The following is a 57,671-nucleotide window of genomic DNA, read 5'->3' as shown; positions in this document are numbered from 1 at the left end:
CACAGCGCGTTTGTCAGTCACGACGGCCACCGCAGCCCAGACGTTGTCCTTGGGATCCGTGGAGCGCGGCATACAGCAGGCCATCGACTTGCTGGTTCCGGTCATCAACAACACGCCGATACGCGATCTGCTGAACATCATCGATCCGCCGAGCGGGCCGGGATCGACCGTTCTTCGGCTGCCGCAGCAGCCCGTCAGCATGGTTTTCAGCGCCGACGGGACGCGCGCCTTCATCTTGACCGCTCCGCCCGGCACCGGCGGTTTGGTGGGAACGTACTACCCGCCTGGCTTCGCCGTCGTCACCGAAATCAATACCACCAACCAGACCGTGGTCGGTGTGCCGGTGGTCGTCAACGGCGCACCCAACGCGATCGTGCTGAGCGACGACGGGACTCGCGCGTTCGTGACGACGTCGAAGTCGGTGACGGTGCTCAACACGGCCCATTGCACGGTGGTGGGAACTCCGTTGGGCCTCGGCGGCAGCGTGACACTCGTCCCGGGTACCACCAGGGGCTACCTGGCCGCCTACAGTTACGACAACGCCGCCGGCAAGTACATAACCACGATGACGCCGATCGACGGCAGCAACGGCACTGTCGCGGGCAATGCGCTTGTCCTCGACGGTATTCCGGTCGGTACCGTCGCGTACAGCCTGGACGGCACGCGGGCCTACCTCACCACCGAACTGGATCCCTTGAGCGCCGATGACGCCGCCGCCGTGACCACAATCAACACTGTGGGTAACACCATCGTCGGTCAGCCCCTGGTGATCGACGGCTTTCCCATCGGCGGGCTCATCCTCAGCCCGGACGGCACCCGGGCCAGCCAAACCACCGAAGTGGTCGGCGACACCGTTGTCGCGGTGATCGACACCGCCAGTGGCACGATCGTTGGGCAGCCCATCGATATCCCGGGTAGCACCGGCACCGCATCCGGCATCAGTAACGACGGCATCGGCGCGATGTTCAGCGCCAACGGCACTCGAATCAACCGCATCACGCAGCAGGGTTCCTCGACCGTTCTGACGGTCATCAACGCCGCCGATGCGACTGTCGTCGGTACTCCAGTTGTGCTGCCCGGCAACAACTATCTCTTGTCCACCGCGGTGGTGCCCGATCCGGCTGGGCCGTTGGTGTACATCTTGGCCGACAACGACGTCCCTGGTTTCATCACGTCCAGCGTCGCGACCGTGGTCGACTCCTCCGACAGCACCATGGTCGGAACTCCGGTGACCCTGCAAGGATCTATCAACGGCGGCGACCCGCTGACCGTGAGCCCGGACGGCACACGCGTCTACCAAACCACGGTGCTGGACTCGGACACCCTGCCCTATACGACCTTCGTCTATACGATCGGCACCGACAGCACCCTCGTCTCGTCTCCGGTGAGCATCACTGGCACCGAGAGCGCCGTCTCCCTTGTGCTGAAGCCCGACGGGTCGCGCGCCTACCAGCTGACCCGGGACACAGCGGGACACGCGACCATCACCGTTATCGACACGGCCACAGGTGCCACCCTCAGCAGCCCATTCACCAACCCCAATCTGGCCGCAGGCCTCACATTCGCTCCCGGCGGCGGCCTCGCGTACGCGCTGACCGCCAAATACGACGTGTTCTCGCCGTTCGGCACGCGCCTGAGCGTGTTCGACGCTTCAAAGATCTAGTGCCGCGCACGGCTGCAGTCGTACCGTTGGTGCGTGGCCGAACAGACCCCGGCGATCACGCCGGGGGCGATCATGCGGGCGGTCAACCCGTCCATGCGGACTCTGTTGCGCACCCCGTTCGCGGGCGGGCTGCGTAAGCAATTCAGGGTTGGAGCTTCAAGGGACGCAAGACCGGCACGGAGTTCGTGTTGCCGGTGAGTGCGCATCACATCGACGGTGCCCTGTACGCGCTTGTGGGCGGGGTGTGGAAGCTGAACTTCCGCGGCGGGGCGCCGGCTCAGGTATTGCGCGACGGGGTTGAGCGGGCGATGCGGGGTGAACTGATCGAGGACCGGGCGCTGACGGCGATTCGGTCTACGCCTCCTTAGGCTCCGGCGCACACCTGCGAGTCGCGGATGGTGTTGCCGTAGACGTTGGCTGTCGCGATGTGCGCGTTGATTTGGCCAGAGGGCAACTGGTGTCTCATGTTGTCGCTGATCTGGGTGAGCTGATACCAGAGGTGGAACATCGAATCCCCGTTGTAGACAGGCGAATACTCGCTCTGGTCGGGGTAGTTCACGATGAACAGGGTGTGCGCGCGGGGGTCGAGGAAGGCTGCGGACTGGTCGAGGTTGGCTTCGATTGTGTTCGCAGCTGACTGGATGCCGGGTGCTTGCCAGTTGTCGTGGGTGCCGTCAAGGCGGTGCTGAAAGCCGAAGACCTGGGCCATGAGTGGGTCGTATTGGGCGTTGAACCATTGGCAGGAGTCGCGCATGGCGGTGACTTGCTCGGGGGTGACCCGGTTCTGCCACAGGTTGTACGGATAGACGACCGTGTTGGGCTGCCAGTCCGAGTCGTGCGGGACGAATGTGGGCAGTGACGGGTTGTCGGCGTGGGCGATGGGCGTCGCGATCGCCGCGGTAGCGAGCAGGACGGTCGCGAGCTTGTGCCACATGCGCATTGGCCATTTTCTCGCCTGACAACCTGCGTTGTCTAGGGATCGGATCGGCCCGACCTAACGTATGTGTGGCCGAGTCACCCGGTTGGGTGAGTTGTAGAAGCAGCGCTCATGACCTTGACTAGAAACCGGACGCGCTTATTCGATGACTGGGGTGAGCCATGGCTGGCGTATTGCGGATGCAAATCCAGGAGACTGTCACAACTGCCCAATCGCTCGCGAACCGCGCCGATGATTTAGGCAAAGAGCTCCAGGACATCGCCCGCAATTGGAGCGACCTCACTGCGACGTGGATCGGCAAAGGAGGTTCGGCGTATGAGACGGCCTGGGACGAGTAGCACGAGGACGCCAAGGTGGTAGTGGCTGTCCTACAAGAACATTCGAGCCTGCTGGTTCAGTCGGCGGCGCTCCTCGCCGAGCACGAGGATCACGCCAGTAGCGCCCTGATCAGCGTCTATCGCAGCGGTCGACCGAAATGAGCCGCTACACGGTCAACCTCGACGAGCTTTCCGCATTCGCCGACCGTCTTGCCGCGTTCAATCGGCGGGCCGAGGAGATCGCCACGGCTGTAGATCAGGAGATCATCAAGCTCCACGGGACGTGGCTGGGCCAAGGTGTCGAGAGCGAGTGTGAGTATCACGAGACTTGGATGCGGTTGGCCGGAGAACTGCGCGAATCCGCCAACTTCCTGCGGGAAAGCGCCAGCCTGGCTCATCGCAACTACACCCGTGTCGGCGAAGTCAACCGGGGAATGTGGCCGTGACGCAGGACGTCGACTCCGAAGTCTTGTTCTCCGCAGCGCGCGTCTTCACCAGCGTCCGCACATCCGCGGGGTCTGCCGTCACAGGACTCGCGAGTTCGCTGAGCGGGTCGGCCGGCATGGCGGGAATCGACACTGGCGCGCACGCGTGGGCCGTGAAGTATGACCCGTTGGCGAGGGCGCTGATCAAATCCGCAACCGCCGACGTCCAAGGCGCCGGCCAATGCTCGGACCTCCTCTTCGCAACCGGGGTAAACCACCTGAATGCCGACGGGCAATCGGCCATCAACAACGAGACGGTGCTTGAGATGCCTCCGACGGGCGCACCGGCATTCCCGGAGGCCTCCCTCCCGCCCGCGGAGGGCGGGCATGGCGATGTCCCGGAGTGGTGGCACACAATTTCGGCCTACGTCCAAGGCGAGCTGTGGCCGAACGGGCATCAGGACAAGCTGCGCGCCGCCTCGGATAGCTGGACCAGTGCGGCTCGCCAGCTGCGGGCGTCCGCACAGCTGGTCAACGGAGGGCCAAGTTCGATCGGCGCCATCGCACCTCTGTCGGATCAGAAATCCCCTGAGTTTCCGGATCTCATCAACAACTGCACCATGGTGCGCGACCACATGACGGACACTGCCAACGGATTCGATGATGCAGCCAAGGTGTGCTCGGCCTACGCGCAGGCCATCGACGACGCGCATTCCAAGATCATCCACGAGATGGTGGTCCTCGGCGCCACGGTCGCGGTGTCCGAGATCATCGCCGCGGTCCTGATTCCATTCACTGCGGGCGCCAGCGAAGCGGTGTCCAAAGTGGTCGATGTGTCGCGATTGACGGCCACCGGTGCGCGCATCGCCACGATCATCCGCGAATTCCGCGCTGCCGCTGAACTTTCCGCCCTCCCCGCGGTCAGTGCGGCAGGAGCGGCGGCGAGGTCTCTGACCGAACTTGGACCACTGCTGGCGGCGCGACCCACAATCTTTGCTGCCGAAGTGGCGGGCCGCGGTGCCTCGAGAGTCGATGCGGCAGAGGCTAAGAAGCTCGGCGATGAGAGCGTCAAGGACAAGCTTGAGAAGTATCTGCTCAATCCCGACCATCCGACCGGTGGAGCGAAGGCGAAGTGGTTTGATCAGGCTCTTGGATTTACCCGGGAGAATGCCGCTGATCTGCAGAGGAAAATCGTGTTTGATCCCGCCAAAGCAGTGGAAACGGGCGTGACCGAATACGGGACCAAATACAACCAGGTCATACCTATCGTGGGGGCGAACGGTAAGACGATTGACGTAACCTTTGCCTTCATTCGGAACAATGATGGTGTGGTCCGTTTGGTCACGGCGATCCCGACGAAGCGATGAGAGAGTGCTGGACATGAGGCCACAGGAATACGACGTCGTCCGCCTGCTGCGGTCGCTGCCGCAATATGACCTTTCGGTCGGCGCTCAGGGCACAGTCGTGATGGTCTACCGCGATCAGGGGCTGCCGCCTGCCTATGAGGTGGAGTTCGCCGACGATGACGGCGTCACTCAGGCGTTGGTCACCCTCAAAGATGACGACGTCGAGGTCACTTGGCGGGCTGGCACCTGATCACCGCTGAAGCTGGGTTCTGAGTCCAAAGCCTCTCGGCTTTCAATCAATTCGCCTAGCGGGACCAGCACGGGCGATATCGGCGACAGATTCAGTGCGCAGGTCGTCGCGTCTATGGGCACGACGAATGCACCATCATGGGCCATTCGGCGATCAGCGCGACGATGCTGGAGTAGTTCATAGCCGCTCTGACCGCTGTTCGGGCACTCTCGATTTTGTTGACCGCCAACCCGTCTCAGCCGCTGGTATCGCGATTCGAACCATCGATCTGCCGATGGCAAAGCGGGCCCGCTTCGGCCAACCGTTGCGCGGCCCCGGGTTGGAGTCCTGATCAGTTCGGTGGTGGGGTGCCGATGAGGACGGCGGACATGCGGTAGCCGTCCGGGCCGGCCTTCCACGCGTGGTCGACGCCGTTCATGAGGACCATGTCGCCGGCTTCGATTCGGTGGACGCCGTCTTCAAGGATGAGGTCGACACTGCCGCTGAGAACGGTCTCGAAGTCGATGGTGTCGGTGTGGTGCATCGGCGTTTCGGTGTTCGGCCCTTGCTCGACAACCATCCATCGGGCGTGGCCGGGCTCGAGGAACTGGTCGATGAGGTCGGCGTTGCCGTGCGGGCGTGCCGGCGGCGGGCTCTGGGTGGTGGCGTAGGGCAGGGCGATGGCGAATCCGGGTGCGACTGAATTGATTTCGACCTCGTCATTGCTGACGACGCAGGACTTGCCGTCGGCATCGACTCCGGTGATGAACAGTCGCATGGGGTTTGGCCTTTCGGTCGTGGCCACGTGAGCGTAGCGTTTGCAAAACAGAGGTGTGTCAATTTCAGGTGGTGCTGGGACTTGTCGATTGACCAAGGTCCACCGGTTTTTCCGCCCGGATGGCCGTCCGGATTGGGTCAGGTCGACGGAGCATATAAGACTGGCGCCCATGGCACACTCAGCGCATGAATAGCGAGGTCGAGCTCGAACTCCGCAGGATGCTATTTGAGCATCTTTCGGCGATAGCCGACGAACGTGGCGTCGTGACTCGCGCAGACCTGGAGTCAATCACCATCGGTGGGAGGGTATACAAAGCCGTCGATCGAAATAGCGGCATCTGGAATCCCGGCGCATTGGCTGCGACCCTCTCGGTAATTTCTGATCCGGCGAGTGACTACGACGACGGCGATATGGGTGATTCTCTGTTCTCTTACGCGTATGAAAAGACAAGCGAGAACGGTAGGAACGTCAAGATGCGCCGCGCACTTGACCTGCAGTTGCCCATTCTTCTGTTACGGAAAATCGAAAACTCTGTTTTCGTGCCGGTATTCCCCGTCTACGTTGTCTCCGACGACAGACCCAACCGCCGTTTCATTCTTGCGTTAGACGAGAGTCTTCGATTCGTCGCGGACCCACTTCACCTGAGGCCGGTAGAGCAAAGGTATGCAGAACGGGCGGTTAAGCTCCGGCTACACCAGCCCGAGTTCCGTGGCCGAATCCTAACTGCTTACCAAAAACGCTGCACCGTCTGCACTTTGAGGCACGGCAAGCTTCTGGATGCCGCTCACATCATTGGAGACACTAAGCCGCATGGTCTACCCATCATCGAAAACGGGCTGAGCCTCTGCAAGATTCATCATGCGGCCTATGACGCAAACCTCCTAGGAATTTCGCCCGACTATGTAGTCAGAATTAACTGCGATCTGATGGAGGAAGTCGACGGCCCTATGCTGCAGCACGGCCTCCAGGAGATGGATGGACGCGCATTGACGCTCCCGCCGCGCCGTGCCGACCGCCCGTCAAAAGACCGCCTGGCCGAGCGGTTCGACGAGTTCCGGGCGGCAGATTGACTGAGCTTGGCGTCAGTTCTCAAATCCTCGAGGTTGTGTGTCGTCAAGCCACCATGTGAAACGGCCGGGTCCGCGCAGATCAGTAGCCAATGCTTCTTCCAGTCGTCGTCGGCAGAACGTTCCTGCCGCCCACCAACCCCCTACGCAGGCACCAACGTAATCGGAACCTGCGACTGCCCCGGCCGGGTCATCTGGCACACGCCCTGCTGAATCTCCGTCACCTGACCCTGCAACGTCTGCGAATTCCACACGAAGACCATCGCGCCCTTGGTCTTCGACCGATCCGGGCACACCGGCACCTGACCTATGACTCTCATCATCCAGGTGTGCGCGCCTTGGTAGACCGCCTGCCCCGACATCAGCGGCGAGGTCACGTTGGCCAGACAGCCCGCCTCGATCGTGTTGCACAGGTTCGAAATGCTCCAGGTGTCGATCAGCGAGCTCGGGCCCTGCACGTTGAAGGTGCCGCTCATCAGATCGCTCGACGCTGACGCCACCGGAGCCGACGCCAACGCAAGCCCGCACACCACTGCACCGACAAGCCCAGCGCGCATGAACAACCCCTTATCAACAGTCGACGGTTGTCAACAGTATGCAGATAATTCACGAACCGGCAGCTTGAGCCCTCGCCGCTAGCCACGAAGGCCGTCGGCGACCCGCCGTATTCAGCCGGTTTATCGCCGTCACCTCGGCTACCGTTAACCCCGATCCCCATGGCTGCAGCCGACGACCTCCACACCGCCCGCGACGCGTACTCGCGAGGCGACTGGCGCACCGCCTACGACCACTTCACCGCAGCCCAGACCACCCAAGGGCTCGACACCGACGACCTGTCGTCCTACGGCATGGCCGCCTGGCGCCTGGGCTACGGCCGGCACTCGATGCAGCTCTCCGAGCAGGCCTTCAACCGCCTGATCGCCGCGAACGACACGCAAAAAGCTGCGATGAAAGCCGTCGAGGTCGCCCTGCAATGGTTCAACGGCGGCGACTTCAATATCACCCGCGTCTGGATCAATCGGGTCCGGCGGCTGCACGAGAAGCAACCCGATGACCAGATCCTGGCCTACCTGCTCTACGTCGACTCCCTCGTCGCCATCGACGAAGGCCGCAACGACGTCGCCGCCGACCTCGTCACACAGCTCCAAGAAGTCACCACCAGACTCAACGACCCCGGCTTCAACGCCCTCTGCGCGACGGCCAGCGGCGTCACCCTGCTCCCCTTCGCCCGCACTAGCGAAGCCTTCGCCCAACTCGACGAGGCCATGATGCCGGTGCTGGCCGACCAGGTCCCCGTCGACTGGGCCGGCGACATCTACTGCGCCGTCATCTACGAATGCCATCGCCTCGCCGACTACAGCCGCATGAAGACCTGGTTCGACGCCATGGAGGTGTGGAAGAAAGGCCCGCAGGTCTCCGCGTCCTGGTACGGCACCACCTGCGAGGTCCACAAGATGGACCTGCACAGCGCCACCAAGGACTACCACCAGATCGAGCAGCGTCTCGTCGACGCCATCGCCGCCGTCGGCGACTTCCCCGGGACCGCCGGCAAGGGCTACTACGAGCTCGGCGAGATCCGCCGCCGCAAGGGCGACATCGACGGCGCCCGCGCCGCCTTCGCCCAGGCCCGCGACCACAACAAAGACCCACAGCCCGGCGAGGCACTGCTGCGCTGCCACCTCGGTGAGGACGCCGCCGCCTGGACCGACCTGCGAATCCGGATGGACGCCGAGCAGGACGAGATCAACCGCACCCGCCTGCTGCCCGCCGCCGTCGAGATCGCCCTGGCCCGCAACAAGGTAGACGACGCCGACCAGCTCTGCACCGAATTGGAAACGGGCGCAGAGAAATTCGACTCGCCCGGCTTCCGGGCGTGGGCCGCCCACGCCCGTGGCGCGCTCCTGGTCAAGCAGGGCCGCGCAGCCGAAGCCCTGCCCGTACTGCAGGACGCACTAAAGCGCTACCGCAGCACCCAATGCCGCTACGAGATGGCCCAGGTCTACGAGTGGCTGTCCCTGGCCCGCGCGGGAACCGGCGACAAGGCCGGCGCCGCCACCGAAACCGCCAACGCCGCGTCCATCTACCAACAGCTCGGCGCCGTCCCCAACCAGGCGACCCCGATCACCGAAGCGCCCGGCGGCCTCACCAAACGCGAGCTCGAAGTGTTGGCCGGCATCGCCGCCGGCGGCTCCAACCGCGACGTGTCCAAGCAGCTGTTCATCAGCGAAAAAACCGTCGGCCGCCACCTGGCCAACATCTACGTCAAGCTCGGCGTCTCCTCGCGTACCGCCGCAGCGGCCTGGGCCCACGAAAACAAGGTCAAGCCCAGCGCGTCTACATCATTCGCACCATAAGCTGCCTGCACAAACGCACCGTTCTCCCGATGCCCGGGACCCCGTCCGAGCCATACGTTCGTGACTATGCTCGCCACCTCTCACCGCTGGCTCGCGCTGAGTGTGCTCAGCCTGGGCGTGCTGCTGATCGGCATCGACAGCACCGTCCTGGCGGTGGCGGCGCCGACCATCGCCCACGACCTCTCGGCGACCTCGACGCAGATGCTGTGGATCGGCGACATCTACTCGTTCGTGCTCGCCGGCCTGCTCATCACGATGGGAGCCCTCGGCGACCGCATCGGCCCCAAGAAATTATTACTCTGCTGCGCAACGCTTTTCGCTGTAGCGTCGGTAGCAGCCGCGTTCGCTCCGACGGCTGGTCTGTTGATTGTGGCGCGGGCGCTTCTCGGGGTCGCGGGCGCGAGCCTGGCGCCGTCGACCCTCGCATTGATCCGCGGCGTATTCCCCAACCCACGCGAACGTGCTGTGGCCGTGGGTATTTGGGCGTCGATATTCTCGGCGGGAACAGCACTGGGCCCGGTGGTCGGTGGCCTGTTGTTGGAGCACTTCTGGTGGGGCTCGGTGTTCCTGGTCAACGTGCCGGTGGTCGTCGTGCTGGTCGTCGGCGGCGCGGTGTTGCTGCCCGAACTGCACAACGCCGCGCCGGGGCCGCGGGACGTCATCGGGGTGGCGCTGTCACTCGTCGGCATCCTCGGCCTGGTCTACAGCGTCAAGCAGGCCACGGCGACGGGACTCCACGCCGACGTCCTCGTGGCCGGGCTGGTGGGCGCCGCGGCGCTGACGTTGTTTGTCCGGCGGGAACTGAGGGCACCCGTGCCGTTGATCGACCTCCGGCTGTTCGCCAATCGCCGGTTCTCCGGTGTGGTGGTGACCAATACGCTCACCGTGCTGGGCCCCTCGGCTGTGCTCTACTTCCTGTCCCAATACTTCCAATTGGTCCAGGGGTACCGCCCGCTGCACGCCGGGATCGCCGAACTGCCCGCCGCCGTGGCGGCCATGGTTTTCGGCGTGCTGGCCGGCGTCGCAGTCCGGTACAGGTCGCAGCGCGGCGTGCTCACCACGGCGCTGACCCTCCTTGGAACCGCGCTGGCGTCGCTGACGCTGCTCACCCCGTCCACCAGCTACCCGCAGATCGGGATCGCCCTGTTCATCATGGGTGCCGGTCTCGGCATGGCCTTCGCCGTCGCCAACGACGTCGTTATCGACACCGCTTCACCGCGGAAATCCGGTGCGGCAGCGGGGATTTCGGAGACCGCTTACGAGTTGGGCACCGCGCTGGGCATCGCCCTGCTGGGCAGTGTGATCGCCGCATACGCGGGGCCATCATTCGCCGCCGCACCGCACGCCTTCACCGACGGACTGGCCGTCGCTGCGGGAATCGGCTCGGCACTGCTGCTGGTGTCGGCGCTCGCGGTGTGGATACTCCTCAAGCCGCCGCCCCGCAGGCGATTCCTCCCCTATGGTTGCGTCAACGCCCAGGAAGGCTCGGTGCCCGCATGACCGCAGAATCCACCGACGAAGAACTACGGCATTCCGGCTATCAACCCGAGCTGAAACGAACCCTCGGCGGGTTTCAGGTGTTCGCGATCTCGTTCGCGTTCATCTCGGTCCTCGTCGCGATTTTCGCGACGTACGGCGCTGTGCTCAATTCCTCAGGGCCGGTGGGCATCTGGTTGTGGATCATCGCCGCAGTCGGCCAAACACTCGTCGCTCTGGTGGTCGCGCAGTTCGCCGCCCGGATCGCGCTCACCGGCTCGTCGTATCAGTGGGCCTCGCGGCTGGCGAACCCGAGAATCGGCTGGTTGTTCGGCTGGCTGACGTTCTGGTACCTGGCCACCGGGATCGTCGCGATGAACAACGCCCTGGCCAGCCAAGCCCTGATGCCCCTGCTCGGCATGGCCCCCGACGAGAATGTCGCTCGGCTGATCACGTTGGCGCTGATGCTCACTGAGGCTGTCCTCGTCATCGCGTCCACCCGGTTGCTCGGCATGGTCACGTCCACCACGGTGGGACTCGAGCTGGTGATCCTGGCGGGGCTGATCATCGGCTTGGGTGCGGTCATGGTGTTCTCTGGCACCGGCACCGTCGACAACCTCGCCTCACGCGGCGTTGCGGCCGACGCGTCGGACTATTTCGCGATCGGCGGACCGCTGACAGCCGCCATGATCATGGGCCTGACGACGCTGGTCGGCTTCGACTCCGCGGCGAATCTGGCCGAGGAGGCCAAGGATCCGTTCCGCACCGTCCCGCGCGCCATCGTCTCCTCTGTGGCGGCCTCGGCGACGCTGGGGCTGCTATTCATCGTCATCTTGACCTTGGCGATCAAAGACATTGCCCGAGTGACGGCCAGCGGTTCGCCGGTCGCCACTATCATCCGCGATCAGCTCGGACCGGTCACGGAGCGAGTTCTGTTGACCGGCATCGTGTTCGCGATGTTCGGCGCGGGGATGGTGATGACAGCCGCATGCTCGCGGCAAACGTTCGCCATGGCGCGCGACTCCCGCTTTCCCGCCCACACGCTGCTGCGCCGAGTCAGCCCGCGCACTCAAACACCCGTACCCGCCACCCTCCTGATCCTGGTGATCGGCGTCGTTCTGATGGTCGCCCTGCCCGGCGCCGCCCTGCTGCAGCTGATCGTCGCATCGACAATCCTGCCCGCCCTGCTCTACGGCGGCATCGTCGTGCTGTACCTCTGCGTGCGCAAACGCCTGGCGGCCAAGGAGGGCGCATTCAGCCTCGGACGCTTCGAACTCCCGGTGGCCTGCGTCGCCCTCATCTGGGTGGCCTTCTCGATCTTCGCCTTGGTATCCCCTAGTGAAGCAAGGATTCCGGGCCTGATCGTCCTGGGCCTGATCCTGATCGGTGGGCTCTACTTGGCCGCGATGATGGTGTTCAACCGCGAGGCGTTGGAGACCGAGCCGGGTGAGCCGGGGGCATTCTGACGCACGAATATGCGCCAGGCCGCCCCGGCAGGGGGTGTAAGCTGCACAAACACCAGGCCGGGGGCTTGCGCAGTACATCGATTGTGACGGCCTCCCACATAAATAGGGGCGGCGGCCATGCGAAAAGTACCGGGCTACCTAACGTTGGGACTCGTCTTCGCCATGGGACCAGCCGCCCTCCTGACGGCGACGCCCGCATCCGCGGACTGCGACAGTGCCGGCTATGCCACCGTGTGTGCGCAGGGCGAAGTGCGCGGCGGTGGACCGACCCCGCCGCAAGCCGGGCCGGCCTACCCGGGCTACTGCTCCAGTCCGTGGTACTGCGACGACGGCTGGAATCTCGATCTCTCCCTTCGCCCGAACAACCCCGGCCCGGGCCCCAGTCCCCGACCTCCCAGACCTGGCCGCAACTAGTCGCCCTGTCCATCTCCCATCGTGAAGGAGCCAGTCCCATGTTGGTCCGCAGCTTGATCGGCGCCGGCATCATCGCCGGCGCAACACTTCTCGGCACTGCGGCAACCGCCGCCGCCGATCCGCCCAACTGCACGGCAGGCGATCTCACCCAGGTGCTCTCGGGCGTCAACGCCGGTATGTCGGTGTACCTGTTCACCCATCCCGACGTGAACGCATTCTTCACCGGCCTCAAGGGCATGTCCCGGGACCAGATGCGCACCGCGGTATCCGACTATCTGCAGGCCAATCCCGACATCCGAGACCAAATCAAGGCCGTCCGGCAGCCCGCCGCCGACTTCCGTGCGCGCTGCGATGCGCCGATGCCCGACGATATGGGCCCGATGAGCTGAGCAGCGGCAGCAATTGTCGCTAAAAGGCGGGCACCGAGAATAGGTGCCCGCCTTTTAGTAACGCGTAAAGCTGTTGTGCCGCAAGGACCGCAGGATCGCTAGCTCTTCGCCCGCTTGCTTCCAGCAGTTCCGGTCGTGTTCCCGCTCCCGGCGGTCGTGCTCTTCGCGGCGGCTGCCGTGCTGCTCGCGGATCCGCTTGTCGCCGACGCCCCGCCGATGCGGAAGTTGTTGATCGCGATGCCGGTGCCCGTCTTGGTGACGGTTTGACCGGTCGTAAAGATGGTTCCCGCCAGGGAGAGGGGCCCCGGGCCCGCTTTCACCGTGTTGGTTCCGCCCAGAACGTTGAACCCTGCGGTGTAGGTGCCGCCCGCGGTCACGTGGTTGGCGCTGCTCAATGAATTGATCACGAGATTCCAGTTACTGCCGGAGCCACCGACGGTCAACACGTTGTGGCTGCCGATGAGGTTGAACACCAAATCCTGGTACCCGCCCAGCGAAACGAGCTGGTTGTCGTTACCGCCCAAGAGATTAGTGGCGTTGTTGTAAATGCCGGCCAAGATCGACACACTGTTGCCGGTGCCAAACCAGTTCTGCGCCAAGTTCCCGTAGCCGTTGCCTGTTGTCGTCACAGTGTTGTTGCTGCCGAATAGGTTTCGGACCACGTTCGAATAGCCGCCGTCGACCTCGACGTCATTGCCGTTGCCCAGAACGCTGGCGCCCCAGTTCAGATAGCCAACCTCCGTCAGGACCTTGTTGTTGCTACCGAGCAGGTTGCTCGCGGTGTTCGCCAGGCTGCCCTGGGTCTCGACGTGGTTGGTGTCGCCGAGGATATTGGTGGCCCAGTTCCAGATGCCGCCCTTTGCCGTGACAACGTTGTCGCTGCCAAAGATGTTGGTGGCCAAGTTGATTATCGACCCCGAAGCGGAGGAGCCGGACTCGACATCGTTGTTACGGCCGCCCCAGTTGGAGGCGATATCGAGGATGCCGTTCGCGACCACCTTCATGCTGTTCGGATTCCCGGCAGTGCCGGTGCCGAAGATATTGAGGGCGATGTTGCCGCCACCCCCGGTACCGCCGGCAACCACAGAGCTGCTGGTCGCGCCCGCTTTGGGTGTGGTGACGTTCAGCGCGATGTTGAACCCGGGGTTGCCGATCAGCCCCGAGCCTGCGGTGGTGGCCGAGCCGTTCGGGCCTAGCTGAGTGGCGATACCGAACAGCCCGTCGGCCGTCGCGGCCGATCCGTTGCCCACCGCGGTGGCGACGGTGAACGCATCACCGGTCTTGGCAGCGGAATTTGTCCCAACAGCGAAGGCCGCGCCGAACAACCCACTGGCGTTGGCGGTGGCTCCGTTGCCGATCGCGATGGCGACGCTCAACGGCGTGCTGGTGCAGTCGGCGCTGTTGCCGAGACCGAAGAACGACGCGCAACTCGCGTTCGCGGTGGGGGCCGAACCCAGTGCGGCGGCGGCGAATACACCACTGGCGGCGGCTCCGGCCGCCAGAACACCGGCGATGGCGCCACGAGACTTTGCGGGGATAATCATGATGCTGCTCCTATCAATAAAAGATCGTGTGCTGATCGTTTGCTATGCAGCGCCATCATTATGGCCGGATAGCGACGGTTTATGCCGATTTTGCGGTTATACGACCAAGAGATACGAACCGCCTGTCCGGCTCGCGGCGGCGGCCGCCGCACCCGGCAATCCGACTAGCTGCGCCGCCCCGGAAGCGAACCCGAAGAACAGGGCTGCCGCCACCCCGGCCAGTTGACCGATCGCGAAGCCCACCGGGTTGGCACCGAACAGCGCACCGAAGCCCTGGCCCACGGCCTGGCCGAGCGCGATCTGCAGAGCCGGGCTGTTGACGACGGACTGAATCACGGTGTCCACCAGGTCGCCGGTCGGCACTCCGTTGAGGATGTCGCCGGCAAGGCTGCTGATCAGGTTCTGGGCCGCCGGGTTGGCTACCAGCGCGTCCACCGCGGCTTTGGTCACCTGGCTGACCGCCGGGGCCAGCGCCGAGCCGCTCAGCGGCGTCGCGTCGATGAGCTTGGCGACGACACCCTGCGCCACGGTACTGACGACCTGCTGCACGGCAGGAGCCTTCAGCACTCCCTTCAGCGCGTCCGGAATGGTCGCATTGAACGCGGCCACCACATTCGGGTCGTTCACCAGCGCCTGCACCGCGGACTGCACCGCGTCAGTCGCGTCTCCCCCGGCCAGCAGCGCGGAGACAACCTCGTCGGTCGCCGTCGACAGCGCCGTCGCCACCCCGGCCTGACCGAGGAAGTTGATCACCACCGAGCCGACCGTCGCGGCCAGCTGGGCCGCCGACGCCGGATCGGAGAGGGTGTTCACCAACGTCGGCCCGTGGGTGGAGCCGAGGGCCTCGCCCAGAAACGCCAGAACGTCGGGATTGCCGGCGACATCGCTGACCAGTCCTGAGGCGGCCGCGGCCAATGCCGAGACCACGTCGGAGTTGGTGGCCAACGAATAGACCGCGCTACCGGCGGCAGGCCCCAGGGCGGCCCGGAACGACGAATCAGCAACCAGCCCTTGCCAAGCGACGTCCAGCGCGTCGACCCAGTTGGACCCGGCCAGCAGCTGGGTACCGAACGCGGTGGCGGCATCGGCCACCGCAGCGGCGACGCCCGGCGCAGTCAACAGATTCGTGACGGCCGCACCGGCCACCGTGCCCAAGCCCTGCATCGCCTTGGTGTTGCTGAGCAGACCCTCGACGGCGTTGCCCAGCGCATCGCCCAAGCCTTCGGCAACGGCGCCGCCGCCCAGCCCGTCGCTCACCCAGCCGGCGACGACATCTCCGAGCCACGTGGGGATCACCGCACTGCTGGTGAGGTCGACGACAGCGCTGGAGGTGGCCGAGGCCAACGCAGCCTGAACCGAGGGGGTGCTCAGGAAGGTCGCGAGCTCATCGGAAGAACCGGTCACGATCGACTTGAGGTAATCCGACAGTGGTTCAAGGTTATTGGTCGCCAGGCCTGCCGTGATCGCGGTGTACTGGGCCTCGGTGGGCCGCACGGCGTTGGCGAGCACGTCGAGCGCGCCTTGAACACCGGCATTGCTCAACGTGTTTCGGACGAAGTTGGCCGCGGCGTTGCCGACGACGGCGCTGACCGCTTCAGGCGCACCAAGGTAGGTGGTGACCGCTGTCGACACCTTGGTCGAAATGAATTGCAGGATAGTGCTATTCGTGGCCAGCTGCTGGACCTCAGCGCTGATTGCACCGTTGCTGATCAGGTCCTGGATTCCGTCGGCAACGATCGGAGCGAGCTCACCGGCAATGGAGTTCCAGCCGGGCAGATAGTGGTTGATGAAGCCCAGCACCGCGGTGTTGAGGGCAGGACTGGCCGTGGCCCCAGCCGCCGCGGGCGCTGTGCTGGCACCAGGCACCAAAGATGCTGCGCTGCTGGTGGTTCCACTGGCACCGGTGGTGATCAGCCGAGCCGAACCCGCGACGCCGGAGCGCTCGCGGCGGGTCACGGCCAGCACCGTCCAGGAGACCGCCTCGGTGGCGGGCGCGGACGGATCGCCCGTGGCCACCTTCGCCAGCGGCTTGCGGCTTGCCACCGTGAGCGTCCCGGTCGGCGTGGCTGCAGCAGGCTTCGCGATACGGCCACCCGTCGCATTCCGAGGGGCCGGCTTACCGGCAGACGACGTCGCCTTCCCCGAGTCTCCCCCGGCGGTGTCCGCGGAGGCCACCGCCGGCAGAGCGAGGATCAACCCGCCGACGCCCAGAGCGACCGCTAACGCCCCGACCCGACCCACATAGCGACCCTGCTGCCCCAGACCCATGACACCTACCCCGACGTTGACATCAAAGACAAATTTGCTAGGGGTATAGCACACCGCGCGGGTGACGCGAACGTATACGGACGTACTACCCCGCGAGAAATAGTTGATTGCCCGAGCTGTCGGGCGCGGATTCCACTAGCATCCTGCGCGTGGGGGCCGAACTTTCCATCGCAACATTGCAGACCATCATCCAGGTCCAGCAAGCGATCAACGATGCCTCCGATACCGCGGACGCGGTGATGAAGATCGTGGTGGAGCAGGCCTGCGAGGCGACGGGGGCACCGGGCGCGGTCATCGAGCTCGCCGAGTTCGGCGAGATGGTCTACACGGCGACGGCGGGTTCGCTCGTCGGCACCGAGGGGCTACGGCTGGCGATGTCGGGCAGTATGTCCGGCGAGTGTGTCCGGACGGGCACGCTGCTGATTTCCGAGGACACCGAGACCGATCCCCGGGTGGACCGGGAGGCCTGTCGTCGAGTCAACGCCCGATCGATGGTGGTGGTGCCGCTCGTTGAGGGAAACCGCACCCAAGGGGTACTGAAAGTCACGTCGGACCAACCGCACGCCTTCACCGACGATAATGTCCAACTCCTCGAACAGCTGGCCCAGTTCATCGCCAAGGCGCTGGCCCGCGCCAGTGTGATGGACGAGAAGGCCCACGCCGCGTCGGTCGACGCCCTGACCGGCCTGGCCAACCGGGCAGCCTTCCTGTCCGGACTGGAATCCATGATTTCCGGAGCCGCCGGCAACGGCGGCCAACCGGTTGCCGTCGTCCTCTACATCGACCTCGATGGATTCAAGCCGATCAACGACGTCTACGGACACGCGGTCGGCGACGAGGTGCTGCAAGCGATCGGCCATCGCATCGCCCATACCTGTCGATCCGATGACCTGGGCGCACGCATCGGCGGCGACGAGTTCGCCGTCCTGCTCGCAGCATCGACCCAACCGGACCCGTTCAGCCTGCGTGATCGCCTTGTCTCGGCGCTGCAGCAAGACATGGCAACCAGTGTCGGGCCGCTCACCGTCGGGGCGAGTTGCGGCACGGCTGTCGTCGGCGGCGCCGACCTCGCCGAAGCCGTCTTGGCCCGCGCCGACGCGGCGATGTACGCCGAGAAGCGGACCAGATCCGCCCGCTAGCCGAGGTTCACGGTCCGCTCGCGTCGAGCAATTCGTCGGCGATGTCTCGTAATTCGGCGACGTACCTACTGTTACCGGGGCCCGCAGCCTTCGCTTCGTACATCGCCAGATCAGCGTCATTCAAGATGGCGGCGGCGTTGCGAATATCGTGCTCGGCGACGGGGGCAATGCCAATGCTGGCGCTCATCTGAACGGTGACCGTGCCGATGCGCGTCGGCTCAGCCAACGCCGTATGCAGCCGTTCGCTGATGTGGTCGAGCGCATCGCACGAAGTGGGCCCGAACAGCAGCGCGACGAACTCGTCGCCGCCAAGGCGAGCGACCAGGTCGCCGGGTCGTATCGAATCCTGAAGTCGTTGAGCGGCTGCTCGCAGGACGATGTCGCCGGCCTCATGCCCCAATGAATCGTTGATGGCTTTGAACTTGTCGAGATCGATGAACAAAACGGCCGACAGCGCGTCTGGTCCGTCGCTCGCGAGCGAGTCGGCGACGCGGGCGAGCACGTATGCACGGTTGGGCAGACCTGTGAGGGCGTCGTGGGTGGCCTCATAGGCATAGCGCTCGGTTGCGGTGCGCTGCTTGGAGATTTCGCCGATCTGGCGCGCCTGAACGTAGGTCGCCAGGAACGCGGCACCACACAGGTAGGTGTACAGCGCCACCAGGAACCAGGCCGCCGGCCATCCGATTTCCGCGGAGATGGAGGTATCGGCCAGCAGCGTCCCCAGGAACGCAAGCACGCTCAGAGAAAGGACGACGGCGGCGCGCTGCCAGGTCAGTTCGAGAATCACCATCAGCGGCAGCAGTCCGACGAGCAACAGCGGAACGTAGCCGCCTGTGGTCAGCAGGTGGAAGCCCGACAACGCAACAATGTCGGTGATCACGATGGCCAGTCGCCATCGAGGTCCGGTGATCGATTTGCCAACCGGTGAGATAGCGATGACCGCTGCGGCCACGGCAGCCACCGCGTATGCCGCGATCCACATGCACTGCGCCAGCCAGTCGCCCGGCGCGGTGCCGACGATCATCGCGCCGACCATGATCAACACGACGCCTACCCGCAGGACCGCCTGGCGGGCGCGGGCGAGGGCGATCAGATCCATGGCAGGGCTCCCAAATATCTACGCACCCGTCAATAATTTCACACAACTGAGCGCCGCGGCGACACCGAAGTGGTGACACAGCAATCCGCACACCATTCCACTAAGCGATTGCTAGCTGGACAAAGCCCAAATCTGTGAATGCACTGCCAATTATTGTTCCCGCCTTTGCGGCGCCTGCAACCGGGCGTCCAATAGATCTACTCGGCGAGTAGCCGAGTTCGAACTCAGGGGTTCGGGGGGTTCAGCATGACAGCTGAGCATGGCGTGGGGGCATGCCTGTTTCTCGCCAACAATGCGGCGGTTCTGATTATGCTGCGCGAAAAGCATTATAGCCGAACTGCTTTCAATAGTTCGCTTGCCGGAAGGGCAACGCAATGAACAAACCGCGTATTGCGGGCGTGCTGGGGCTGACGTTGGCCAGCATGCTGGGGCTGACGTCGATGACGAACCCGCCGATCGCCTTTGGCAGCACGGATACCGCACTGATCTTGGGCGGCAGCGGAATACCGATCCCGCCGCAAAGCTACGTCGACGCCGTCGACCAGCTCTACCTCAACCCGCACGGGTACTCGGCATATACCCCGCAGGCCCTGACCACGCCCGAACAGTTCTATCCAGTCACCGGAGTCAAGAGCCTGACCCCCGACACCTCGATCGCCCTGGGCCTGAGCATTCTCGACAACGCGATCACCCAGCAGCTCGCCGACGGAAACCGCGTCGTGGTGTTCGGCTACTCGCAAAGCTCGATGATCGCATCGCAGTTGATGGCGCAGCTCGCCACGGCCAACAATCCCCCGAGCCCCAGCCAGCTGAGTTTCGTGCTGGTCGGCGATGAAAGCAACCCGAACGGCGGCCTCATCGCACGCTTCGAGGTCCCCGGGGCTCCGCTGTCCTTGCCTAGCCTGGGTGCGACCTTCAACGTGGCCCCGACGACGAGCGACACCTACTCCACCGCCGTCTACAGCCAGGAGTACGACGGCTTCGCCGACTTCCCCGAGTACCCGATCGATCTGTTGTCCGACCTCAACGCATACCTGGGTGTGTTCACTGAGCACTTCGCCTATGCGGATCTCACGCCGCAGCAAATCAATTCGGCGATTGCCGTGCCCTTGCCGACGACCGGCAACACCACAGTTCAGTACTACATGATCCCCACGGCCAATTTGCCGCTGTTGGCCCCGCTGCGCTTGATTCCCCTCATCGGTGACCCGTTGGCCGACCTGCTGCAGCCGGACCTGAAGGTGCTGGTGAACCTGGGCTACGGCAGCATCACCAACGGCTGGAGCCCGGGACCGGCGAACACACCTACACCGTTCGGTCTCTTCCCCACCAACATCAGCGCGGCCGACGTCCTCACCGCGTTGGCCAATGGGGCCGTCCAAGGGGTCACCGATGCCCTCAACGATCTGAAAACCCCGACCTTGATCGACACCTCGCCGCTGTCAGCGCTCTTGGCGGGCCTGCACACAATCGGCCTGACCCCCAGCGACAATCCGTCGATTTTGCAACTGTTGGCGGGCTTCGCCACACTCGGGAACGCCGGCGTCCCGGTTTCCGCCAGCGGTGGCCTCGTCAACACGCTCACCAGCGTGATCTCCAACGCCATCGCGGTCACACTCCCCCTCGCCGATACCGCCCTTGCCATCGGAGCCAGCCTCCCCGCATACGACGTGCACTTGTTTGTCAGTCAGCTCCGGGCCGGTCACCTGCTCAACGCGATCGGGATGCCGATCGCCGCTGACTTCGCGCTGGCCCCGTACGCACTCCTTTTCGGCGCGGTCTTTCCCATCGTCGGGACGGTTGCGAGCACGGTGACCCAACTGGCCGAACTCGCTCGCTTGGAGCCGAACCCTGCTGCCGCCGCCGCCGCGAGTTCACCGCGACCGCCGAGCGCGGCCGGACTCGCCGGACACGGGACGGACGCCAAAACAACCAGCGCTACCCCGGGCTCGAGTCGGTCGATCCGCAGTGTCCACAGCACCACGGGCGCAAGCACACACCGTGCTCGCCGCTGACGGGGGCAGGGACAGTTCAGCAGCCGTGGTGACCATATCTGCAGCTCAGGGCTCGACGCCACCGTCGAAATCGGCGCCCCTGCAAGAATGAACCGATGGACGTCGCCACCCGCAACAACGTCACGCGCGTTGGTGACCCGTCCGGACCCACGCTGGTACTGGCGCACGGCTTCGGCTGCGACCAGCAGCTGTGGCATCGGGTGGCCTCGCGACTGCGGGACCGCTTCGATCTCGTGCTGTTCGACCACGTCGGTTCGGGCAACGCCGAGCCCGCGGCCTGGGATCCGGATAAGTACGCGTCGCTGAACGGCTATGCCGACGACGTGGTTGAACTCGTCGAGGCGCTCGACCTGCGGGATGTGGTGTTCGTCGGGCACTCGGTGGCCGCCATGATCGGTGCGCTCGCCGTGTCCGCCGCGCCGGCCCGCTTCGCCAAGCTGGTGATGGTCACCCCGTCGCCCCGCTACATCGACGACGATGGGTACCGCGGCGGATTCACCCACGCCGACATCGCCGAGTTGCTCGACTCGCTGGAGAGTAACTACCTGGGCTGGTCGCAGGCGATGGCTCCGACGATCATGGGCAACCCCGAACGCCCAGAGCTTGCCGAGGATCTCGCGACGACGTTCTGCCGCACGGATCCCGCGGCCGCGAAAGTCTTTGCGCGCGCGACGTTCCTGGCCGACAATCGGGCCGATCTAGCCGGTGTCTCGGTCCCGACGCTGATCGTCGACTGCCGGCAGGACGTCATCGCACCACCCGAAGTGGGCGCGTACGTGCGTGATCACATCCCCGGTGCCCAATTGATCACCCTGGATGCCACCGGCCACTGCCCACATGTCAGCGCTCCGGATGCCACCGCCGAGGTCGTGGCCGCATTCGCCGGCCGATGATCGACGTCGAGGAGCTCTGGGAGAACGGGCCCACCGGCCAGCTGGCGGCGACGACCGACGGACGGATTGTCGTTGCCAACGCCACGCTGGCCTCCTGGCTTGGAGTCAGTTCAGAGACGTTGTGCGGCAGGCAGATCACCGACCTTTTCACGGTTGGCGGCCGGATACACTTCGAAACCCACCTCGCGCCGATGCTCACAATGAGCGGGCGGCTCGACGAAATCAGCGTCGAGCTGCTGAGCGCGGACGGATCGCGGCGGCCGGTTTTCCTCAGCGCCAACGTCAAGACCGGCGACGACGGCCGCCCGGCGTTACTGCGCCTCGCCATCTCGGATGCCCGCGAACGGCGCTCCTACGAACGCGCTCTGCTCAATGAGCGTCAGCGCGCCGAATCAGAGCGGGCCAGAACGCAGGCATTGGCAAATACGTTGCGGCGATCCCTTCTGCCGCCATCGCTGTCCGTGCCCGACGGACTCACCGCGGCCACCCACTACCAACCCTCGGTGCAGGACATCGGCGGTGACTTCTACGACCTATTCCCTCTGTCGCGCAACACGTCCGGGTTCTTCTTGGGCGACGTATGCGGCAAGGGACCCAAAGCGGCAGCGATCACGTCCTTGATGCGATACACCATGCGCACCGCCGCCGTCGTCAATCCCGACCCCATCACCGTGCTGCACCGACTGAACTCCGTGCTCGGTCAGGAAACCGACGATGAAACACCCAGCTTCTGCACCGTGGTGTTCGGGACCCTCACCCACAGCAACGGTGGCTTCGCGGTGCGGTTGGCCAGTGGCGGGCATCCACCGCCGCTGCTGCTCGAACACTCCGGCGAAGCAAGCTACCTGGACATCACCGGTGGCATGGCGGTAGGCCTGACCGACCGGCCGACGTTCGTCGACTCCTCGCTGTGGTTGGCCCCGGGCGACACCATGCTGCTGTACAGCGACGGGTTGACCGAGGCGCTCGTCGGCGACGGAACTCGCCGATTCGACGACGACGGCGCACTGCGCAGGTTCGCGACCACCGTCGCACCGACTACGGTCGATGTGCTGATTGACGAAATTCGAGAATTGCTCAGTGGTTTCGGGGCCGGTGTCGAGGATGACACCGCGGTGCTGGCGCTGGGTGTGCCCGCTTGACGGGATTCAAGCGGAAGTCACAGCTGCCAGCAGCAGCGGGTTTAGGTCCAGGCTGACCGGGCATAGCTGAACTTAGGCACGTCCTGTGGACGTCCACACGAACTGCTTAGATCCCGCCGGTTCAACCCTGAGGCCGGCGGGATCGAATCTCTCATGATTGTGCCGGGCCGCGGGTAGCCTCGGCGTATGCCCGCACAAAGCAGCCGGGAGTTAGCCCGGACGCTGGGCGACCTCGCGGTGAGGATGCAAGCCCAGAAGGGTACCGGCGAGACTCTGCACACCATCGTCGAGGCAGCCGCGGACATCGTGCCCGGAGCACGGTGGGTGGGTATCTCCCTGATTCAAGGCCGCAAAGTGCTGGCAAAAGCTCCGACCGATCCGATCGCGGCCAAACTCGACGAGCTGCAGAACGAGCTCGGCGACGGGCCCTGTCTGACGGCGTTACGAGATCATCAGACGGTGCACATAGAGGACATGTCGACCGAAGACCGCTGGCCTGAATTTTCTCGGCAGGCAATGGCATTCGGTGTTCACAGCATGCTCTCTTTTCAATTGTTCGTCGAATCAGAGAACCTCGGCGCGATGAACCTCTACGGTGCGGAGGCCAGGTGCTTCTCGAAGGAATCAGTCGAGGTCGGCACGGTTGTCGCCCAGCACGCGGCGGTGGCGATGTTCGGCGCGGCCGCGGCGGGCCAGTTCCAGTCGGCGCTGGCCAGCCGCGACGTCATCGGCCAAGCCAAAGGCATTTTGATGCATCGCAACAATGTGTCCGGTGGACAAGCCTTTGCGATGCTGACCCGGGCTTCGGCCGACACGAATATCAAGCTTGTCGACGTGGCCCGTTGGCTCGTGTCGGAACACGAATCAGACCTCGAGTGAGCTCCACTGTTGTGGCTGCTTACGATCGCAAGGCGAGATCCGCGAGTGCTGCGAGAATGCTTGCGCGTTCCTCTGGATGAGCCATCAGGTACCGGGCCGCATCGGTCAAATGCTCAGGATGAGTCTGCGCGTACCGGCGCAGCAACGTGAATGCCTCCTCCATGGACAGGCCGAGGCGCTCGCTGACGAACCCCGTGGCTTGGTCGACGACCACGCGATCGGTCAACGCCGCGTGCAGTGACGGGATGACGGTGATCGGCGTCGGAGAATGTTCTTGCAGGATCGCCACACACGCCACGTGCACCAGAGTGTGTGCCACCAAGAGATCGGCGGTGTCAAGCGACCCGACGTGAGCACCGAACAGCCCGAGAGTCCCCAGCACGGAGCCGGCGGCACGCATGGGAACCGCGTGCACCGACATGAACCCGGCAGCCGCGGCCGCAGCGACAAAGCGCGGCCAACGCCCCTTCTCCGCCTCTAGATTGGGGGCCGAGACCGGTTGGCCGGTCGTGTAACAGTCCAGGCAGGGACCCTCATCTGCCTGCAGTTGAAATACCTCCAGATCGTGAGATCTCTTGGATGTTGCGGCCATCAAATGAAGGTCGTGGCGGGGACCCGCCAGAAGCAGGCCTGCCGCGCGAACGTCGAGAAGCCTGGCGCATTGTTCGGTGAGATCGGTAAGTAGTTCTACGACGTCGAAATCGTCGAGCAGGCTGTCGACAAGCGTGACGACTGCTCCCAGAACGTGCGTTTCCCGCGGTGTGCCCATCATTGCCCACTCTCATCGGCCAGCAGTGAAAGCACCACAAGCACTCCATCCGGCAACGGCCTATCCATCAGTCTGCCTCCAAGAACAGTCTCCGGTCGATGATGTCGCGAGCAATGCTGGTGGCGCTGCGACCCGATGCGTAGGCGTGCGCCCGCAACCGAGCAAGGGCCGACGCGGCGGTGAGATTCAGCTGAGCCATGAGCATGCCGGTGGCCTGGCTGACTTCGGTCCGTGACAGCGCATTCAGATCTGCCCACGCGTTGCTACTCGGATCCGTGAACCCCGCCCGCAGATCTTTGCTCAGCAGGTCCAGCAGCGGCAGTTGAACCAGCTCTGCGGCGACGGCCATGCCCGCAATCTGCTCACGGGACAGGTCGCCGGGGACAGTGCGGAAGAAGTCAAGAGCTCCAACGTATTCGCCCGCGACCGCCACCGGCATCGCGTACACACCACGGATTTCCTGAGCGATCATCATCGGCCCATAGGCCGGCCATCGATGTTCACCGGCGTCGGCGAGGTCGGCGACCATCACAGGCACGCAGCGAGCGACAGCATCTAGGCAAGGCCCCTCTCCCACCACGAATTGCATCTCGTCATAGACCCGCGCCCGCGAGTCACTGGCGCCGAAAGTACCGACGTTGGCACCGTCAAAAACCAGCGAGAAAGCCGCCGCATCGACATCCATCAGGTCGACGCAGGCCTCGCACAAGCGGTCGGCGGCTTCGACGCCACGAGCGTCGCCCAGCGCGCCGAGGAGACGGACCTCGATATTCGACACTGACTACGCTGCCTTCGCCGGATCGACTGCAGGGGTCGCCCAGCACGATCCACCGCAATGCCCTGGAGCCTGATCGAAACGGAACGTGGATCCGCGGTTGCCGTTCCCGGTGACTGCCGTCATCGCAATACTCTTCGTCGACGTGGGTGCAGATATTGACCGCCTACGCCTGCGGCAGAGGTGGAAACGGATCTTATCCGGCGGCTGCGAGCGCGGGCTCACTAGCGCTGTCCGGATCGTGTCGAGTGCCTTGGCCAGGAGGCGCGAGACGTGCATCTGCGAGCAGCCGATATGTTCGGCGATCTGAGTCTGGCTCATGTTCTCAAAGAATCGAAGGTGGAGAACGGTTCGCTGCCGTTCGGGTAACGCGGCGAGCAGGGGACGCACCGTCTCGATGTCGAGCACCTTGTCCAGGTTGGGGTCGAGGTCTCCGAGCGACTCGCCGAACGGCCTGTAGTCCTCGCCGACCATCGTCGGCATATCGGTGGACATTGTCGAGTAGTGGGCTCCACCGACAGTCGCATCGACGACGAGTTCTCTTGCTATTCCGAGGTATTCGGCGATTTCCAGGATCGAAGGCGTTCGCCCCAACCGTTGGGATAGCTCTGCGTGAGCCCTAACCAGTTGTGGTTGAAGCTCTTTGACCTTGCGGGGCACCTTGACCGCCCACGTGTGGTCCCGGAAGTGACGGCGCACCTCGCCCATCATGGTAGGCACGGCGAAGGACAAGAAGTCCGCCCCGTTGTCGATATCGAAGCGGTTGACAGCGCTGACCAAACCGGCCCGGGCAGCCTGTACAAGGTCGTCGAGCGGTTCGCCGCGGCCGACGTACCGACGCGCGACGTGATCGGCAAGCGCCAAGCTGTGCTCGAAGATTTCGCCGCGTTGGCGCAGGAACGCCGGGGAGCCCTCTTCGAGCGATTGGAGGCGACGGAACATCTGGTTCAGTTCCGAGTAGTTAGAATTCGACTTGGGCATCAGCAGGTTCCCTTGTTGCGCGCTTCGCGGTATGCGGACTACGCGGCCCGAATCTGAACCTGTGGTGAGCGACTACCCTGCCGATCGAAGAATGAAACATAGCCACGAGTCGCGGCCGCCCCCGATCACAGGATCCAACGATATCGAGCAAAGGAGCTCCGATGACCATACGGTTGGCGGTGGCACGTACCGACCTTCGCGCGCTTCGCTGGACGGAAGCACCGGCGAAATCTCTGGACGACGGCGAGGTCCGGTTGCGCGTCGACACCTTCGCACTGACGTCGAACAACATCACGTACGCAGCCTTTGGCGACGCGATGAACTACTGGCAATTCTTTCCGACCGGCGATCCGGGAACGGGCTGCATTCCGGTGTGGGGCTTCGCCTCCGTCATCGAATCACGCTGCCCCGGAGTGGAAGTCGGTGAACGCTTCTACGGCTACTGGCCGATCGGCGACGAGGCGGTACTACAGGCCACGGACGTGCATCCCGGTGGTTTCACCGATGGCGCCGAACACCGGCGCGCACTTCACGCGATCTACAACCAGTACGTGCGGTGCAGCACCGACCCCGGCTACGTGGCCGACCGCGAAGCCCAGCAGGCGTTGCTGCGTCCCCTCTTCGCCACGTCGTTCCTGATCGACGACTTCCTGGTCGACAACCAGTTCTTCGGTGCCACGACCGTGGTCCTGTCGAGTGCGTCCAGCAAGACCGCTTACGGCACGGCGTTCTGCCTTGCCCGGCGTCGCGGAAGAGCTGAGGCGGTCTCCGTCGTCGGACTCACCTCGCCGGCCAATGCCGCGTTCACCCGTTCTCTGGGCTGTTACGACGACATGGTTTGCTACGAGGACGTCGCGACGTCCCTGCCCGAGGTCGCTTCGGTGTACGTCGACTTCAGCGGTGACGCGGCGGTGCGCGCGGCCGTACATCGCCGACTCGGCGACCGGCTGGCCTACAGCTGCGCGGTCGGCGGCACGCATTGGGACGCAATGGGTGGCGGCGGCGAACTACCGGGACCGGCGCCGGTGCTGTTCTTCGCGCCCGATCAGGTTCGTAAGCGTGCAGCCGATTGGGGACCGACAGGGCTTCAGGAGCGGATGGCCGAAGCGTGGACGGCGTTCATGGCGCCGGTCACCAATGCCGACCATCCCTGGTTGACGGTGGTGACCGGACAGGGTCAGGACGCGGTCGAACACTGCTACACCGCTCTGCTGGACGGGGCAGTGCCGGCTCACGAGGGCCACATCCTGTCGGTCTAAACGGCTGGCGCGCTAGTCTCCTCTGCACTGGCGGTCACGACTACGCCGACCGTGGTCGCGCCGTCATCTGAGGCAATGACGAGCTGGGCAGCATTAGGCGCCGAGACGACGTGACCGCCGGTGACCGTCACCTGATAGCCGTTCGGGAACTCGACTGCCGGAGTCGAGATAGTGGTCTGCGATCCGGCGGCGAAATTGCCTGAGCCATCGACCTTCTCGGTGGAGTAGCTGAACTGGAATATGCCGTTTTCGAACGACCACGCGTTCGGCGTCCCCGAAATCAGCTGCGGGTACGGCTGGGCCAGCGTCGCCAGGTTCGCGGTATTGACGTTGTCACCGGTCGGCGGCAACGACGGGTCGTACACCAGCGACTCCAAGCTGGCCGGCGACGCACTTGTGGTGGTATCGCCCACGCTGCTGTAAGCCCATTCCGTCCAGCCCATGAGGAATTGGTCAGCGGGATCCATCGAGGCCGTGATCACGCCCTGGGTGCTGCTGGCACCGAACTCAGTCATGAACACGGGGATGCCGTGCGCTTCCGCCCATGCGACCGCGGCCTTGGCGACACCCTCGACGTCGGGCAGGCACTTCGACGCGGATTGGACGGCGCAATAGTCGTGAAACGAAAGCACCGAGTTGGGCACGTCGACCGCGCCTAACTGGATAGGAACACCGAATGAGGTTGCGGCATAGGGCTCGTAAAAGACAGGGGTCGTCGAGTCGACCGAGCGGATTGCCGATCCCACCTGGTCGTAGAACTGAGTTAGATTCTGCTTGCCGAACGCCGGGTTGCCCAGGATGCTCACCACGTCGAGCAAGCTACCCGGATAGGGCTCGTTCATGATCTCGTAGCCGGCTACATTCGGATCACCGGCAAAGTACGCCGCGACGTGCTGGGCCATCAGCGCGTAATTGTTCTCCAGCCCAATGCTGTTCGACGCCTTGTAGTTCGACCAGAACGCATTCCACGCATTGTTCTCCGCAGGGCTGAGGAAGGCGGTCAGCGGGAAGCCCAGCTGTGGATTCGGGAAACCACCAGTCTGGGTGGCCCATGCCGGGGCACCCTCACCTCCGAATGTGCTGCCGTACAGATCCTGATGGAAGTCGACGATCGTGTAGATGCCCTGCGCTGCCAAAGTTTGCACGGTCTGGTTGACCGAATTGAGGTAGGCAGTGTCGTACACGCCGGGCTCGGGTTCGGCAGCCGCCCAGATGACGGACAACCGTACGACGTTGAACCCGTTGGCGGCCAGGAACGCCGCGTCGTCCTGACTGAACCCGGCTGCCGACACTTCGTAGGGCGCCTCCTTATAGCTGACGTTGACGCCGTGCAGGATCAGGACCTGCCCGGTGCCATTGGTCATCCAGGTGCCCGTGGTCGAGACGGATGTCGTTGTTGCGGTTGACGTTGTCGATCCAGCTACCGTGCCATAGTGACCACCGAGACCGTGGCTGCCGAGCAAGCCGAGCAGGCCGCCGGTCCCACCGGCTCCGCCGAGGGCGGCCAGCGCGGTCGGATCGCTGCCCGCGCCCGCGTCACCGCCGTCGCCACCGTTGACGTACCAGCCGCGTCCGTTGCCGCCATCACCACCAGCGCCACCGACCGCGCCATCACCGCCGCCACCGCCGCCACCCGCGATGCCGACCAACCCGAGTGCGGTACCACCAGCGCCGCCGGCCCCGCCGTCGACTTCGGCGTCGCCGTCACCGCCCTTTCCGCCCGACCCGCCGTCGCCCATCAGCCGTCCGCCGTTCCCGCCGGCGCCGCCAGCAGCCCCCGCCCCACCTGCACCACCGCTGCCCCCGTCGCCAAGCAGTCCGCCGGCACCGCCGGAACCGCCGGTCATACCGACTACTGTGCTGTCCCAACCGGCGCCGCCGTCACCGGCCAGCCAGCCGCCGGCACCGCCGTTCGGATGCGCTTCGGTGCCGACCGCACCATCGCCGATCACGTAGGACCCTGCGAGCGTGTTGATAACGGCGTCAACCCGCTGGCCGGCATCACTGGCGATCCACTTCTCGACCCCGGTGTGGATCGGGACGTAGATCATCTGATGGAGCACGTCCGTCGGGCCTTCCGTCTCGCGGCGCGCAGCCGCGGCCACGAGCCACGACAGCGGTGAGTCCGCAGGCAGCGTCGGCGCGTGATCGGTGACCGTGGTCTCTACTGCTTTGACGAAGCCCGACACCGCCTTGGTGATCGTGGTGACGGGGTTGTGCGACGTCACCGACTGCGCTGATATCGCGGTGGTGGTCGACTGCTTCACGACGGACGCCTTGGTCTCGCTGGATGAGCCGGACGACGAAGCATCACTGGGCGAGGAGTGGGGCGCAGCGTGGCCGGTATCCGCCGCGGCCACGCCGTTTCCCCAGCTCAATGCCACACCGATACCCAGCGCGACAGCAAGACCACCAACCCGACCGACGTACGCAGATGCTTTCATGCGGTCTTGTATACGACCCCAGAACTGACGGCCGGGCCAATTTCGACAAATTTCCCCCGTTGTGGGGGAAATTGTTGTTCGCGGAGTTACTAGGCTGGCGGAGGTGAACGGTGAGGATCCCCATGAGGGCGACGAGGCCGCATCGCCTCATCGCCGCGGCCGTCCAGCACGGACCAGCCGCGATCAGATCGTCACCGCCGCGCTCGGGGTGGCCCCGGGAGGGCTGACGCTGCAAGCTCTCGCCGACGAGCTCGGCGTCGACCGCAAGACACTGCGCTATCACGTCGGCGACCGCGAGACGCTGTTGGCCTTGATGGCATCGGAGGTTTTCCGCGCCGAGTTCAACCGCATCCCCCCGCCCACCAACGGTGACTGGCGTGACGCCCTGCGCTGGTATGCCCACGCCGTCCGCCGTGCCGTCATCACACTGGGTATCCACGACCGATTCCCGTTGGAGGGCGCTGTCGGCCTGGCGGCGATGCGACAAGCCGAATTAGTGCTCCAGACAATGGTCGACAGCGGGTTCGAGATCGAGCAGGCCGGACGCGGGGCCAACACCGTCGTCGAGCTCGCGATGTCATCCGCCCGGGACACACTGTTACGCCAAGGGCAAGCGAATCATCCGCAGTACGGCGAAGCGATGGCGGCCATGCAGGCCGACGTCTCCGAATTCACGATGCTGGGCCAAGTTCTGGTCGCCATGTCGGCAGAACTCAACGAAAACAAACAGTTCGAGTTCAACCTCGACGTCGTCCTCGCCGGGCTGGCAGCACTCACCGGGAAATCCTAGAAAGCTAGAAAGACGGAGTGTGGCCGGCCCGTTCGCGAGGGCGCCGTGAGAAACTGGATGCCGGACTTATTTCGATTGTGAAGGGCACTTTGTCGACCAATCCGCCGATGTTGGGTCGGCCCGCCGGATCCAGCGGGACTGAGACCCGCCAGCGCATCATCGAGGCGGCGATGCGCTGCGTAGCGGAGGTCGGCTATTCGCGGGCGACCATTCGCCGGATCGCCAGCGACGCGCAGATGACCAGCGGCAGTCTCTACCATTACTTCCCCAACAAAACCGAGCTGATCGAGGCGACCTTCAACGAAGTCGCAGAGCTCATCAACGAGCGATTTCGAGCAGCTGCCCGCCGGGACGGCGGCGTACTTGACCGGTTGACGGCCATCCTCGACGAGGGCGAGCGGATAACCAAGGACTATCCCTTCGCCGCTGCCTTCGAGCGTGCCATCCGCAGCGAGGGTCCCCAGAACCTGCGCCTCGCCGAGCATGCGGAGAAGATGTTCGGCGAACTGCGCGGACTGTTCGCCGAGATCATCGAACAAGCCAAGCGGGAAGGCGCGCTCTCCCCGAGCACCAGTGTGCAGGCCGCAACGGATGCGATCGTCGCACTCATCAGGGGGTTGGAGGAACATTCCACCGTCGCGCCCACCCGCCGCTACCGCGCCACCGTGCAAGCACTGAAGCTCTTACTGGGCGGCAGTCTGTTCGACTACAGCAAGCTCGACTGACTCTGGCTTTCCTCGCGCGCGACGACATCAAAGGCGTCGAGGACTGGCTTTTGGTAGGTGTCGAGCCAAACCTGCCGCTGGTCGGCGTGATCGAAGACGAGCTGGCGGTCGTTTCGGATAGCCCGCACAACCATGGGTGCAATCGCTTCTGGCTCCAGCAGTTTCATGTTCTCGTGGATGAAATTCTTCGGTATCGGTATTGGCCCCGGGCCGGGACCCCCGAAACGTGTAGGTCGATAGCGTTCGTTGTTGGTACTCAATCCAGTCGCCACCCCGCCGGGGCAATAAGTCGTGGTCTTGATGCCGTGCTCGCCAAGCTCGATCCCGAGATTCATCATGAAGCCGACGATGCCGAGCTTGGCTGCGGAATAAGGCGCGTGCAGCGGAACCCATGCCGGCAGTATCCCGGCCATCGACGCGGTCGCGACGAGATGGCCACCCTGGCCACCGGCGATCATGTCGGGCAGGAAGGCCTGAATGCTGTGGATCGTGCCCATGAGGTTGACGTGGAGAATCCAGTCGACGTCGGCGTCGGACATGTCGGTCAGCCGCTGAAACGACGTGGCACCCGCATTGGCGACCAGTAGGGTGATCGGACCGAAGGCCCGCTGGGCCTCATGCTTCATGTCGGCGATGGAATCGCGTTCGCAGACATCGCATTCCAGAGCGACGGCCTGGCCGCCGGCCTCCGAGATCTCGGCCGCCACCGACTCAGCGTTCTCCAGCAGGATGTCCGCGACCGCGACGGCCGCGCCTTCTTTGGCCAACTCGAGTGCCAACACCCTTCCGATACCGTGGCCGCCGCCGGTGACCACTGCCGCGCGATCCCGAATCTCAGTCATCAGTCAGCTCTTGAGTTTCGGCAGGACTTTGTCGGCGAAGAGCTTGGCCTGCTCGTAGACGAGTTCGTACGGGAGGCCGCCGAAGCTGAAATTAGCCAGGATGGAGTAATCGCCGACCATTTGTGCGCGTTCGAGGTGATGTTCGATGAGTTCCTCGGGCGTGCCGATCAGGTTGCCCGCGATATAGTCCCGGTATGCCTTGTCGGCTCCCCCGGCAGCCTCGGCGGCTTGGCCCATCAACATGTACGTCGAATATGACGGCAGCTCTTTGAAGTGGTCGCTCATGAACTCGTAATGGTTGGCCACCTGGGCGAACATCGCGCTGAAATAACTGTCGCAGTACTCGGTGACGCGGCGTTTGTCCTCGAAGCACAGGACGAAGTCCGAGATGATGAACGGGGGCGCCGCCTTCTTGTGCAGCTGCTCGAAAGTCTCTCGGTAACTGTTGATCTCAGGCACCGCATTGCGCCAGTCACCCTGGGAGAAGCGCAGGGTCTGCAGGCCGTACCTGGCGGCCACCTCGACTGACGACGGCGACATCGACACCATGACGGTGCGGTCCTTGAACGACTTGAACGGACGCGGACGTATCTCGGTGCGCGGGATCTGGTACCACTTGGTGTCAGCCTCGACGATGCCCGTCTCGATGCCCTCCATGATGATCAGCGCAGCTTCGTCGAACATCTCTCGGGAATCGGCGAGTTCCGCACCGAAAGAACGGAATTCACGCCGTGCAGCGCCCCGGCCCATTCCCAGGATGAGCCTGCCCTCGCTGAGGATGTCGAGCTGGATCGCCTGCTCGACCACACGCAACGGGTTGTTCCACGGCAGGATGACCGCGCCGGTGATCAGCTCGATGTGGTTGGTCTTCGCCGCCACGTAGGACAACATTCCGAACGGGTCAGGACACGCCGCATAGTCGGTGAAGTGGTGTTCGACTGGGCCGACGTAGTCGAAACCCATGGCTTCGGCCTCGATGGCCAACTGCGTCTCTTGCCGAAACTTTTCGGCATCCGGAATGCCATTACAGTTCTGATAGCCCAGATGCATACCAACACGCATGAATTGATTCCTTTCAAGGGAAACTCGTTCGGAGATAAGCTATTCAGACTGCGACGGGTGAGATGGGCTCCTCGCCCTTGAGGGTGAAACGGTGTAATACCCGGTCGCAGTCCGGGTCATAGGGGCGAGCCCGGTGCATCGTGCCGGTGTTGTCCCAGATGAGGAGATCGCCCAACTGCCACCGATGGCGGTAGACGTAATCATCGGAGGTGGCATGCGCCATCAGGCGGGTTAGAAGTGCGTGGCTATCCACCGGATGAAGCCCCACCACATGCGACGCGGAGGTGCTCATAACCAGCGATTTGCGCCCCGATTTGTGCTGCCAGACAAGCGGATATGTCGGTTGCGGATAGTCCATCCAGACTTTGAAGTCTTCGAGTCCCGCGTCGGGCACGGCCGGGAACATCGTCGCCTGCATGGTGTGGACCGCCTGCAGTGTTTCGAGGTATCGCTGCTCGTCGGCCGGCAGGTCTTCATATGCCGCATAGGTGTTGGCGAACTCTGTCTGCCCACCTTCGGGTGGCAGTACGCGCGGGGACAGCACCGTGGCAAACGGCGGGATCGTCTCGTACGTGCCGTCGATATGCCAGAAGAAGGTGCCGGCGAAATACTCGGCGTAATCCGGGTTCACCCGCCTGTCCATGCTGACCTTCAACAGACCTGAGTCGTCTGGGCCCTTGGCTCTGCCGAGTCGTAGCTCGCCGAGAGTGCGGGTGAACGATCGCTGTTGTTCGTCGTCGAATCCGATGCCACGTGCGATCACCACTCCGCGCTGGACCAGCAGAGCGCGGATCTCCTCGGCGTGCGATCCATCGAGCAGCTCAGCGGCGTTTATCTGAAGTTCGGCACCGATCTTCGGCGTCAACGGCGTCCAGGTCAGTGTCATCACGGCCTCCGATTACAAACCAATCGCTTGATTGATTCGTATCATCGAGCACATGCCGTCGAACTGTCAAGGGGCCGAGTAACTCCGACGCCACTCGCTTGACAGCCTGGGCAATCCACCGCATGATGCGAATCAATCAATTGATCGCTTTAATAACCAGCCGACACTTCGGAGATCACATGCCGTCGCGCAATCTGCCCTACCCGGTGTTCGACGCCGACAATCACATGTATGAGACCGAGGAGGCGTTGACCAAGTTCCTGCCGGACAACCGCAAGCACGTCATCGAATACGTGCAGGTGCGCGGCCGAACGAAGATCGTCGTCAAGGGACACATCAGCGAGTTCATCCCGAACCCCACCTTCGAAGTGGTCGCCAAACCAGGTGCACAAGAGGACTACTTCCGGCATGGCAGCGGCGGCAAGTCCTACCGTGAAGTGATCGGCGAGCCCATGAAGTCCATTCCCGCCTTCCGGGAGCCGGCACCGCGCCTGGAGGTCATGGACGAACTGGGCCTCGACTACGCGTTGATGTTTCCCACGCTCGCCAGCCTCGTGGAGGAGCGGTTGAAGGACGATCCGGAGCTCACGCACGACGTGATCCATGCACTGAACCGATGGATGTATGAGACCTGGTCTTTCAATTACGAAGGCCGGATCTTCGCCACTCCGGTGATTACGCTGCCCATCGTCGACCGCGCCCTCGAAGAACTGGAGTGGTGTCTGGAACGTGGCGCCAAAACGGTTCTCGTCCGCCCAGCGCCCGTCCCCGGCTACCGCGGCAGCCGTTCGTTCGGAACCGAGGAGTTCGATCCGTTCTGGCGGGCATGCGTGAGCGCGGGCATCCCGGTCTCGATGCACTCGTCCGACGCCGGCTACGCCGAATTCGTCAAAGTGTGGGAACCGGCCGACGAATACCTGCCCTTCAAGCCGACTCCGTTCCGCTTGTTGACCGTCAGTAAACGGGCCATCCACGATGCGATGCTCGCGCTCGTCTGCCACGGCGCGTTGTCCCGTAATCCGGATCTCCGCATCCTGTCTATCGAGAACGGTGCCTCGTGGGTGCCGCACCTGTTCGAGGGACTCGTCGACGTCTACGCCAAGATGCCGCAGAGCTTCTCCGAGCACCCGATCGACGCGTTCAAGCGTGCGATCTACATCAGCCCGTTCTGGGAAGACAACTTCGTGGACATCGCCAGGACCGTGGGGTTCGACCGGGTCCTCTTCGGTTCGGACTGGCCACATCCCGAAGGGATGAGGGATCCGCTGTCGTTCGTCGACGATCTCGTCGGCGTATCCGATGAAGACAAAGCGAAAGTGATGGGCGGCAACATGATCGAGCTGCTCAAGATCGCCACGCCCGCTCGCACCTGACATGACTTCCGACGTCACTACCGACAGCGCGGTGGACTTCGACCCATTCTCGGTTGACTTCTTCGACAATCCGCACGCCGTGTACCGGCGCCTCCGCAACGAAGCTCCCGTCTACCACAACACGAAGTATGGCTTCTGGGCACTGTCCCGATACGAGGACGTCGCCCCGGCGATGAAGGACTGCGAAACCTACTCCTCGGCAAGAGGAGTCACGCTGGATATGTTCCTCGACCCTGAGCCGAGAACTCTGTCGGCGCCGTTGATCATCATGATGGATCCTCCGGAACACACGCGGATGCGAAAGCTCGTCAACAAGGTGTTTACTCCGCGCGCAGTCACGGCCCTGGAATCGATGGTCCGCCAGACCATCTGCGATGCGGCCGCCAAAGTGGACCCGGACTCATTCGACGCCGTAGCGGATTTCGCGGCTCTTTTCCCCGTCGAGGTCATCACGACGATGCTTGGGGTGCCCCCCGCAGATCGTCAACAACTGCGACAGTGGACCGCCGCCGGCCTGCATCGTGAAGCCGGCAAGTTGGGGCCAACGCAGGCCGGCATTGAAGCCACCCGATCCTCCGCGCGGTACTACTACGAGTTGGCCCTGCAACGCCGCGCGAATCCCCGCGACGACATGATCTCGCGGCTGACCCAGGTTGAAGTGGAGCGCGACGACGGCACCACCACCGCACTCACGGACATCGAAATCGTAGGCTTCTGCACGATGTTGGGCAGCGCGGGCGCTGAAACCGTCGCGAAACTCATCGGCAGTGCTGTGGTCACCTTCGCGGCGAATCCTGATCAATGGCAGCAGTTGCGCTCCGATCGCGGCAAGATCCCGGCCGCGGTGGAAGAACTGCTGCGCTACGACGGCCCAGTGCAATACGACATCCGCTACAACATGCGGGACGTGCACGTGCGCGGCCGGACCATACCGAAGGGAAATCCGGTCATGATGCTCGTCGCATCAGCAACCCGCGACGAGGCGGCGTTCCCCGATGCCGACCGCTTCGATATCAACCGGGCCCACTCCGGGCACAACCTCGCATTCGGATATGGCATCCACAGCTGCCTGGGTGCGGCGTTGGCCCGCATGGAGAGCCGGATCGCGCTGGATGTTCTTCTCGAGCTCATCCCCAGTTATGACGTCGACACCGCCGGACTCACACGGGTAGCGGCAAGTAATGTCGGCGGCTGGCACAACGTGCCGGTACGTTCGTCGCGGTAATACGCGGTGGGGTACTGGCGGTGCTGACTCAGTTGCTGCTGATACCCCCGCACCCTCAACGGACTAAACGCCGTCAACGCGATCGCCCCGTGCGACGGAACACACCATGACTGAACGCATCTGGCCGATCACGGGGATCAGCAGCCGGGCCCTCGGGTCGCTTGTTCGGAGCGCTAAGAGTCGACGGGCGCGAGGGTGTAGCCGAGGTCTTCGAGGACGCCCCGATCCACGGCGCTGAACGTGCGGGGACCTGGCCCGAAGGGATCCACGGCGTTCATCAAATCCCGAGGCTGAATCGTGCCGTTGAACGTGTTGTCATCGGTGTGAGCGATGGAACTGCCGCCGTCGTACGTCTCGGGCGTGTAGAGCGGCACCGGCTTACCACCGTAGGCAGCTACGGCGTTTGGTCCGTTGAAGTACAGGCCACCGTTTTTCCCGATGATATTGGACTCCAGCGCGGGGTTGTACTTGTATGTCGTCGAGTTGATCGCAGCAGTCCCGCTGGAGTTGGTGATGAACTTATCGTAGGTGGTCCAATTCGTGCCGTTATTGTCACCAGGTTCATCCAAGGCGTCCGTCCAGCCCAGCGCATGCGTCAACTCATGCATCGCAACAGATTCGAAGTCGAACTGCGTGTCGCTGATCGTATTTCCGTAGCCCCAGGACTTGACGAAGTTGAAGGTGACGGTGCCGTCGGGCGCGTTCCCGTTGGCGTCGGTGCCCGTGAGGATTTTCTGCTGGACCACTGTGCCGTAAAAGCCCGAACTCGACTTGTTGACCCGAGGGCTGGACGCCGACGCCAGCGCGTCGTACTTTTTACCGTCCTCGTCAACTCCCAACCGACCGCGGACCGTCAAGGTGAGCGTGGTGGGAGTGGTGACGACGATCGCGGACGCCACTTGCGTGGCCGACCATTGCAGAGCGGCCTCGGCCTCCGACGTCCAGAAGATGGAGCCGGTGCTGTATTTGAATTTGAAAGTCGGATAGATCTGGGTGCCCTGGTCGACGACGACATTGACGTACACCGCGGCAGGGCGAAGCGGATTGGCCAGGTCGATGTGTGTTCCGGATTCGGTGACTTTGATGATGAAGGAGTCTTGTCCGGTGAACGTTGTTCCCGGGGTGTAGGTGTAGGTGCCATCTGGGTTGATCACGACGGTGCCGTTTTGCGCGCTTTGCAGGATCGTGGTTGTGGTCTTGTTACCGACAGCATCCTCGATGTTGAGGTTGCCGGTGATCGCCCCGCTGGTCTGACCCGTGAGCTGGACGGCATCAACGGTGGGGGCCGCATCGAAGAAGGTGCGCCGCACCCACACCGCCGCGCCTTCGATCAGCGACCGCAGTTTGGCCGCAATATTCGACAACCAACTGGCAACCGATGGGGGGAGGAGCCCTTTGGCAACGGTCATCACCGGGGTCGTCAGCGCGGCCAGGTGGGTCGTCGTAGCCAGGGCTGTAGGCGCCGCGGCGTGGACCGGCACCACCTTCGCGGTAACCGCGGCAGCCGCATTGACCAGGGCCGCGGGTGGCCGGCCTGCAGTGGCCGGCGTCCGCTCTGCAAGGGCAGTGCTGTTGGCGGGCTTGATATTACGGCCAGACGAGCCTGTCGCCGCGCCGGCCCCACGCGCAGTAGCGGCGCTGTGCGCCGGCTGGGACCCCGAGCTATCGGCGGTGGCGACGCCCGCCGCTTGTGGGCCTGCCAACAACACGCCTGCAGCCAGCGTTGCTATCCCGAAACTCGCATTGCGCGCGACCGACATGACGTGAACCCCCGGGACATGATGCTCAGCAAATTTTTCACCTCGCAAGGTACAGCGCTTTTCGCCGGCACAAAAGCGATTCCACCGACACAGATGGAACACCGGCGTACCGAGTCGCTTGCTCACCAAGGACAAAGGAAGGCTGGGCACGCTCGACACGCATCGGAAGTTGCCGATCCGGGCAGCAGACCCGATCCCTGCCGGCCGTCGAGGGCGACGGCAAACCATAAGAGTTGACCGCTCCTGCTGACCTCAAGCGCATGAACGGCATCGAACTGTCGCACGATATCGGCGCCGGACTCCCGAAGGGCGACAATCATTTCGGAAATATTCGAGAGAAAGCATCCTGTACCCGCGGAGCGGGGCGGTCGACACTGAAGGACCCGCGCCACTCGCCGGTAAACGCAGATGGGGCAAATTAGCAAATATTGCCTAAACGTTTGGACACACCGTTATCTGGCAAAACCGCAGACCTGGTAATGCGCTGGGAATTTTCTGCGCCAGGATGCAAATCCGAAATTCAGCCGTATTTTGACGGCAACATCAATATTTGGACCGGGGGGTTTGAGATGGCTGCTGGACGTTCGTCGTCAGGGTCGAGGCGGGGCAAGGGGAAGAACACCAGGCGTCGGCAGCCGTACGCGTGGTTGGGGGCTAGTGCGCTCACATTGGGTGTTGGCGCGACACTGGCCACCGGTTCAGGGGTCGCGTACGCCGATGGCACTGGGACGGGAGTATCAGCCCCGAGCCACACTGCCGGTAACGCTCCCTTGCCAGGACCCAGCGCGACGACCGTAGCGAGTGATGACCGATCCCCAATCCCGGCAACGACTTTCACCAAGACCCACAAGGCCAACGGCAATCGTGAACAGTCGACGGTGATCAGCGGCACCGACGCGACGGTGGCGGCTGGGACGAACGCAAGGCCGAGCAAATCTGCTGCAGCGCTGGGAGTCGCAACGCCTACTGGAGCGAACGCGGTGACCACCACCGCGAGTTCAGTGGAAGGGAATGCGTTAACGCGGCGGCTACCAGTCGAGACGCCGACGGCTGCGGTGGGCGACGCAATCGACTCGGCACACCCGGCGGCAACGGTGACTCCCCTCGCAGCGTCTAAGACCTCGCCGCTGCTGTCACTGCTGAAGGTATTCGCCACAGTTTTGTCGCTGTTTGGCGTGAACACTCAAAGTCCCACCGCGCCAGCCAATCCCATCAGTGCGTTGCTGTGGGGCGCGTTCCGGCAGACCGAGTCTTCCCTTGGCGTCAAACCGCCGGTGGCCGGGACCCCGACGGCTGGACCGCCAGATCCCACCACCGGGGCAGTGACCGGCACCCTAGGGTTCACCGACCCTGGGGGCCAGAGCTTGACGTATGCAGTGACCGGCAAGCCCACCCAGGGCGCGGTGAGCGTCGATGCCGCAGGTAACTTCACCTACACCCCGACCGCGACCGCGCGCTACGCGGCCACGGCGGGAACCACCGACACCTTCACCATCACCGCCAGCAACGGTGTGGCTTCAACGAGCGAAACCGTCATCGTGTCGGTCTCTCCGCTGGCCGACAAACCTGTGGCGGGCACCCCCACCGTCGGCACCCCCAATACCAGCACCGGGGTGGTCACCGGCGCCCTGAACTTCACCGACCCCGCCGGTAAAGCCCTGACCTACACCGTCACCACCGCCCCCGCCCAAGGCGCGGTCACTGTCACTGCCACCGGAACGTTCACCTACACCCCGACCGCGACGGCGCGCTATGCGGCGACCAACGCCACGACCGACACCTTCACCGTCACCGCTAGCGACGGAACGAACTCGACAACAGAAACCGTCACCGTCTCGGTGTCCCCACTGGCCGACAAACCCGTCGCCGGCACCCCCACCGTCGGCACCCCCAATGCCAGCACCGGGGTGGTGACCGGCGCCCTGAACTTCACCGACCCCGGCGCCAAATCCCTGACCTACACCGTCACCACCACACCCACCCAGGGCACGGTGAGCGTCGATGCCGCAGGCAACTTCACCTACACCCCCGCCGCGACGGCACGCTATGCGGCGACCAACGCCACGACCGACACCTTCACCGTTAGCGCCAGCGACGGAACGAACTCGACAACAGAAACCGTCACCGTGTCGGTGTCCCCACTGCCCGACAAACCCGTCGCCGGCACTCCCACCGTCGGCACTCCCGACGCCAACGGCATCGTCACCGGTGCCCTGAACTTCACCGACCCCGGCGCCAAAACCCTCACCTACACCGTCACCACCACACCCACCCAAGGCGCCGTCACCGTCAGCCCCACCGGAACGTTCACCTATACCCCCACCACCGCGGCGCGCCTGGCCGCTTCCCCCGGCACCACCGACACCTTCACCATCACCGCCAACGACGGCACCGCCACCACCACCGAAACCGTCACCGTGTCGGTGTCCCCACTGGCCGATACTCCGGTCGCAGGCACCCCGAGCATCATCAGCACTGAGCCCGCCACTGGGGAGGTCTACGGGGAACTGAACTTCACCGACACTGCTGGCAGCAGCCTGACCTATGCAGTGACCACCAACCCCACCGAGGGCTCGGTCACTTCCTACGGCGACCTATTCGTCTACGCCCCAACAGCACTCGCCCGCGACAATGCCACAAGCTCCACGACCGACACCTTCACCGTGACGGCGACCAACACCGCCGGCAAGACGGCCACGGAAACGGTCACAGTGTCGGTGATCCCCGATACCCCCATCGCAGCGACCCCCACCGTAGGTGCGCCCAACGCCACCACCGGCGTCGTCACCGGAACGCTGAACGTGACCGACCCCACCGGCGAAACGCTGACCTACGCCGTGAAATCCGGCCCCACACAGGGCACCGTCGCCGTGACAAGCGCAGGCCAATTCACTTACACCCCAACCGCACTGGCGCTATCAAAGGCAACCAGCACAAGCATCGACACCTTCACAATCAGCGCGACTAATACCAGCGGCCAGAGCGCCACCGAGACCGTGGCGGTGCCGATAGGCACGCAGAGCCAGGCTGTCCTGAACGCGATCGGCATCAACGGCGCCGCCGAGCAGATCGCCGTCGCACCCAACGGAAAATTTGCGTACGTTCTCAGCGAATCCTCCGAGAACTATTCCGCGGCAACTGGGTTCACGGTCACTTACACATTGTCCAAAGTCGACACCACGTCCTCCTCGCCCACCTTCGGCACCGTGGTCGCCACGACAGACTTGAGTTCGTTGGGCAGTTACATCAGCGGTTTGACCCTCAACTCCACCGGAACCCAACTGTATGTCGTCAGCGCCAATCAAGGCCTCCTGACGACGGGAACTCCAACTACGTATTCATCGCAGTTGACGGTAATCAACACCACCACAAGCGCCATCACCAACACCATCGGCCTCGGCGCCAACTTCCTGGCCAGCTCAGCGGTCGTCGAAGGAGCCAACCTCTACGTCGCAGGCGACGTAATAAACACCAACAGCACTACCGACACCCCCAGTTACGCCAACGCCGCGGTGCAGGTATTCAACACCACCAGCAACAGCCTCGTCACGACCATCACCATTCCCACCGCCAACAGCGACAGCGCATTGCTCACCGGCTTTACTGCTACACCCGACGGCACCCGCTTGTACGCCGCCACACTGAATTTCAGTTCCACCGGCCTTACCACGGGCGCCCTGTCAGAAACGGTCTCGGTGATCTCACCTACTACAAACACGATCACCAACACGTTCACTCTCGCCAACAGCAACTCCGGCACCGTCGACGGCATCCTCAATCTGCTGGGCACTGGGAATTTCGTCGCCGACAACAGCCACCTCTACACCCTGAGCAGCGATACCAGCGGCAACAGCGCGGTCACAGTGCTCAACACCGACGGCACCGTCGCGGGCACCATCGCCCTGCCCACGGGGCTGACGCCCACATCACAGACCCTCAGCCCCGACGGCACAACGCTCTACGTCGCGGTAAACAACAGTTCTGCGACCACCAACAGCAGTGAAGTGTTGGTGATCAACACCGCGACCGACACCATCACCGACGCCATCGTCGACAACACCACCAGCGGCCAGGAAACAGCGACGACCATCGCGGCGACCGCCGACGGAACGACCCTCTATATCGCCAACGCGGGAACGGCATCTACCTACTCCAGCAGCGGCATCACGTACAGCGCGTACGGCAATCTCACAATGGTCGGCCTCGGATCGACCCAGATCCCTGTCGGCAACGGCGGCGCATATGACGTGCCGACCGATGCCACCTCCACGGTCGGGGCTCAAAACCCGACCACCGGCGTGGTCACCGGCGCCGTCAGCTTCGTCGATCCTGCGGCCAAACCCCTCACCTACACAGTCACCACCAACGGCACCGAAGGCAGCGCAACCGTCACCAGCTCCGGGGCGTTCACGTACACCCCCGACACCGCGACCACCACAACCACCGACACATTCACCGTGACCGCAACCAACGCCGCCGGCAAGACCGCCACGGAAATCGTCACCGTGCCCGTCAGGGTAACCGACACACCGGTCGCCGGAACGCCCACCGTCGGCACCCCGAACGCGACGACAGGGGTCGTCACCGGCACCCTGAACTTCACCGACCCCGCCGGAAGCCCGTTGACATACACGGTGAGCAGCAACGGCAGCCAAGGCACGGCGGTCGTCGCCAGCACCGGGACGTTCACCTACATCTCTAGCGGAAACACGACGGCTTCCACCGACACGTTCACCGTCACCGCCACCAATGCCTTCGGCAATAGTGCGACCGAGTCCGTGACGGTACCGGTTTCCAGCGTCACTGGGACCACGACGTTCAGCAACGACGGCACCTACGCCCTGGTGAGCAGGTACGTCGGCGGCACCCCCAACAACACGACCTACTACGCCCTGATCAACACCACCACCGGTACCCAAGTCGGTAGCACCATCACCATCACCGGCCAGGTCGACGACAACTTCAACCCCACCTTCAGTCCCGACAACAGCAATGTCCTGATCGGCACTTGGAGCACCAACGGGGCCATCAGCGGCGACACCAACACCACCACCTACACCGTCTTGAGCACCACCACCGGCGCGGTGACCGCCACCATCAACCTCGACGGCGCCTCGGCCGGTCCTCCCACCTTCAGCACCAACGACACCTACGCCCTGCTCAGCAGCTACGTCGGCGCCACCACCAACAACACCACCCGCTACGTCCTGATCAACACCCTCACCGGCGCCCAAATCGGCACCACGTTGAACATCACCGGCCAGGTAGATGACAACTTCAACCCCACCTTCAGCACCGACAACAGCCACGTCCTGATCGGCACCTGGAGCAACAGCGGCGAGACCAACACCACCACATACACCGTCTTGAGCACCACCACCGGCGCGGTGACCGCCACCGTCAACCTCACTGGCGCCTCCGCCGGTCCTCCCACCTTCAGCGGCGACGGCACCTACGCCTTGGTCACCAGCTACGTCGGCAGCACCATCTATTACGCGCTGATCGACCTCCTCACCGGCACCCAGTTCGGTACCACCACCACAACACCTTTGCAGTGGCCTGACGCCTAACCGTTGACCCGTGTGGCCAGTTCGCGAGCTCGATCGGGACTGTGGAAATAACGGTGTTTCCGGCACTGACACGTTGAGCGATGCTCGGCGAGAAAGGTCGCCGTGATGACGACACTGGAAGATGTGGCGAAGAAGAAGGCGGTTGAGCAGTCCGCCGAGCAGAAGGCTGCGGTCGAGCTGGTCCGACTGGCCCAAGAGCAGGGCCTGTCCCTGACCGGGCCCGATGGGCTGCTCAAACAGTTGACCAAGACGGTGCTCGAGACCGCTCTCAACGAGGAGATGACCGAGCACCTGGGCTATGAGAAGCACGATCCGCCCGAGGCGGGGTCGGGCAACGTCCGCAACGGCACCCGGACCAAGACCGTGCTGACCGACACCACCGGCCCGGTCGAACTCGACGTGCCCCGGGATCGGGCATCGACGTTCGAGCCGCAGATCGTCAAGAAACGCCAACGCCGGCTCTCCGGTGTCGACGAGGTCGTGCTGTCGTTGTACGCCAAAGGACTTACCACCGGGGAGATTTCAGCGCACTTCGCCGAAATCTACGGGGCGTCGGTGTCCAAGGAGACAATCAGCCGGATCACCGACAAGGTGATCGAGGAGATGAATGAGTGGACAGTACGGCCGCTCGATCAGACCTACGCCGCCATCTTCATCGACGCGATCTCCGGTGTTGGTCCGCGATGGTCAGGTCGCCAACCGGCCGTTCTACGCGGCCATCGGGGTCACCCTGGCCGGGGAACGCGACATCCTCGGATTGTGGGCCGGCACCGGTGGGGAGGGCGCGAAGTTCTGGATGAGCGTGCTCACTGATCTGCGTAACCGCGGCGTCAAGGAGACCTTCTTCGTCGTCTGCGACGGGCTCAAGGGACTGCCCGAGGTGGTCGGCAACGTGTGGTCGGCCGCGATCGTTCAGACCTGCATCATTCACTTGCTGCGCAACACATTTCGCCTTACATCCCGCAAGTATTGGGACGAGATCAAGCGTGATGTGAAGCCGATCTACACCGCGGTCAACGCTACCGCGGCCCGCACGGCGTTCGACGAGGTGGCCGAGAAATGGGGGCAACGCTACCCGGCGGTGATCCGATTGTGGGACAACGCCTGGGCGGAGTTCATCCCGTTCCTGGACTACGACGTGGAGATCCGGCGGGTCATCTGTAGCACCAATGCGATCGAATCGCTCAACGCCCGCTACCGCCGCGCGATCAAGGCCCGCGGACACTTCCCATCGGAGCAGGCCGCGCTCAAGTGCCTCTACCTGGTCACGCGATCACTGGACCCAACCGGTGTCGGCAGGGCACGATGGACGATGCGGTGGAAACCTGCCCTGAACGCGTTCGCAATCACCTTCGGCGACCGATTCCCGGCAGCCGAAACCTACTGATGAAAACCGCCGGAAACACCGTTAACGAGATAGTCCCGCTCGATCGACAGGTCAGCATTCGCCCTAGCCGGCCGGTGTTAAGCGAGTGGGTTGTAGGGTCGCCGGTGGTTGACCAGAGGGCGGGTGTAGGACGGGTCGGTATGGTCACGGGCGGATAAGCCGTTCGCCGCGATGTCGGGGACGTGGGCGAACGGGATGGGCATCGTTGGCAGCGTTCCCGAACATTCAATGACATTGGTGCGCAGTGTGATTCGCCATTCTCCAGTCCGACGCTCGAGCCGGTCGAGGTAGCGACCACCAGCCAGCCAGTTGGATTCGTCGCGGTTTCGGGCAGCGAACAGATAGTAGGTCTCGGTGTGCGCGGCGTGGCCGTCGATGTCGCACGTGTGGTTGAGCAGCAGGTGTTGGGTGGCAATCTGACCCTGCTCATGCAGGCTACGGGCCCAGTCGTAGAGCTCGGTTGGGCTGCCGACGAAATCGCCGGCGGCGACGATAGCGTCGGGGTGGAAGGCGGACAAGAACACGTTGCGGTCGAAGCGGTCCACACCGCGGCTGAACCGGGTTAGGCAGTCGCTGATGTCCTGTCGGTCGGCAAGTCTTTCGAGTCGGGCACGTCGTTCAGCATCCATGGCAGGCCTTCGAGACAGGTCTCCAGATAGGTGATCCGCGTTGGGCCCGCAGCGACGGGATGACCCGGCCGTCAATGTCGGTGATGCCGTATTTTCCAGCCAGTTCGGCGGTGATGAAGGTGCCCCCGGACAGGGTCATCAACTCGGGATCGGTGGCCAGCGCGGCGATCACCCGACCAGGAAATTCCGGCGAGCAGCCGACCGCCGGGGCGGTGACGATGGACTCCGTCATCTCCGGCTGCGCCGCAAGATTGCGTTGCGCCCGTTCGGTCATCGTCAGCCCCTGCCACAGCGAGACCGACGCGACGTGGTGCGGTTGCAGTTCGATCGCCATATCGCGAGCCATCCGGTCCACCGCGGCCTTGCTCATCCCAAACACCACCCCGTAGGTGTAGGTAACTCCGACGTAGCCCGAGGTGGCAACGATCAGTCCCGACCGCTGCGGGACCATGATCTGCGCTGCGCGACGGGCGGCGGTGAAGTTGGACCGCACTCCGACATCGACCATCTGCCAATAGGATATCGGCTTGTCCCAGAACGGCTTTCCATCGGTGAGGTCCTCCGGCAGCGCAAACGCGTTATTCACCAGGATGTCGAGCCGGCCCGCCTCGTCGGCCACCCGGTCAAACAGGGAGTCGACCGCAGCGTCGTCAGCGTGGTCCACCGTGACCGGGATGCCGATCCCGCCGCGGGCGCTGACCTCGGCAGCGGTCTGCCCGACCGTCCCGGGGAGTTCGTGGCGACCGGAATCCGCTGTGCGGCCGGTGATGTAGACGGTGGCTCCGAGCTCTCCCAGCGCGAGAGCAATCCCCTTCCCGATCCCGCGGCTGGCGCCGGTGACGATCACGACCTTGCCGGACAACGTAATCACGTGTCAGCCCTCCACGGGTCGCCCAGGAGGTGTTCGCTGGGATCGTGGTGTGCACGCCCGACGTAGTGGTCCTGGTCGAACGGCATTCCCATCAGTCCGGCCGCCCAGCATGTCGCCTGGCCGAGGTCGTGGCACCAGTCGTAGAGCATGGTGCGATGCGCAATCCGCCACTCGTCGCCGATTTTGTCCATCCAGTCGATGTACCGTCCGCCGATAACGGTGTCGCGCTCACCTTCTGGGGCCGTCACCCGGTGATAGGCCAGTACCGGGGTCTCGACGATAGCGGTGTCGGGGTGCAGGTCGATGAGGTGTTGGCCGAGCACATGTTGGGTGACTGGAATATCGGGAGATCCCGGGACCACCCAGGCTAGGTATTCGTCGAAGGTGCCAGTGAAGATTCCGAGATCCACGACGGCGGTAGGCCAGTATGCGCAGGTGATGAGTTCAGCGTTACGGCGGTCTTCGCCGCGCGCCAACCGAGCCAGACAGTCCCGGATCTTTTCCCTGTCAAGCAGTTCGGTAAGGATGTGGGAGCTGGCACTCGCCTCCGGGTCCGTCATCGTGTGATTGCCGGAAGCCCGAGTATGCGCCGGCCGGCATCGATGAGGTGTAAGCGCAACCGTTCGCCGTCGAGATCCTGCGGCGCGGCCGATGCTGCCGCGGCCAGGCCGGTGAGCACGATGGTGGCGTCGAGCCGTCCGTGCTCTCCACGATCAGCGCCGGCCAGCAGCGCAAGCTGGCGGTCGATCAGCACTGACCAGTCCGGTTGTTCGCGCAACACCGCGCGAACGCTGGGGTCGAAGGTGGTGATGGCCGCGAGCGCGCGATGGCGCACGACGATTCCGGCGTACCCGATGAGCATCGTCTCCGTTCGAACCTGAACGCGCTTCTTCTTTTCCGCTGCGTCCACGACGTCGGCGATCTCGGTGAATATCGGTGCCATCAGCGCCAACAGCAGATCGTCACGTGTGCGGAAGTGGTAATAGATCGCTGCCTTGGTGAGGGCCAAATCGTCAGCGATCATCTGCAGTGACGTACCGGCGAAGCTGTACTGCCCGAAGAGTGCGATTGCCGCGTCAAGAACACGCCGCCTAGTGCTGGCGGGCCAGGTCGGTGGCACGTGAATTGCTGTGGTCATCAAGCCTGCTCTCCCGAAGTCTGCGGACTGACGTTGCACGTCGCGCGGTCCCACCGATATCCGCCACGTCCATCTTGGGGCTTTACTTTACGAATGGCAAGGATTTACCTTACGAACAGTTATCCATTACTTTCCGAACGGCAAGAATGCCTAAATCGCAGGTGAGGATCTCCTGAAGTTACAGCGCGCCAATCAATTTCGTCTCTCACATAGGAGAAGGTTGCCTCGGTGCGACGCGGCTCAAGCGCGGCCGGGATGCGCTGACACCGGCCTGAATGGGGCACGGTGATTGAGCGTTTGAATTGCTCGTTGGTGACATACCCGGGCCGGTCGTTGTTTTGCGACCGGCCACGAAGTCCTGGATAGCGACGTGAGTCATGGCGGTGGTGACGGTGACGCCGTGCCGATTTTTGACCACTGGGGGAGAAACGTCGGCGGGCTGGATGCGTTGCCTGGGTTGATCCCATCCCTGGATCCAACCTGTGCCAGCGGCGACGATCGAGATTCGACCGACAGGGCGGGCGGCCCAGGGGCCGCTGGTACAGCCTTTGACCAGCGTGGCCCTTAGTCAGTTCAATCCGAACAAATTGTTGACCGGCGCCCAAGATGGGGCTCGTGAGGCCGACGGCTCGCCAGCTCTTGCGTCTCCGCCAAAACGTCGGCAGCGCATCACGGCTCGGATGCGCGCGCAGGTCGTTGAAGCCTATGAAGCCGGACAGGAGACCCGGGAAGTCGCCGAGAAATTTGGTATTGGACGAACAACGGTGCTGAAGATACTGAAGCAAGCTGGATTGAAGGCCCGGACGCAGCCTCGGAAGCACCAGAGCCCGCGGTCACGATGACCGAGCACGGCCGCTAAGGCACTTCCACCAGAATTGTCGGCGCTGGCAATTAACGTGGTGCTCCCTGGGACGAGGTAGGAGCGGTCGATGTTCGATGATGAGGTGGACTATCCCACCGCAGTGGCTAGCTACGACGACGATGGTGTGACTGAAGCCATCCGCTGGTGCTCGTCTCACATGGAGATGGGCGACACCCTCACCGTGTGGACCAAGCTGAAGTCCAACCTGCGTAACTGCAACGCGCTGGACCGACTTGTCAGCCGCCACTCGGACGTCGATCACGTGACCGGCAGAGGTGGGGCATACGTGAGCGCTCACGGCCCCGTGCTAATGGCCTGGCCGAATATGGATGACATCGGCGAGCTGGTCCGATTCAGCAGCCACATGATTCGGGGGCTGTGTGTCATCACTTGGAATGCCGACCGAATTCGGCCGTGGGTGTCGCAGATGCGACCGGACATCCTCGGCGACGGCTCGGAGTGGGAGGACCGCACTCCGGATTTGGACCCTGTGGTGATCGAGGCTATGGAGAGCCTCACGCTGACGATCAACCACAACAACACCATCACGGCGGGCTACGAGAAGGACGACGTTGTGAGTGTGCTCCTTGCACTGCACGATGCCGGCATCCCGATGGATGGAGACATGATGCAGGGATGGGCGCTTGCCCACGGCTGGTCCGGCAAAAACCCAGCACTACTAGCCAAATACGTCGAGGAGATCAACGGTGGCAAGCGTCCTCGGTGTAGCCGAGTGATCCGCTCCGACTACATCGACCACCTACGGGAGCGGGTTGCCGCGGGCGGCAAGGACGGCCAGGAATGACTATGTCCTTCCGTCGCCGTACGTGTCATCCGTTGCCCGGATGGAGGGCTGGGAGTGAGTGATCTAGTTCCGAATCTCGATGACCTGCGCGGACAACTGCCAACCGATGGCACCGCGCAGGACGCCCATGAATTCGTTGCCGAGCTAGCGATAATCGCATCTGCCGAAGACGTGGGCCCGAAGATCGACACACTTGTGGATCGATGGCTGGAGGTCTCCAATGACCCGAGGGGCTGACGCCGACACAGGTGACCCGGTACGGATCCTCTGCCTGCGCATCCGAGGGTTCCGGTGCTACGGCACTGAGGCGCGAGAGATGGACCTCGACGCACCTCTTGCCGTCGTCAAAGGCGACAACAGCCAGGGCAAAACTGCGACCGCCGAAGCGCTGGAGTTCCTCTTCACCGGATGCAGCAGTCGCAGGGATCTCTTCGGTGGGGCAAAGGCGGAGTACGACCGGATGCTCGGCAACGTCCACCTGCCGAAGGGTGATACCGATGTCTGGGTAGAGGCCGACATACGGTGTGCCGATGGTCTCGTGCGGACGGTGCGGCGGGTGCTCACAGCCGACTACTCACCGTCCACCGATTGTGCGAGTGAACTGACCGTCGACGGTCAGCGGGCAGCTGACCTCAGCGAGCTTGGCATTCCCTTTGGGGACCCGCCGCTCGCTGCGCCCGTGCTGTTGCAACACAACCTGCGCTACGTTTTCAACTGAACCAAACAAGCGGGCGGCATACTTCCGATCGCTGCTTGACCTCACCGATCTCGACATCGTGCGAAGTGCCGTAACCCGGGCGAAGGAGCGAGTGGCGAGTCTTGCGCCACTCGCGAGAGTCACCACCCTGTCCGCGCTGGGTGAGCGTGCCCAGGGCAACGAGGCTGCATTGGCGTCGGTCAAGAAGGCCGCCAAGGCTGATGACCAGCAGACGCTGACAAAAGCTCTCGTTGCTGCGGCCGCTGCTCTGAATCCCGCGGTGACCGGTACATCGGTCGAAGATGCGATCACTGGCCTGCGAAGGGCCATCGCTCAGGCAGAGGAGCGGGTCTTCCCCATTGGTGCGCTCACCCCAGACCTTGGTCGGCTGCCCACGTCCGTCGATGCCGAAGGATTGTTGCGCAGCGTCACCTCTTACCTCGAGCGACTCAGGGCGGTGGACGCTGAGGCAGCGCGGCTCACCCCCATCTTTGCTGCCGTCCTGAACCACCAGCACTTTGCGGACCTTGAGGAATTGACGCCGTGCCCCGTTTGTGCCAACGGTTCACTGGGTCCGGACCGCTTCGCGCAGATCCGCGAGCAGCTGGCTGCATCGTCGGATGTCCAGGAAGCAGCTCGGATAGTCATCGAGCAGCTGAACGCTGCCCTTGCCGCCGTCGACCACGTCGGCACAGAACTGAGCTCCGTTCTGCCGGAAGCTCAGCATTGGCAGGATCAGCGGTGGGCTGAGGTGTCGGCCCACCGCGACGTTCTCAATGCGGGCGAGCTCAACGATGGACCGGCTCTTGACTCCAGCGACTCAGCACGTGGGTATGTCGTGCGAGCTGGGACCGGAATGCGTCAGCTCAGAGAGACCCGGACGCAGATCAAAAGCGTGCTGGACGCTGCCGCGCGCAAGGTCGAGGAACGTGTGGAGATCCAGGACGATTTCTCGCCGCTCCTTAGACTGGTCAATGACTGCGTAGCCGTTGTAGCGAGGGAGTTGCATGGGCTGAAGAAGCTGGTCGACGAGTTGCACGTGGAGCTTGGCGAGAAGCTGCAAACCGCGATATTGCCAGTTGGGACGCGGGAAGTGCTCGATCTCCTCGAACATCGCGACGACCTGCTCCACGAGCTGCGAGTGCAGGCTCAGCGTAAGAAGGTCAAGCAGCGTGTGGATGCAGTTGGCCGGGCGGTCCAGAAAGCAGAGGAGGCGCTCCTCGATGACCGATTCGCGAGAATGGGCGCTGAGATCGGCCGATGGTGGGCGACGCTGCGTCCCGACGAACTGGTGCGATTTGGCGGCGTCGACCGGCGCGCATCTGGTCGACGCTTTGTAAACCTCACGGCGAAGCTCGCAGTGTCGGAGGAAGCAACGCCGCAAGTGCGAGACGCCGTCGGTGTGTTCAGCGACAGCCAGCTCAACGCGCTTGGGCTGGCGGCGTTCCTCGCGCGGCAACAGCTTCTCGGCAGTCCGTTCGTGATTCTTGATGACCCGCTGCCGGGCTACGACCCCGACCACCAGGTCACGTTCGCCGCCAATACCGTCGGCACGCTCCTTGACGACGGTGTACAGGTGATCCTGCTGACTCACGATCCAAAGGTCGACGTTGAGGTCGTAGGACGACATCAGCACCGCGAGCCACTGCACTATCGGGTTGAGTTGCCGCCTGGTCTGGAAGGCAGCCAGATCACCAACCAGGACGACTTCGTTGGTCGCAAGTTATCCGAGGCCAAGGCGCATCTGACCAACACGACCGTCGAGGGCCGTAAGGCCGCGACCACTTCACTCCGCGATGCAGCCGAGCGTCTGGGTAAGCAGATCGATGCGGCAGCACGGACGGCCAACGGGACTCCGACGACCGTGGCGTCTCTCGGCAGGAGGATGCTCGGCGACCTCATTCCAGAGATCACCCCACATACTCAGTCCGAGGATGAGGCCGGAAAGTGGCAGTCAATCAAACGGATTCTCAACCCAGGAGCACACGACGACGAAGCTGCGTCAACTCAGTCGCTCGGCGTAGCAATCGGGGACCTCAAGAAGATCCGCCAGAACCACGAGACGGGCTGGGGAGGATTGCCCAGGTGATCGTCCAGCGCTCTGGATGCCGTCAATCACCACGCGCCCCGAACTGGTCAAAGCCACGGGCGGGTGGTCCAACGGGCTTAGAATCGCCCTGGTCGAGGCCGTTGGCTAGGGGGCACATAGATGCGCTTGAGTTCCTCGTCAGCGTTCTGCCCGTCGATTCCGAGCGCCACGAGGTAGCCGGCGGCGAATTGGTAACTGATACCGGCCGCGAGCAACTTGTCGATCGGCGGGAAGTACTTGAGCCTGAAGTAGCTTTCGCGATGCCGACCGTAGCCTCGTAGCCCGCATCCCGTAGGTCGACAAGGGCGGCATGGACCTCGGCCGAGACGCTCGGCGTTGGCGCTCCTGTAGTGAGGTTGATCGCGTTTGCCGCAGCAGCCCAACCAGCCATTTCATCGGGAAAAAACTCGATCACACCGAGTGGCTGGCCCTGCGCCAACCTCACGGCGTCGGCCAATCGTTCGATGTCCGGGTAGTACGCGAGCGCCGGTCCACCCGGTGCGCCAGGCGTCCCCCGGCCACTGTGGAGATTGTCGTTCGACGCGAACGCCTGCACAGCTTCGTCTGCCATGTCGAGGTGGCCCTTCGACGGAACTACCGTCACGCGCCGGTCAAGTGTCTTCAGCGATTCTTCCGACAGCCACTCGACAATCTGGCCTTGGTCGGAGGCCATCGGTATCCACGCTGTGGCCGTCGGCGGCGTAAGGGGTCTGATTGGCACCGCGCCATCATTCCAGCTGTGAACGGACACCACTGCGGGATGAGCTGATGAACATTCGCCATCGCAAGGCAACCCGGGACGCCCTCAATGGAATCTTTTCCGACGACAACCTGGGAACTGCGGATTAAAAGTCCGTAGGTTCGCGCGGATCCAAGAGCCAGCGAAGCTGTCGAGCCAATTACGATCCATTGCTTGATTGGCCCTCGCCGAGTGTAAATTGAGTAGGTCACTACGCGTGACTTAAAACTCGCAAGGTGCATCGTCTCCAACATATCGCGACTCTTTGTCGTTTTGGTTAGTTGGCGAAGCCAAGCTTCATAATGAAGCATGATTTGCAGACGCGAGTAACAACTCCACACCGGTTTCTCCGTACCGAAGTCCTAGGGAAGAAGACAAGGTAGACTATAGGAATACCCCGGCGAGTATTATGCGACCAGCAAGGAAGGCGGCGATCAGTGAAGCTCAGCAAGACCGAGCTGGCGGCCGTCTCTCGCCTTTTTTCCGCGTCTGTTTTTCGCGAGTTAGGAAGCACGGGCCAATCTCCACTATTTTCTCGACTCGTCGCGCAAACCAAGTTGGTTGATCGCATAGCGCATGATTTGACCGTCGGCAGTGCGTTCGATTGCGCCTTCGACTTACTGAAAGAATCAGGCAGTCGTGACGAGTATGTCTACCGCTCGGCGATCACACAAAAGATCGTTCTCGGACGTCATTCCCTGCGTACGGCGGCAGTCCTCAGTGAAGCGCGAGCCGGTCTGTGCAAAGCCGATGTCGTAGTACTCAATGGCACGTCTACTGCCTACGAAATCAAGTCCGAGCGAGATTCTCTCAGTCGCTTACGGAACCAACTGGAGAGCTACCGCAAGGTATTCGCTGCGGTGAACGTGGTGGTAAGCGACGTCCATCTCGATGATGTGCTGTCGGTCGCGCCGGCCGATGTTGGCGTGCTCGTCCTGTCGCGACGATTCACATTGCAGACGGAACGCGAAGCATTGAATGATCCGCACCGCATATCCCCACTCGTGGTGCTTGAGAGTCTGCGCTCGTCTGAAGCTATCTCAATACTCAAGTCGCTGGGCATTGATGTACCACAAGTACCGAATACTCTGCTCCGTACCGAGCTGCACCGTTTATTTGCCGATCTTGAGCCCGCGATAGTCCATGATCAGATGGTCTCAACTCTGAAGCGAACGCGGTCCCAATCCTCGATGCTCGATTTTGTTCAGTCTGTTCCCGCGTCGCTGAGGGCATCAGCGCTTTCAATCCGAATAGTTGCGGCGGATCGTGTCCGGATATCAGATGCCGTAAATACGCCACTTAATGTGGCCCTTGCGTGGAAATGAGCGGAGCATGTATCACCCGTACTTCCGAGGCAAACAATTCGAACTTATCGCGATTCGAGAGTCTGCTGAATTGATTGCCTCTGCGGGATTCACTCCGATAATCGAGCCGGTGCGCGAGGCACTAGGCGGCCTGGAAAGGACACTCGGGTCACTTGTTGCAGCGGGAGCGCAGGCCATCGTCGTGGTGAATCCACGCCACGGACACCATCGAGGTAACGGTGACAGCATCGCAGCCTTGCTCGAACGTGACTACCGTGACAACGACGCGATCGGGGCGGGCATTCTCCTTCGGAGCGACACAACCCTCCCGGATGCCGCGGGGCTCCTATCGACACATCCCGGCAATGAGGTCGCAGTCCTACACGCGGGGTTTACCGATGCGCGCGGTATCGCAGAAGCGCTTGACGGACGGATGGAACACGTTAGGAATGTGTTCATCGATGGCGAAGCGAGCCGGCTGTATCGCAGACATTTCGCTGACAGCACAAGAATTCTCATTCGTGATGGGTTCGAACGCCAAAGAAACGCTGACTACGGTGAGGTAGACAGCTTCTCGGATCTCCACATCACGTATACCGAAGAAGGTATGGATGGATACGGCGACTTTCTCACTGTGGGCGATGTATTCAGCGAGAATGGCGGTCCGGCGTATGCCGTCGCAATCCACCTGACGTTCATCGATCCGGCCCAGGATGACGCGATGTTCGTCTATCACTTCGTGTCGGACACGAACGACACGCCGACGGACCCCGCAGGCAAGTTTGCGCAAGCGTTAGCGAAGCTGATTCGGAGACTGGACAGTGGCCGATCGAATCTCCTTGAGACTAGGGCGATCACGGAGTTCCGGGATCTCCATGCGCGGGGACATTTCCCCGGTCTTGGACACGTCAAGAAGCTCTCGATGATTCATCACCTGGAAACGCTCGCCAACTTCCACGGCCAAAGGCCCAATGCCTGACAAGCGCTGTTGCTCAGAGTGTTTCGGCGATCCGGGGTTACGCAACAGCATCATCCCTAGCCTTGCGGATGCTGATGCACCCGATGCAATCGGGACATGTGACTACTGCGGTACGCAATCTGCGCGACTGGTTGCGCCGCTTCTCCTCCGTGAATCGTTCGAGATCATTCTAGACGCCTACGAAGTCAGTGACGATGGCCGCCCCCTGGTCCAATGGCTCCGCGACGATTGGCGACTTTTTGGACATCGCGCAATGGACGACGCCCACGCAAAGGAACTGCTCGCCGACGTTCTCGATAACGGTGAGATCGTCCGCAAGTCGTTCCGCCCCTCTGACCAATACGAGAGCGAAAGCCTCAGGCGGTGGAGTGATTTGCGCGACGAGATGATGCATCGAAACCGTTGGTTCCTCAACGAGCCGATCGACCTGGATCGTCTACGACAGCTGCTCGATATGCTCATTGCGCCGGCCGAGGACATACCACGCAGGTGGTATCGCTCGCGGCTCCTCGCGGATGTAAAGCCCTATGCGCTCGAAGAAATGGGTGCACCGCCGCACCGCCTGGCAGGACACGGCCGCGCAAACCCCGCCGGCATCCCCTACCTGTACCTTGGGTCCGAGGCAGAGACTGCTGTCGCCGAAACCCGGCCCCACACTGGAGAACATGCCTGTGTGGCGACGTTCGACATCCCTGCCATTCGAGCGGTGGATCTCCGTGATCCGCGGGGACAGATCTCCCCATTCATACTTTCGGATGCTGAGGAAGTGAGCCAACTCCGGGCCGACCTACCGTTGCTTGAACGTCTCGGCGATGAACTGACGAAGCCCGTATTACCCCGCGGTGGGGTCTGCTGCATGAATAGGTGACATCTGAGTTGGCTTGCCCGTGATGGGTGGGCTGGAAGGATGTCCTTGTGCCCAGGCCCTACCCCCGTGAGTTCCGTGACGACGTCGTCCGGGTTGCGCGCAACCGCGACGACGGTGTGACGATCGAACAGATCGCTACCGATTTCGGTGTCCACCCGATGACGCTGACCAAGTGGATGCGCCAAGCCGATATCGACGACGGCACCAAGCCCGGCAAGAGCACCAGTGATTCTGCGGAGTTGCACGAGCTGCGACGCCGAAACCGGTTGCTGGAGCAGGAGAATGAAGTCCTCCGCCGGGCAGCTGCCTATCTGTCGCAGGCTAATCTGCCGGGAAAAGGCTCTACCCGCTCGTGAACGAGCTCGCCGCTGACGGGATCCCCGTGGCGGTGACGTGCCGGGTACTCAAGCTCGCCCGCCAGCCCTACTACCGCTGGCGCGCCAACCCCATCGCAGACGCCGAGATCATCGAGGCCTACCGGGCCAACGCCTTGTTCGACGCCCACCACGAGGATCCAGAATTCGGCTACCGATACCTGGTCGAGGAGGCCCGCGATGTCGGTGAGGTGATGGCCGAGCGCACCGGCTGGCGGATCTGCACCGAGAACAAGTGGTGGAGTGCTTTCGGCAAGCGCAAACGCGGCAAGAACTGCAAGGTTGGTCCGCCGGTGCACGACGATCTCGTCGAGCGCGACTTCACCGCGGATGAGCCGAATCAGTTGTGGCTTAGCGATATTACCGAGCACCGCACCGGCGAGGGCAAGCTCTACCTCTGTGCGATCAAGGACGTGTTCTCCAACCGCATCGTGGGGTATTCGATCGATTCCCGGATGAAGTCCCGGTTGGCTACGACCGCGCTCAGTAGTGCGGTGGCACGACGCGGCGAGGTGGCCGGTTGCATTCTGCACAGCGACCGCGGCAGCCAAGGCGGATTCAATCGGTTGTCGCAACACCGGCTTGTTGGAGCAAGAGTAACTGGTCGTTGAAGGCCTCAGCCGGGGTC

Annotated in this window: 48 protein-coding genes and 3 pseudogenes (1 of these 51 running past the window's edge); 32 read left to right on the top strand and 19 right to left on the bottom strand. The window is 63.3% G+C overall.

Annotated features, from left to right (window positions below; all coding sequences use genetic code 11):
* Window positions 1-1,663 carry the 3' portion of an autotransporter outer membrane beta-barrel domain-containing protein gene (locus CG716_RS19735; RefSeq protein ID WP_133066986.1) on the top strand. The gene continues 305 nt to the left of window position 1, outside the view, so 1,663 of the gene's 1,968 nt are visible here — the last part of the coding sequence; the start codon falls outside the window, past its left edge; the stop codon is at window positions 1,661-1,663.
* 194 nt (window positions 1,664-1,857) lie between these two features.
* The gene (locus CG716_RS30540) at window positions 1,858-2,031 is read left to right on the top strand and encodes a hypothetical protein (RefSeq protein ID WP_207760726.1); all 174 of its coding nucleotides are present in this window, start codon (window positions 1,858-1,860) and stop codon (window positions 2,029-2,031) included.
* On the opposite strand, the gene CG716_RS19725 is transcribed toward CG716_RS30540, so the two are convergent.
* The gene (locus CG716_RS19725) at window positions 2,028-2,603 is read right to left on the bottom strand and encodes a hypothetical protein (protein ID WP_165774217.1); all 576 of its coding nucleotides are present in this window, start codon (window positions 2,601-2,603) and stop codon (window positions 2,028-2,030) included. The genes CG716_RS30540 and CG716_RS19725 overlap by 4 nt on opposite strands.
* 158 nt (window positions 2,604-2,761) lie before the next feature.
* On the opposite strand from CG716_RS19725, the gene CG716_RS31365 reads away from it, so the two are divergent.
* From CG716_RS31365 to CG716_RS19710, 4 genes are all read left to right on the top strand, one after another.
* Window positions 2,762-2,938 carry a WXG100 family type VII secretion target gene (locus CG716_RS31365; RefSeq protein WP_110883956.1) on the top strand — a complete coding sequence of 59 codons (177 nt, stop codon included), beginning with the start codon at window positions 2,762-2,764 and terminating at the stop codon, window positions 2,936-2,938.
* A 137-nt stretch (window positions 2,939-3,075) separates the two neighbouring features.
* The gene (locus tag CG716_RS19720; RefSeq protein ID WP_094482703.1) at window positions 3,076-3,363 is read left to right on the top strand and encodes a WXG100 family type VII secretion target; all 288 of its coding nucleotides are present in this window, start codon (window positions 3,076-3,078) and stop codon (window positions 3,361-3,363) included.
* Window positions 3,360-4,709, top strand: coding sequence for a DUF6883 domain-containing protein (locus CG716_RS19715; protein ID WP_133066985.1), 1,350 nt, complete (start codon window positions 3,360-3,362; stop codon window positions 4,707-4,709). The genes CG716_RS19720 and CG716_RS19715 overlap by 4 nt, the downstream gene beginning before the upstream one ends.
* A 13-nt stretch (window positions 4,710-4,722) precedes the next feature.
* On the top strand, window positions 4,723-4,938 hold the full coding sequence (locus CG716_RS19710) for a DUF4926 domain-containing protein (protein ID WP_094482836.1): 216 nt from the start codon (window positions 4,723-4,725) through the stop codon (window positions 4,936-4,938).
* A 331-nt stretch (window positions 4,939-5,269) separates the two neighbouring features.
* Here CG716_RS19710 and CG716_RS19705 read toward each other — a convergent pair whose 3' ends face one another.
* Entirely contained in the window at window positions 5,270-5,695 is a 426-nt protein-coding gene (locus CG716_RS19705; RefSeq protein WP_094482699.1) for a cupin domain-containing protein, read from the bottom strand.
* Window positions 5,696-5,880: 185 nt separating this feature from the next.
* Here CG716_RS19705 and CG716_RS19700 point away from each other — a divergent pair, with 185 nt between their 5' ends.
* On the top strand, window positions 5,881-6,765 hold the full coding sequence (locus CG716_RS19700; RefSeq protein WP_094482697.1) for an HNH endonuclease: 885 nt from the start codon (window positions 5,881-5,883) through the stop codon (window positions 6,763-6,765).
* Window positions 6,766-6,905: 140 nt separating this feature from the next.
* Here the strand turns inward: CG716_RS19700 and CG716_RS19695 are convergent, their stop codons facing one another.
* On the bottom strand, window positions 6,906-7,319 hold the full coding sequence (locus CG716_RS19695) for a hypothetical protein (protein WP_094482695.1): 414 nt from the start codon (window positions 7,317-7,319) through the stop codon (window positions 6,906-6,908).
* 159 nt (window positions 7,320-7,478) lie between these two features.
* Here CG716_RS19695 and CG716_RS19690 point away from each other — a divergent pair, with 159 nt between their 5' ends.
* The 4 genes from CG716_RS19690 to CG716_RS19670 all read left to right on the top strand — a co-directional run bounded on the left by CG716_RS19690 (window position 7,479) and on the right by CG716_RS19670 (window position 12,861).
* The gene (locus CG716_RS19690; RefSeq protein ID WP_094482693.1) at window positions 7,479-9,116 is read left to right on the top strand and encodes a LuxR C-terminal-related transcriptional regulator; all 1,638 of its coding nucleotides are present in this window, start codon (window positions 7,479-7,481) and stop codon (window positions 9,114-9,116) included.
* A 66-nt stretch (window positions 9,117-9,182) separates the two neighbouring features.
* Complete coding sequence (locus CG716_RS19685; RefSeq protein WP_094482691.1) at window positions 9,183-10,616, top strand: MFS transporter; 1,434 nt, start codon at window positions 9,183-9,185, stop codon at window positions 10,614-10,616.
* Window positions 10,613-12,058, top strand: a complete 1,446-nt coding sequence (locus tag CG716_RS19680; RefSeq protein ID WP_094482689.1) for an APC family permease — start codon at window positions 10,613-10,615, stop codon at window positions 12,056-12,058. Before CG716_RS19685 ends, CG716_RS19680 begins: the two co-directional genes overlap by 4 nt.
* Window positions 12,059-12,510: 452 nt before the next feature.
* On the top strand, window positions 12,511-12,861 hold the full coding sequence (locus tag CG716_RS19670) for a heme-binding protein (protein WP_094482685.1): 351 nt from the start codon (window positions 12,511-12,513) through the stop codon (window positions 12,859-12,861).
* Window positions 12,862-12,959: 98 nt separating this feature from the next.
* Here CG716_RS19670 and CG716_RS19665 read toward each other — a convergent pair whose 3' ends face one another.
* Together CG716_RS19665 and CG716_RS19660 are read right to left on the bottom strand one after the other, a co-directional pair.
* On the bottom strand, window positions 12,960-14,405 hold the full coding sequence (locus tag CG716_RS19665) for a hypothetical protein (RefSeq protein ID WP_094482683.1): 1,446 nt from the start codon (window positions 14,403-14,405) through the stop codon (window positions 12,960-12,962).
* A 96-nt stretch (window positions 14,406-14,501) separates the two neighbouring features.
* The gene (locus CG716_RS19660) at window positions 14,502-16,673 is read right to left on the bottom strand and encodes a hypothetical protein (RefSeq protein ID WP_094482681.1); all 2,172 of its coding nucleotides are present in this window, start codon (window positions 16,671-16,673) and stop codon (window positions 14,502-14,504) included.
* A 149-nt stretch (window positions 16,674-16,822) separates the two neighbouring features.
* Here CG716_RS19660 and CG716_RS19655 point away from each other — a divergent pair, with 149 nt between their 5' ends.
* On the top strand, window positions 16,823-17,812 hold the full coding sequence (locus CG716_RS19655; RefSeq protein WP_094482679.1) for a GGDEF domain-containing protein: 990 nt from the start codon (window positions 16,823-16,825) through the stop codon (window positions 17,810-17,812).
* 7 nt (window positions 17,813-17,819) lie between these two features.
* On the opposite strand, the gene CG716_RS19650 is transcribed toward CG716_RS19655, so the two are convergent.
* Window positions 17,820-18,911, bottom strand: a complete 1,092-nt coding sequence (locus tag CG716_RS19650) for a GGDEF domain-containing protein (RefSeq protein ID WP_094482677.1) — start codon at window positions 18,909-18,911, stop codon at window positions 17,820-17,822.
* A 374-nt stretch (window positions 18,912-19,285) separates the two neighbouring features.
* Here CG716_RS19650 and CG716_RS19645 point away from each other — a divergent pair, with 374 nt between their 5' ends.
* The 4 genes from CG716_RS19645 to CG716_RS19630 all read left to right on the top strand — a co-directional run bounded on the left by CG716_RS19645 (window position 19,286) and on the right by CG716_RS19630 (window position 23,840).
* Window positions 19,286-20,926, top strand: a complete 1,641-nt coding sequence (locus tag CG716_RS19645) for a PE-PPE domain-containing protein (RefSeq protein ID WP_094482675.1) — start codon at window positions 19,286-19,288, stop codon at window positions 20,924-20,926.
* A gap of 95 nt (window positions 20,927-21,021) precedes the next feature.
* Window positions 21,022-21,819, top strand: coding sequence for an alpha/beta fold hydrolase (locus CG716_RS19640; protein WP_094482673.1), 798 nt, complete (start codon window positions 21,022-21,024; stop codon window positions 21,817-21,819).
* Window positions 21,816-22,961 carry a SpoIIE family protein phosphatase gene (locus tag CG716_RS19635; RefSeq protein WP_094482671.1) on the top strand — a complete coding sequence of 382 codons (1,146 nt, stop codon included), beginning with the start codon at window positions 21,816-21,818 and terminating at the stop codon, window positions 22,959-22,961. Before CG716_RS19640 ends, CG716_RS19635 begins: the two co-directional genes overlap by 4 nt.
* Before the next feature lie 186 nt (window positions 22,962-23,147).
* The gene (locus CG716_RS19630; protein ID WP_094482669.1) at window positions 23,148-23,840 is read left to right on the top strand and encodes a GAF and ANTAR domain-containing protein; all 693 of its coding nucleotides are present in this window, start codon (window positions 23,148-23,150) and stop codon (window positions 23,838-23,840) included.
* A gap of 19 nt (window positions 23,841-23,859) precedes the next feature.
* Here CG716_RS19630 and CG716_RS19625 read toward each other — a convergent pair whose 3' ends face one another.
* The 3 genes and pseudogenes from CG716_RS19625 to CG716_RS19615 all read right to left on the bottom strand — a co-directional run.
* A complete protein-coding gene (locus tag CG716_RS19625; RefSeq protein ID WP_094482667.1) occupies window positions 23,860-24,612 on the bottom strand; it encodes a GAF and ANTAR domain-containing protein in 753 nt (250 codons plus the stop codon).
* A gap of 64 nt (window positions 24,613-24,676) precedes the next feature.
* Window positions 24,677-25,387 (bottom strand): GAF domain-containing protein, encoded by a 711-nt coding sequence (locus CG716_RS19620; protein ID WP_234817926.1) that lies wholly within the window; start codon window positions 25,385-25,387, stop codon window positions 24,677-24,679.
* Window positions 25,388-25,606: 219 nt separating this feature from the next.
* A pseudogene (locus CG716_RS19615) lies at window positions 25,607-26,365 on the bottom strand (SigB/SigF/SigG family RNA polymerase sigma factor); the annotation flags it as partial.
* Between the two features lie 161 nt (window positions 26,366-26,526).
* On the opposite strand from CG716_RS19615, the gene CG716_RS19610 reads away from it, so the two are divergent.
* Complete coding sequence (locus CG716_RS19610) at window positions 26,527-27,624, top strand: DUF2855 family protein (protein ID WP_094482663.1); 1,098 nt, start codon at window positions 26,527-26,529, stop codon at window positions 27,622-27,624.
* Here CG716_RS19610 and CG716_RS31145 read toward each other — a convergent pair.
* Window positions 27,621-30,068: a cellulase family glycosylhydrolase gene (locus tag CG716_RS31145; protein ID WP_094482661.1), complete on the bottom strand. Its 2,448-nt coding sequence runs from the start codon at window positions 30,066-30,068 to the stop codon at window positions 27,621-27,623. The two genes, CG716_RS19610 and CG716_RS31145, sit on opposite strands and share 4 nt — an antisense overlap.
* A 103-nt stretch (window positions 30,069-30,171) precedes the next feature.
* Between CG716_RS31145 and CG716_RS19600 the strand changes: the two genes are divergently transcribed.
* Both CG716_RS19600 and CG716_RS19595 read left to right on the top strand, forming a co-directional pair.
* On the top strand, window positions 30,172-30,858 hold the full coding sequence (locus tag CG716_RS19600) for a TetR/AcrR family transcriptional regulator C-terminal domain-containing protein (RefSeq protein WP_094482659.1): 687 nt from the start codon (window positions 30,172-30,174) through the stop codon (window positions 30,856-30,858).
* Between the two features lie 107 nt (window positions 30,859-30,965).
* Window positions 30,966-31,583, top strand: a complete 618-nt coding sequence (locus tag CG716_RS19595; protein ID WP_094482832.1) for a TetR/AcrR family transcriptional regulator — start codon at window positions 30,966-30,968, stop codon at window positions 31,581-31,583.
* Here the strand turns inward: CG716_RS19595 and CG716_RS19590 are convergent.
* The 3 genes from CG716_RS19590 to CG716_RS19580 are packed head-to-tail and all read right to left on the bottom strand — an operon-like array spanning window position 31,565 to window position 34,373.
* The gene (locus tag CG716_RS19590; protein WP_165774216.1) at window positions 31,565-32,398 is read right to left on the bottom strand and encodes an SDR family NAD(P)-dependent oxidoreductase; all 834 of its coding nucleotides are present in this window, start codon (window positions 32,396-32,398) and stop codon (window positions 31,565-31,567) included. The genes CG716_RS19595 and CG716_RS19590 overlap by 19 nt on opposite strands.
* Before the next feature lie 30 nt (window positions 32,399-32,428).
* A complete protein-coding gene (locus CG716_RS19585; protein WP_094482655.1) occupies window positions 32,429-33,487 on the bottom strand; it encodes an LLM class flavin-dependent oxidoreductase in 1,059 nt (352 codons plus the stop codon).
* Between the two features lie 43 nt (window positions 33,488-33,530).
* Entirely contained in the window at window positions 33,531-34,373 is an 843-nt protein-coding gene (locus tag CG716_RS19580; RefSeq protein ID WP_094482653.1) for a TauD/TfdA dioxygenase family protein, read from the bottom strand.
* Between the two features lie 179 nt (window positions 34,374-34,552).
* Here CG716_RS19580 and CG716_RS19575 point away from each other — a divergent pair, with 179 nt between their 5' ends.
* Both CG716_RS19575 and CG716_RS19570 read left to right on the top strand, forming a co-directional pair.
* Complete coding sequence (locus CG716_RS19575) at window positions 34,553-35,746, top strand: amidohydrolase family protein (protein WP_094482651.1); 1,194 nt, start codon at window positions 34,553-34,555, stop codon at window positions 35,744-35,746.
* A gap of 1 nt (window position 35,747) precedes the next feature.
* Window positions 35,748-36,971 carry a cytochrome P450 gene (locus CG716_RS19570; RefSeq protein WP_094482649.1) on the top strand — a complete coding sequence of 408 codons (1,224 nt, stop codon included), beginning with the start codon at window positions 35,748-35,750 and terminating at the stop codon, window positions 36,969-36,971.
* Window positions 36,972-37,144: 173 nt separating this feature from the next.
* Here the strand turns inward: CG716_RS19570 and CG716_RS19565 are convergent, their stop codons facing one another.
* Entirely contained in the window at window positions 37,145-38,731 is a 1,587-nt protein-coding gene (locus CG716_RS19565) for an Ig-like domain-containing protein (RefSeq protein WP_133066984.1), read from the bottom strand.
* A gap of 1,094 nt (window positions 38,732-39,825) precedes the next feature.
* Here CG716_RS19565 and CG716_RS19560 point away from each other — a divergent pair.
* Together CG716_RS19560 and CG716_RS19555 are read left to right on the top strand one after the other, a co-directional pair.
* Entirely contained in the window at window positions 39,826-44,301 is a 4,476-nt protein-coding gene (locus CG716_RS19560; protein WP_165774215.1) for a beta strand repeat-containing protein, read from the top strand.
* A gap of 102 nt (window positions 44,302-44,403) precedes the next feature.
* Window positions 44,404-45,688, top strand: a pseudogene (locus tag CG716_RS19555) (IS256 family transposase).
* 77 nt (window positions 45,689-45,765) lie between these two features.
* Here CG716_RS19555 and CG716_RS19550 read toward each other — a convergent pair.
* Genes CG716_RS19550 through CG716_RS19535 form a run of 4 tightly spaced genes read right to left on the bottom strand, consistent with a single transcriptional unit; the run spans window position 45,766 to window position 48,326 of the window.
* Window positions 45,766-46,317, bottom strand: a complete 552-nt coding sequence (locus CG716_RS19550) for a nuclear transport factor 2 family protein (RefSeq protein ID WP_094482643.1) — start codon at window positions 46,315-46,317, stop codon at window positions 45,766-45,768.
* The gene (locus CG716_RS19545) at window positions 46,307-47,188 is read right to left on the bottom strand and encodes an SDR family NAD(P)-dependent oxidoreductase (RefSeq protein WP_094482641.1); all 882 of its coding nucleotides are present in this window, start codon (window positions 47,186-47,188) and stop codon (window positions 46,307-46,309) included. The genes CG716_RS19550 and CG716_RS19545 overlap by 11 nt, the downstream gene beginning before the upstream one ends.
* Window positions 47,185-47,748, bottom strand: a complete 564-nt coding sequence (locus CG716_RS19540) for a nuclear transport factor 2 family protein (protein ID WP_094482639.1) — start codon at window positions 47,746-47,748, stop codon at window positions 47,185-47,187. Before CG716_RS19540 ends, CG716_RS19545 begins: the two co-directional genes overlap by 4 nt.
* Complete coding sequence (locus tag CG716_RS19535) at window positions 47,745-48,326, bottom strand: TetR/AcrR family transcriptional regulator (RefSeq protein ID WP_094482637.1); 582 nt, start codon at window positions 48,324-48,326, stop codon at window positions 47,745-47,747. The genes CG716_RS19540 and CG716_RS19535 overlap by 4 nt, the downstream gene beginning before the upstream one ends.
* Before the next feature lie 680 nt (window positions 48,327-49,006).
* Between CG716_RS19535 and CG716_RS31360 the strand changes: the two genes are divergently transcribed.
* The 4 genes from CG716_RS31360 to CG716_RS19510 all read left to right on the top strand — a co-directional run bounded on the left by CG716_RS31360 (window position 49,007) and on the right by CG716_RS19510 (window position 52,779).
* Window positions 49,007-49,168, top strand: a complete 162-nt coding sequence (locus CG716_RS31360; protein WP_420093209.1) for a helix-turn-helix domain-containing protein — start codon at window positions 49,007-49,009, stop codon at window positions 49,166-49,168.
* Window positions 49,169-49,255: 87 nt separating this feature from the next.
* Window positions 49,256-49,993: a DUF1889 family protein gene (locus CG716_RS19525; protein ID WP_094482633.1), complete on the top strand. Its 738-nt coding sequence runs from the start codon at window positions 49,256-49,258 to the stop codon at window positions 49,991-49,993.
* 220 nt (window positions 49,994-50,213) lie between these two features.
* Window positions 50,214-50,711: an AAA family ATPase gene (locus CG716_RS19515; RefSeq protein ID WP_094482629.1), complete on the top strand. Its 498-nt coding sequence runs from the start codon at window positions 50,214-50,216 to the stop codon at window positions 50,709-50,711.
* 91 nt (window positions 50,712-50,802) lie between these two features.
* Window positions 50,803-52,779, top strand: coding sequence for an AAA family ATPase (locus tag CG716_RS19510; protein WP_133066982.1), 1,977 nt, complete (start codon window positions 50,803-50,805; stop codon window positions 52,777-52,779).
* Between the two features lie 22 nt (window positions 52,780-52,801).
* Here the strand turns inward: CG716_RS19510 and CG716_RS29920 are convergent, their stop codons facing one another.
* A complete protein-coding gene (locus CG716_RS29920) occupies window positions 52,802-53,452 on the bottom strand; it encodes a hypothetical protein (protein WP_133066981.1) in 651 nt (216 codons plus the stop codon).
* 503 nt (window positions 53,453-53,955) lie between these two features.
* On the opposite strand from CG716_RS29920, the gene CG716_RS19505 reads away from it, so the two are divergent.
* The 5 genes and pseudogenes from CG716_RS19505 to CG716_RS31355 all read left to right on the top strand — a co-directional run.
* A complete protein-coding gene (locus CG716_RS19505; protein ID WP_094482625.1) occupies window positions 53,956-54,843 on the top strand; it encodes a sce7726 family protein in 888 nt (295 codons plus the stop codon).
* A 7-nt stretch (window positions 54,844-54,850) separates the two neighbouring features.
* A complete protein-coding gene (locus CG716_RS19500) occupies window positions 54,851-55,801 on the top strand; it encodes a sce7725 family protein (protein ID WP_094482623.1) in 951 nt (316 codons plus the stop codon).
* A gap of 253 nt (window positions 55,802-56,054) precedes the next feature.
* Complete coding sequence (locus tag CG716_RS19495) at window positions 56,055-56,669, top strand: RES domain-containing protein (protein ID WP_207760725.1); 615 nt, start codon at window positions 56,055-56,057, stop codon at window positions 56,667-56,669.
* Between the two features lie 47 nt (window positions 56,670-56,716).
* Entirely contained in the window at window positions 56,717-57,025 is a 309-nt protein-coding gene (locus tag CG716_RS30825) for a transposase (protein WP_133066980.1), read from the top strand.
* Between the two features lie 212 nt (window positions 57,026-57,237).
* A pseudogene (locus CG716_RS31355) lies at window positions 57,238-57,585 on the top strand (DDE-type integrase/transposase/recombinase); the annotation flags it as partial.
* Between the last annotated feature and the right edge of the window lie 86 nt (window positions 57,586-57,671).

Source organism: Mycolicibacterium sphagni (assembly GCF_002250655.1).
Lineage (GTDB): Bacteria > Actinomycetota > Actinomycetes > Mycobacteriales > Mycobacteriaceae > Mycobacterium > Mycobacterium sphagni.
Note: the sequence above shows the minus strand (reverse complement) of the source record. Positions and strands in the feature narration are given on the sequence as shown.

What these genes read in the sequence shown, in the direction of transcription:
- CG716_RS19540 (WP_094482639.1), bottom strand. Translation starts at nt 47,748, where the DNA reads ATGACGGACCCGGAGGCGAGTGCCAGCTCCCACATCCTTACCGAACTG.
- CG716_RS19535 (WP_094482637.1), bottom strand. Translation starts at nt 48,326, where the DNA reads ATGACCACAGCAATTCACGTGCCACCGACCTGGCCCGCCAGCACTAGG.
- CG716_RS19630 (WP_094482669.1), top strand. Translation starts at nt 23,148, where the DNA reads ATGCCCGCACAAAGCAGCCGGGAGTTAGCCCGGACGCTGGGCGACCTC.
- CG716_RS19595 (WP_094482832.1), top strand. Translation starts at nt 30,966, where the DNA reads ATGTTGGGTCGGCCCGCCGGATCCAGCGGGACTGAGACCCGCCAGCGC.
- CG716_RS19525 (WP_094482633.1), top strand. Translation starts at nt 49,256, where the DNA reads ATGTTCGATGATGAGGTGGACTATCCCACCGCAGTGGCTAGCTACGAC.
- CG716_RS19665 (WP_094482683.1), bottom strand. Translation starts at nt 14,405, where the DNA reads ATGATTATCCCCGCAAAGTCTCGTGGCGCCATCGCCGGTGTTCTGGCG.
- CG716_RS19610 (WP_094482663.1), top strand. Translation starts at nt 26,527, where the DNA reads ATGACCATACGGTTGGCGGTGGCACGTACCGACCTTCGCGCGCTTCGC.
- CG716_RS29920 (WP_133066981.1), bottom strand. Translation starts at nt 53,452, where the DNA reads ATGGCCTCCGACCAAGGCCAGATTGTCGAGTGGCTGTCGGAAGAATCG.
- CG716_RS19550 (WP_094482643.1), bottom strand. Translation starts at nt 46,317, where the DNA reads ATGGATGCTGAACGACGTGCCCGACTCGAAAGACTTGCCGACCGACAG.
- CG716_RS19625 (WP_094482667.1), bottom strand. Translation starts at nt 24,612, where the DNA reads ATGATGGGCACACCGCGGGAAACGCACGTTCTGGGAGCAGTCGTCACG.
- CG716_RS19710 (WP_094482836.1), top strand. Translation starts at nt 4,723, where the DNA reads ATGAGGCCACAGGAATACGACGTCGTCCGCCTGCTGCGGTCGCTGCCG.
- CG716_RS19670 (WP_094482685.1), top strand. Translation starts at nt 12,511, where the DNA reads ATGTTGGTCCGCAGCTTGATCGGCGCCGGCATCATCGCCGGCGCAACA.
- CG716_RS19585 (WP_094482655.1), bottom strand. Translation starts at nt 33,487, where the DNA reads ATGCGTGTTGGTATGCATCTGGGCTATCAGAACTGTAATGGCATTCCG.
- CG716_RS19500 (WP_094482623.1), top strand. Translation starts at nt 54,851, where the DNA reads ATGTATCACCCGTACTTCCGAGGCAAACAATTCGAACTTATCGCGATT.
- CG716_RS31360 (WP_420093209.1), top strand. Translation starts at nt 49,007, where the DNA reads ATGCGCGCGCAGGTCGTTGAAGCCTATGAAGCCGGACAGGAGACCCGG.
- CG716_RS19570 (WP_094482649.1), top strand. Translation starts at nt 35,748, where the DNA reads ATGACTTCCGACGTCACTACCGACAGCGCGGTGGACTTCGACCCATTC.
- CG716_RS31145 (WP_094482661.1), bottom strand. Translation starts at nt 30,068, where the DNA reads ATGAAAGCATCTGCGTACGTCGGTCGGGTTGGTGGTCTTGCTGTCGCG.
- CG716_RS19720 (WP_094482703.1), top strand. Translation starts at nt 3,076, where the DNA reads ATGAGCCGCTACACGGTCAACCTCGACGAGCTTTCCGCATTCGCCGAC.
- CG716_RS19515 (WP_094482629.1), top strand. Translation starts at nt 50,214, where the DNA reads ATGACCCGAGGGGCTGACGCCGACACAGGTGACCCGGTACGGATCCTC.
- CG716_RS19495 (WP_207760725.1), top strand. Translation starts at nt 56,055, where the DNA reads ATGGACGACGCCCACGCAAAGGAACTGCTCGCCGACGTTCTCGATAAC.
- CG716_RS19645 (WP_094482675.1), top strand. Translation starts at nt 19,286, where the DNA reads ATGAACAAACCGCGTATTGCGGGCGTGCTGGGGCTGACGTTGGCCAGC.
- CG716_RS19680 (WP_094482689.1), top strand. Translation starts at nt 10,613, where the DNA reads ATGACCGCAGAATCCACCGACGAAGAACTACGGCATTCCGGCTATCAA.
- CG716_RS19725 (WP_165774217.1), bottom strand. Translation starts at nt 2,603, where the DNA reads ATGCGCATGTGGCACAAGCTCGCGACCGTCCTGCTCGCTACCGCGGCG.
- CG716_RS19640 (WP_094482673.1), top strand. Translation starts at nt 21,022, where the DNA reads ATGGACGTCGCCACCCGCAACAACGTCACGCGCGTTGGTGACCCGTCC.
- CG716_RS19700 (WP_094482697.1), top strand. Translation starts at nt 5,881, where the DNA reads ATGAATAGCGAGGTCGAGCTCGAACTCCGCAGGATGCTATTTGAGCAT.
- CG716_RS19580 (WP_094482653.1), bottom strand. Translation starts at nt 34,373, where the DNA reads ATGACACTGACCTGGACGCCGTTGACGCCGAAGATCGGTGCCGAACTT.
- CG716_RS19660 (WP_094482681.1), bottom strand. Translation starts at nt 16,673, where the DNA reads ATGGGTCTGGGGCAGCAGGGTCGCTATGTGGGTCGGGTCGGGGCGTTA.
- CG716_RS19575 (WP_094482651.1), top strand. Translation starts at nt 34,553, where the DNA reads ATGCCGTCGCGCAATCTGCCCTACCCGGTGTTCGACGCCGACAATCAC.
- CG716_RS31365 (WP_110883956.1), top strand. Translation starts at nt 2,762, where the DNA reads ATGGCTGGCGTATTGCGGATGCAAATCCAGGAGACTGTCACAACTGCC.
- CG716_RS19650 (WP_094482677.1), bottom strand. Translation starts at nt 18,911, where the DNA reads ATGGATCTGATCGCCCTCGCCCGCGCCCGCCAGGCGGTCCTGCGGGTA.
- CG716_RS19695 (WP_094482695.1), bottom strand. Translation starts at nt 7,319, where the DNA reads ATGCGCGCTGGGCTTGTCGGTGCAGTGGTGTGCGGGCTTGCGTTGGCG.
- CG716_RS19635 (WP_094482671.1), top strand. Translation starts at nt 21,816, where the DNA reads ATGATCGACGTCGAGGAGCTCTGGGAGAACGGGCCCACCGGCCAGCTG.
- CG716_RS19690 (WP_094482693.1), top strand. Translation starts at nt 7,479, where the DNA reads ATGGCTGCAGCCGACGACCTCCACACCGCCCGCGACGCGTACTCGCGA.
- CG716_RS19705 (WP_094482699.1), bottom strand. Translation starts at nt 5,695, where the DNA reads ATGCGACTGTTCATCACCGGAGTCGATGCCGACGGCAAGTCCTGCGTC.
- CG716_RS19565 (WP_133066984.1), bottom strand. Translation starts at nt 38,731, where the DNA reads ATGTCGGTCGCGCGCAATGCGAGTTTCGGGATAGCAACGCTGGCTGCA.
- CG716_RS19685 (WP_094482691.1), top strand. Translation starts at nt 9,183, where the DNA reads ATGCTCGCCACCTCTCACCGCTGGCTCGCGCTGAGTGTGCTCAGCCTG.